This window comes from Cycloclasticus sp. (assembly GCF_019090545.1).
GTDB classification, from domain to species: Bacteria; Pseudomonadota; Gammaproteobacteria; order Methylococcales; family Cycloclasticaceae; genus Cycloclasticus; species Cycloclasticus pugetii.
On the sequence record NZ_JAHRVT010000017.1, the window covers coordinates 1 to 45,488 of the forward strand.

A 45,488-nucleotide genomic window follows, 5' to 3' on the forward strand; every position below is an offset into this window, starting at 1 on the left:
CGTCTTGTTGCTGCTAGGCGTGAGTGGCTCCTGGATTGGTAATTTAACCTTGTTAGAACCTTATCGTCCCATTTTTATCCTGCTGGTTTTAGCCTTATTTGGCTTCGCAGGCTGGAAGGTCTATCGCCCCGCCGAGGACTGTGAGCCAGGCACCGCCTGTGCAGTTCCTCAAGTGCGAAAACGTCGGCAGGTGATCTTTTGGTTAACGGCACTGACTGCGTTGGTTTTAGTCACCAGTAATTATTGGATTGTCTGGTTCGCCTGATGACGATTTCTAACCTTTTATTTTGATTAAATCCTTATGGCTTGCTCTTGGAGAAAATTATGAAAACACTCGCCCTAATGTCCCTGTTCGTACTGACCAGCCTGAACGCTTTAGCTGCCCCGAAAACAGTTACTTTGGAAGTCCCAACCATGAACTGTGTGACCTGTCCCTTTACCGTGGAAAAAGCCTTACAAAAAGTCGATGGCGTCAGTAAAGCCGAAGTGACCTTTAAGACCAAACTGGCGGTGGTCACCTTCGACGACGAAAAAACCACGGTAAAAGTACTGACCGAAGCCACCACTAACGCGGGTTATCCGTCAACGCTCAAGGAGTAAAGCATGGAAATGCTAATACGGTTACTGACCCGGTTCGGCGATAAGATTAGCTCATTGGGCGCGCTGGTTTCTGCTATGGGATGCGCCATGTGTTTCCCGGCCATTGCCAGTCTGGGCGCTGCGGTAGGACTGGGTTTTCTCAGCCAATGGGAAGGTCTGTTTGTTAGCACGCTATTACCCCTGTTTGCCTGGATTGCCTTGGTACTCAACGGACTTGGCTGGTTCAGCCACCGGCAATGGCACCGTAGTGCGCTGGGTGTGGCCGGCCCCATTTTATTGCTGTTATCGCTCTATCCGTTTCTCCAGTACGGCTGGAGCAGCTATGTCACCTATTCAGCATTAGGCCTGATGGTTGCCGTATCGCTTTGGGATATTTTTTCACCGGCGAATAAACGCTGTGATGATGACAGCTGTGCTGTTTAACACGACGCAATGCCTGACTACTATTTGAGGAAAACGAATGATCTTACTATCGATAGAAGGGATGACCTGTCCAAGTTGCGTCGCCCACGTTAAAGAAGCACTCGATGCGATCGAAGGCGTTAATAAGGTTGAAATATCTTATGAAAACGCCAGAGCAACGATCACCACGAACGGTGGGGTCAGCGTAACCGTTCTCATTGGAGCAATAGAAGCTCTCGGTTATATCGCAAAAGAATCCACTGATATTGCAAAAGAAAATACTCCACCGAATGACTGCTGTAGCAGCGAAAAAACAGACAACGAAAATGCAAGCAACACAGAAAGAAACCAAACTCAACGCGTGGCGATTATCGGTACGGGTTCCGGCGCTTTTGCCTGTGCTATCAAAGCCGCTGAAGGTGGTGCCAAGGTCACCCTCATCGAAGGCGACGATGTGATTGGCGGCTGTTGCGTGAATGTCGGCTGCGTACCCTCAAAAATTCTAATCCGCGCCGCTCAATTGGCTCAGCAGCAACGCAATAATCCCTTTACCGGACTGGAAAATCATGCGCCCCAATTGAGTCGAGCCTTGTTGACTCAGCAGCAGACCGCTCGGGTCGAAGAGCTGCGCGCGGCAAAGTACCAGAATATTCTGGAGACAAATCCTGCGCTTAGTTTACTTATAGGTTGGGCGCAATTTAAAAATGCGAATACCCTGTTAGTCAGAAAAAATGATGGAACCGAGCAGGAAGTTCACGCCGATAAAATCCTGATCGCTACCGGCTCCACGCCAACCATTCCTCCTATTGAGGGTTTAACTGAAACACCTTATTGGACCTCTACCGAAGCGCTGTTTGCTCAGGAATTGCCGCAGCACCTGGTCGTGATTGGTTCGTCGGTTGTAGCGCTGGAAATTGCCCAGGCTTATCGCCGTTTAGGCAGTGAAGTCACCATATTAGCAAGACATACATTGCTTTATCGGGAAGATCCCTTGCTCGGTGAAAAACTCACCGGATGTTTTGAAAAAGAAGGCATTCGAGTATTAAACAGTACGCAAGCTACCAAGGTGACCCACGATGGAAGCCAATTTACATTGGAAACTAACGCGGGCGATCTACGCTGCGATCGTTTGCTGGTAAGCACCGGGCGACACGCCAATACTTGCCAACTCAATCTGGGCGCGGTGGGTGTTACGACCAACAAAAAGGGCGAAATCGTTGTTAACGAACGCATGGAAACGAATGTTCCCGGTATTTACGCCGCCGGAGACTGCTGCAACATGCCGCAATTCGTCTATGTCGCCGCGGCCGCCGGTAGCCGTTCCGGCATCAACATGACGGGCGGATACGCCAAACTGGATCTATCCACCATGCCAGCAGTGATTTTTACCGATCCCCAGGTGGCAACTGTTGGGCTCACGGAAGAGCAAGCCAACGCACAAGACATTGAAACCGACAGTCGTGTATTGGAGATGGAGAACGTGCCGCGCGCACTGGCGAATTTCGAGACCGATGGTTTTATCAAGTTGGTGACTGAAAAAGCCACTGGCCGCCTGATCGGGGCGCAGATTCTGGCGCATGAAGGTGGAGAACTGATCCAGAGTGCGGCGCTGGCGATCCGCAACCGTATGACGGTGACGGAATTAGCCGACCAGCTTTTCCCTTACCTGACTATGGTGGAGGGTTTGAAGCTCTGCGCCCAAACCTTTAACAAGGATGTCAAAGAACTGTCCTGTTGTGCTGGGTAACGAACTTGAGTTGATCCGTATTCATTGATGGAAATGGCATTTTTCATTCGTAGTACGAAAGTGCCAATCAATTTTTTGAGTATAAGTAAAAAAGCAGTCAATTTACTATGACCTTGTTTTTTTAGGGAGGATAGATGAGCGACCATCTGCAAATTCGTTTACCCAGTACCAATATTTTTTTTCGCTCAGGCTTAGTTCTCGACCGGTATCTTTCAGTTGTCTTTGAAATAAATGGATTAGTCCGCTTAAGCCTAAGAAGGCTAAACCGACACATAAAATTGTCCAACTCGCTTGCCAATATGCTATTGCTAAAAACATAGTGGTGATGGTTATAAGGCCGATAGGACTAGCAATTGCTTTGAATCCCAAGTAGCTGAAAAAAACGATGGTGCAAATCAGAAATGGCAAAGCCGCTAACTTGGCAGATGCCGTTAATATTTCTGATGGAAAAAAATGAGCCGCAGCCAAAGTCGCCAGAAAAAGCCCCAGTGATATAAACCAGCAGCGTGCTGGTAAAGATTTAAGTAATTTTATCATCTTAGTACTCTCAAAGTGCACGGGCGGTGCACAATCAAATCATGCATCAGCATTTTAGTTCTCAAAAAGTGCTCTAGTGGTTTGCTCGGCCATAATCTCGCACACAGGACATTTAAGCTGAATGCGCTGTTGAGATACCGTCAAATACAGACTGCCGCATCGACACCGGTGTAAGGATGCTAGCTGTGATCTTAAATCACGAGCTAGAACCCAACCTTCATTAATGGTTAGTTTTTTCCAGGGGATCTCAGCTGGAAGATCTGCTTCTTCCCTTGCAACCAAGTACGCATCGTAAGCCTTCATCAAAGCATCAATATTTAATTGCTTGTAGACATTATCACCACCAACATTGACATAAAGCGCCATCAGCAGGGAGCCTTCAACTAGGGCTCTTCTGCTTTTAACAATGGCATCAGATTCTGGTAATTGACCAGGACAAGGTGACTTGCCAGTCACTTCTTTGTGTAGCCTTCTGATAATGTGGATTGGCAAACCAGTATCGAGCGCGATAATGGTTGTTCGAAATCCGTATTTAATAAGCAGCGAGGCTCGGGTAAACAGCTCACTTTTGGACAGGTTATCAATCATGCATCCCCCTTGTTGTTTAGGGTTGATAATAAATAAGCGATTCTTGGGATACCTGTGCCTTTGCTCTTCACCATCTCAATCAGTTGGCTTTGGTTACCCCTTGGTTGAAACAGCATGAATGATGAGGTCGCCACTCGTTGCAGGTCGTCAACTCCAGCATTAATCAGCGCATCAACCACATCGCGTGTAATTCCAAAGCGCAAGACCGCCTCTTGCGGATCAATGCGCGCCAATTCCCGTGCTGCGTGTAGGTATGCCAAATTTAATTGATAGAAGTCTTGTTGATTGGTTGTCATTGACGGACCTCCAGTTCATGTAAAATATTGCGATAAATAGAAAGCACTCTTTGCCCATACCAGCGTGCACGCTCTTCGTTCCAGCTGTGATAGCGGCCTATGCCAAGCTCTAAATCGTTTGGTGAAGATTTGATTGCTTCGGCCAAAATACTGGAGCCGACAGTTAGGTTGGTGATGGGGTCTAGCAGTTCTGCTGCTGAGCTCACCCGATGTCCGTGCCAATGCAAATTGATTTGCATTAGGCCAATATCGAGCTGGTATTTTCCACTCTCTTGCAGTGCTTGGTTTAACAGTTGCTCTGCTTCTGTCTTAGATTTGGCGTAGGTTGCATTTGAACCATTGCGAATTGCGTATGGCCATGGGCTGGTCATGTTGAGACCACGATGTGAGGCGGACTCAGCCAAGGCAACGGCGTAGAGCATGACAGGATCAATACCAACGCTTTGTGCTGCTTTTTCCCACTGATAGCCCGGAAACGCATAGACTGAAGTGCTTGCAGACATGGCTATCACTAGGGCAATGGTTTTTGCTTTAATCGTTTTCATTTTTGTCCTCTAATTGATTTCCGAGAAGCGCCTGAATGGCTTTCGGGCTTATTCTTTTTAATGGCACTGCGCTGAAGTTGGCGATGCCTCTCGTATAAACTTGTGCCGCTTTTGACCAGTCGCCTACGGCAACAGGCGCTTGCATATCAAATCCTTTTTGCTGGTTCTGATGGTCTGCAATACCCTGTAATAGCCTTGGGTATTCACCCACTTCGTCCCTTAGCAAGTAAGCCTGGTAGCGTGTTAAAAACTCTTTTTGCTTAAAGGGGTATTCCCTGTCATCAACCTTGCAGAGTTCAACCCATCCACCCATGTCTGAAATCACGCGGTGGATAAGCGCATCGTCAAACATCACGGATGTCCAAGCGCCAACCTGACGAACAGCCTTGTCAACTTTGTTCCAAGCAACCATGGCTCTTGAGCCAGAGTTGCCGTCGATATGCTTGATGACGTCAGCGGGCTTTGGAAAAAATTGCCCAGTATCCGGGGATTGAATATGCCGAGTCAGACCGATTCGTACCTCTTCAATGCTGTAAGCACGAAGGGCTTCAAATGCGATGGATAGCAATTGCGGTGATACGCTTTTGCCATACATGGCCCAAGCGGCTCCCCAAACTTCAGCAAACTCGCGTTTATCAACCTCCTGCACTTGAACGAACCTCCCGAATACCTGGTCCGGCCCAGCTTTCAGCAATGCGGCGATTGCTTTCTTCAATATTCAATTGGTGATTGCTGCCCTTTAGGCTCGTCGATGATTGCTGTACTTCATCAATGCGAACGTACTCGTCTTCCCATTGCCGGTTTAAAAGCCAGTTATGTGGCATAGGGGTCTTAGTCCGATCTTGATACTGCAATCGGTTGTCTCGTTGCTCTTTCCAGCGTGTTAGCACTTCCAAGGCGAGTTCATGGTCTTCATTGAGGCCCATGCGTAGCCATTCTTCTTTGGCTTTCGCTTTTTTTTCTTTGCGTATTTGTACATCCCAGAAGTCTTCAAACTGTATCTGGTCAACAGTTTTAACTGTTGGTTTATTGCTTCTCTCAGAGTCATCCGACCGTTGAGAGTCCCTTACCGGGTTGCCATCAGGCATAAACAATGATGAAAATTCTTCTGGAAGCCGAGTTTGAAAAGCGGCAAGAGATTTCAAAAGCGATGCCATACCAACGAAGTCGGCAGGTACATCTTTAAGCAACCGAAAGGCTGCCTTACCTTGGTTTGGGTTTTCGATTGGGTTGTGCTTCAGAAAGCTTCGAATCAAAGTCCAACCAGATCCCTCGCAACGAATCAGGAACTGATCTTGTTCTAACTCACTTAACGCCTTGGCAACCTGTTGCTCATCCCAGTTCAAGTCAGAAGCAACGTAACCAATCGGCAGTCGAAAGCAGCCAAGCAAATTACAATGTGGGCATGTAAGCAAATACAGTCCTAGCAACTTCGCAGAGTCACTCCAGGACAAAACGTTTTGCTTTAGCCAAAAGCGGGTATAGACCTTGCCATAATCACGCATGGAGGTACTCGCTTTTGTGTTTACGTAAAATGCTGACCATTACTTGCCCTTAATCCTACTGGTTACTGGCTTTCAGCTCGCTTGGGCCTTCGGGATAGATATCCGGTCTTAACTGAGAGCGGGTTACCTGTCCTTGCGTAGCTTGTTCGATGGGTAAAACGAATTCAGCGGGAACACGCCCTGATTTATTCAACCAAAACCAGACGTTTTGCTGTTTTGAGTTGATGGCTCGCGCTAATGCTGATTGCCCGCCGACCAAGTCAATGGCACGGCGGAGATGTTTTTGTGTCGTGTTGAACACTTCCATACCGTCTCCTGTTACAATAAAAACTGTTACAAGATTGAATGTTACAGTTTAAACTGTAGGTAAGTCAACAGTTAAAATTGTTGAAAGGCTACAGTTTTATTTGTAGAATACGGGCTTATGAAAACTTTATCCGAACGACTAAACCATGCCTTGCAGCTTACTGGGGTAACTCAGTCTGAGTTGGCTCGTCGCATTGGTATCAAACAGCAGTCGATCAGCCAGATTTGCTCTGGTAAATCGGCTAGGTCTCGTTACACCATGCAGATCGCGGAGGCGCTTCGCGTGAATGCTCATTGGCTCGCCACAGGTGATGGCGAGATTGGCTTGGGGGTCGGTAATGTAGAAGTCGGGCCTGATATTAAGGGAAGAATTCCTCTCATTAACTGGGTTCAGGCCGGTGATTGGACTGAAATAGCGGAGGGATTTGCCCATGAAGATGCTGAGGAGTGGCGTGAAGTCACTGGGAAAGCACATGAGGGTTGTTTCGCACTTCGCGTAAAAGGCGACAGTATGGAAAATCCAAGCGGAAAAAAATCCATACCTGAGGGGGCAGTGATCGTTGTTGATCCTGAGTTACCTTACTCTTCAGGTTCATTGGTTGTTGCGCGTTTGGATGATTCGAAAGAAGCAACCTTTAAGCAGTTGGTTATTGATGGTGAACAGAAGTATCTAAAACCTTTGAACCCGCAATACCCTGCAATACCGATCAACGGCAACTGCACCATCATCGGTGTAGTACGACAAGCTATCATCGATTTTTGGTAGCGATGGAATTTGTGGTTTAGCCACAGTTGTTCATGAGCTGAAGAAGCAACGATTGCAAACAGCTACAACTGAGCATTGGCGCACGCTGAGAGTAAATGGTAACCGATTAGATAACCATTGATTGTTTATAAAGTCAAGATCAGCGAAAATAGCGGCCAATTACGATTAACACGACGGATTTGACAAGCGAAGAACTGAAAAGAGAGTACTTCCAAAAGTGTGTACAAATCCGTGTACAAACTAAAAGAATTTATACATGGCAAACCAAGATTTTCTCAATGAAATCAATAAGCGAAGGACCTTTGCTATCATCTCGCACCCCGATGCGGGTAAAACAACGCTGACCGAAAAACTGTTGTTGTTCGGGGGCGCGATTCAGGTTGCGGGGTCAGTTAAAGGGCGAAAAGCTTCACGACACGCAACATCTGACTGGATGGAAATGGAGCAAGAGCGGGGTATTTCGATTACTACCTCGGTGATGCAGTTTGAACATAATGAAAAATTATTGAACTTGCTCGATACCCCTGGGCATGAGGATTTTTCTGAAGATACCTATCGAACATTAACAGCGGTTGATTCTGCGTTGATGGTCATCGATTGTGCGAAAGGGGTGGAAGCCAGAACCATTAAATTAATGGAAGTGTGTCGTTTGCGTGATACGCCCATTATTAGTTTTATTAATAAGTTGGACAGGGAAGGCAGGGATCCTTTAGAGCTTATTGATGAAGTTGAATCGGTGTTGAAAATTCAATGTGCGCCAATGACATGGCCAATAGGCATGGGCAAGCGCTTTAAAGGTGTTTACCACATCTATAAAGATGAAGTGCATGTGTTTAGCCCAACGCATGGCGGTAAAATTGCCACTGGCGAAATATTTAAAGGGCTAGATAACCCTGGGCTCAAGGAGTTGATGGGCCATGATTTTGAAGACTTTTTTGAGGAGTTAGAACTGGTTCGAGAAGCCAGTACGCCTTTCGATATAGACGCTTATTTAGCGGGTAAACAAACGCCGGTATTTTTTGGCTCGGCGGTGAATAATTTTGGTGTGGGTGAATTGCTTGACGCGTTTGCAGAATATGCACCGGCCCCTCAACCACGACAAGCGGTTGAACGTGAAGTGCTGCCAGAAGAAGATAAGTTTTCCGGTTTTATATTTAAGGTTCAAGCCAATATGGACCCAGCGCATCGTGATCGAATAGCCTTTATGCGTATTTGTTCCGGTGAGTATTCACAGGGTATGAAAATAAACCATGTGCGTATTAAGAAGAATATTCAGGTTGGTAATGCCATTACGTTTCAGGCGGATAGCCGGAAAAACGTAGAACAGGCTTTTGCAGGTGACATTATTGGGCTGCATAACCATGGCACCATTCAAGTGGGTGATACTTTTACACAAGGTGAGGCTTTAAAATTTGGTGGTATTCCTTATTTTGCCCCAGAGCTTTTTCGTAAAGCCGTTTTGAAAGACCCGCTACGTATGAAGGCTTTACAAAAAGGCCTGACGCAATTAACCGAAGAAGGAGCGACGCAGTTATTTAAACCGCTACGGAATAATGACTTAATTTTAGGTGCAGTGGGTGTGCTTCAGTTTGAAGTGACAGCGCAACGCCTTAAAAGTGAGTATAACGTAGAGTGTGTGTATGATAATGCACCTATTACAACGGCTCGTTGGGTGAGCTGTGATGACCCGAAAAAATTTGAAGAGTTTAAGAAGAAAGCGCACGATAGTTTGGCAGAAGATGGCGGTGGCTATTTGGTATATTTAGCGAAAAGCCGAGTTAACCTATCGTTAACACAAGAGCGCTGGCCAGAGATAACCTTTAGTGCGACACGCGAGCTGTAAAACATAAATGATAGGAGTGAGTGATGACTGAAAAAAACTATTCAATAGAAGCATTAGAACTAGGCCCTGCAGAAAACTTTATTTATCTGATTCACGATCACAAAACTAACCGAGCAGCGGTGGTAGATCCTGCTTGGGATGTGCCTAAGGTAATAGAGTTGGCTAAGCAAAAAGGAGTCGAGATTACCGATATCCTGCTAACGCATAGTCACCATGACCATATTAACGGTATTGGTGATGTGCTGGATAAGTACGATGCGCAGGTACATTTGTTAAAGCAAGAAGCTGACTTTTGGGGTGATCACCCAGCCTCGCCAAGCATTCATTATGGTGGTGATGAAATTATGTTGGGTGATAGTAGTATTAAAGTGTTGCATACGCCGGGGCATACGCCCGGTTCAGCGTGTTATCAAATAGGCGATGATTTGTTAACGGGCGATACGATGTTTGTTTTTGGTTGTGGACGGTGTGATTTCACAGGCGGCGACCCAGAAGTAATGTATAAAACCTTGAATAAAATTCGTACGGAATTACCAAGTTCTACGACGATTCTGCCGGGGCACAATTATGCGGTTAAAAAGACATCAACCATCGCAGAGCAAATAAAAGGTAACCCGTTTTTGCATCAGCATAGCCTGCAAGATTTTGTGCAATACCGAATGAATACGCCAAAACGCAAGAGCCCTTATGAGGCAGAGCCAGAATCGGGCTGTGGGCACGATCACTAAGTGGCGTATGAATTTAAAGATGATGATGTGATTTGCAGTTGCACGGGCGTCACCAAAAAGCACTTTTTAACAAGGATAAAGGCCGACAATATCGAGACACTTGAGCAGGCAAGGGAAAAAACACACGTTAATGTTGCCTGCGGCATGTGTGTTTATATTGTGGAAAAACTGCTCGATGTAGACTAAAAGGTTATTTTTCTGTGAGCAAAAAAACGTGTTCAAGCATGCGCGATACGCCTTTGGCCTTGAAGCGTTTTGATTGCTCTAAAATATCCTCAGACACTAAGCACTGAATCTCATAACGCGCAGAGAAATGTTGCTGTACTTCATCAGGTGTTACCGAAAAGGGAGGGCCGCTCATTTCATGTTGGGGGTAGTCAACAGTAATGAGTAGTCGCTGCGTTTTATTAGGTAAAAGTTCATTTAGTTTTTCGACATAGCGGGCGCGCATATCCGCTGGAAAAGCAATCAAGGACGCACGATCGTAAACAAGCTGGTAAGCAGCTACGTCGTCGGCTGTTAGTTCGAATAAATCGCCGCAAATAATGGTGAGATTTTCATAACGATACGTTAAAAAGCGATCACCCTGGGTAATACTAGGCGTGAGTTTATTTTCTTTGAAAAAGTCCTCCACGGCTTTTTTGCTTAACTCAATGCCCAATACTTTTTCGGCGTGTTCTGCTAACCAGATAAGGTCTTTGCTTTTGCCGCACAAAGGCACAAAAACAGCGGCGTTTGCTTTTGGTTTGAGTGCAGCAAAGTGCTCGATAAGATACGGGTTAACGTCATTTAAGTGAAAACCAATTTCACTTTTTGCCCAACGTTCATGCCAAAAGTTAGTGTCCATAATGTTTAGTTTATTGTTGAGTGACCGTTTTTAGGTGCGCGATAATTTGATCTAAGGGTATGTCTTGGTTGTCGCTGTCTGTTCTAGCACGATATTCAACCATGCCATTGTCTAAGCCTTTATCGCCCAGCACGATACGGTGAGGAATGCCAATAAGCTCCATGTCTGAGAACATAAAGCCGGGGCGTACTTTTCTATCATCAAATAAAACATCAAACCCCGCTTCTTTTAGCTCTAGGTATAGTTTTTCAGCCGCTGCTTTTAGGCGTTCAGACTTATGCATATTCATCGGTAATAAAGCAACTTGGAAAGGAGCTAATGCAGCGGGCCAAATAATACCTTTGTTATCATGGTTTTGTTCAATAGCGGCTGCAATGACGCGGGTAATGCCTATACCATAACAACCCATGGTCATCATTTGGTTTTTGCCGTTTTCGTTTAGCACAGACGCATTCATCGCTTCGCTGTATTTAGTGCCTAATTGAAAAATATGCCCAACCTCAATGCCGCGAGCAATAGTCAGGGTGCCTTGTCCATCTGGGCTAGCATCCCCTTCGACGACTTGACGAATATCTTCAATGCGAGTGGGTTCTGCTAAATCGCGGCCCCAGTTTACCCCTGTGTAGTGCATGTCATTTTCGTTAGCGCCACAAATGAAATTTGCCATAGTCGCTGCGCTACGATCAACAATCATGGGTACATTTAAATTGATGGGGCCGATATAGCCTGCATCACAGCCAGCAGCTTGTGAAATCTCAGCATCGCTAGCCATCGTTAGGGGTGATGCTACGCCGTCTAGCTTTTCGGCTTTAATATCGTTCAGTGAGTGGTGGCCGCATAATAAAAGCGCCACAACAGTATCGTCATCACCTTTTACCAATAAAGTTTTTAAACACTGTGCGCTGCTCACGTTTAAGAAACTGCTAATTTCTTCAATGCTGCGTTGGCCTGGGGTAGGTACTTTTTCTAACTGTTCAGTGGCCTCGGCGTGCGGCTCTGTGGGTGCTAATGCCTCGGCTTTTTCTACATTAGCGGCGTATTGGCTTTCAGTAGAAAAGGCAATCGCGTCTTCACCAGAATCAGCCAGTACGTGAAACTCATGCGAGGCGTTGCCACCAATAGAGCCGGTGTCTGCCAATACAGGGCGGAAATTTAGGCCAAGGCGTGTAAAAATATTATGGTAGGCCTTAAACATGCGGTCATAGGTTTCTTGCAAAGACTCGTCATCCATATGAAACGAGTAGGCATCTTTCATAATAAATTCGCGTGAACGCATAATGCCAAAACGAGGCCGAATCTCATCGCGAAATTTAGTTTGTATTTGGTAGTAATTAACCGGTAATTGCTTGTAACTCTTTATTTCGTTACGGGCCAGTTCGGTAATAATTTCTTCATGTGTTGGGCCTAAGCAAAATTCACGGCCATGTCGGTCATTTAAGCGAGCTAGTTCAGGGCCGTATTGTTCCCAACGCCCCGATTCTTGCCAAAGTTCAGACGGCTGTACAACCGGCATTAAGACTTCTAACGCACCAGCATTGTTCATTTCTTCGCGAACAATATGCTGTGCTTTTTGCAGAATGCGAACACCAAGGGGGAGCCAATTGTATAAACCAGCTGCTAGCTTGCGAACAAGCCCCGCGCGAATCATTAATTGATGACTGACGATTTCGGCATCTGAAGGGGTTTCTTTAACGGTATTGAGTGGGAATTGGCTAGTACGCATAGTTATTTTCTTCGGTTAATGAGGTTCACATGAAGCGAGACATTTTACGCTGAAAAAGGACCACTACCTAGTGGCGATAGAAAAGATATTGTTAGGCAGCTTTTTGATCCCAGCGTTTAAGTTTTCTATCAAGCGTGCGGCGAGAGATGCCTAGGCTTTTTGCGGCTTGAGATTTGTTGCCTTTACTCTCATTAATGGCTTTAAGAATATGCTCTTTTTCAAGTGATTTTAAGCAGTGCTTGTTTGTAGTCGCTGAGTTAGTGTCAGCCGCCGGTAATGTTTCATGTAATGGGATGCTTAGCAGTAACGAGCGTTCAATATGGTTGCGTAGCTCACGAATATTACCGGGCCAGTCATAAGCTTGTAAGGCATTGATTGACTCAGTTGAAATGTGAGGGCTGGTTAATTCGTGTTCTTCACACAATTGGCAAACAAAGGTGCTGGTGAGCGCTTCAATATCATCTGGGCGGTCACGCAGTGGCGGCGCAGTAAAAGGAACGACACTTAAACGGTAATATAAGTCAGCCCTAAATAAGCCTTGCTTAACCAGGTCTTTAAGGCGTTTATTTGTGGCGGCAACGATACGGACAGAGGTGTCATATTCTTTGTCGGAGCCAACGGGGCGAATGGTTTTTTCTTCTAAAAGGTGTAAAAGCTTGGGTTGCGAATCTAGCGGCAGCTCGCCAATTTCATCTAAAAATAATGTGCCATTTTGTGCAGTGGCGACCAGCCCTTTTCGTGCATCTTTGGCACCTGTAAAGGCGCCTTTTGCGTGACCAAATAGTTCGGTTTCTAACAAGTGTTGGCTAAAGGTTGCGCAGTTAATAGACACAAAGGGACCTTTGCGTTGGCTAAGGTCATGAATTTTTCTAGCTAATAGGCTTTTACCAGTACCCGTTTCGCCGTCCAATAAAATAGGTGTGTTTTTAGTGGCGACACGATCAATGTCGTCCAACAGTTTAACGACAAGTGGGTTATTACCAAAAAATGAGTGGCGGTCACGAATGGCTTTACGAAGTGCCGATGATTTGTGGGTAGTCATAGAAAATAGCGTCGTGAGACATTTTGTCAAAATTCTCTTTATATTGAGACAAAGTGTCGCATAAGTCTAGTGCGTTGTTATGCTTGTTTCAGTGATAATTTTTAAAGTTAATTATTAATCAATGAGTTGATGGTATGCCAAACCCGTTGGCATTAGTTTTGCTTTATGCCATCGGGTATTTTGATAATCAATAATAAGGAAAAATCAATGAAAATAAATAAATTAGCGTTAGCTGCCGCTGTTTTTATGGGGGGCTCAGTATCGGCTCATGCAGGCTCTGAACTGACAACGCTACTTATGTTGCTGCATGAAAATGGCACGATATCAGATGCGCAATACCAACGCGTATTAGCTGAGGCGAAAGCAACAGAGCAAAAAACGATCGCGCAAACTGAAGATATTCAAGAAAGGCTCGATAAGGCAACCAATGTTGAAGTGAATGTTAATAAAGGTGGCTTAGCTGTTAAATCTCGTGATGGTAACTTCACAACGCAAATTGGTGGTCGCATGCAGTTAGACTCCGCTTGGTATGGAGAAGATGATTCGGCAGCGGGGAGTACATTAGGTGATGGCACAAAAGTACGTCGAGCAAGGCTATATATTAAAGGTACTGTAAATAAAGATTGGTTCTATAAGTTTGAGTATGACTTTGCGGGTACAGGTGATACACGAAAAGGGATTACGGATATTTGGGTTGGTTACAATGGGTTTGACTTTGAAGGGCTAAGCGTTAAGGCCGGCCATTTTAGAGACCCATTTATGTTGCAAGATCAAATCAGCGACAATAATACGCAGTTTACCGAAAGAGCCTCAATTGATGCCTTTACGGCGAGCAGACATATTGGCGTTATGGGTAGCATTGATCGTAAACATTGGACAACAGCGCTCGGTGTGTTTGGTGATAAAGCCAATACAAATGGTGGCTCAGACGATGAGGGATGGGGTTTAGGCGGGCGCTCTACTTGGATGCCAGTTAATGAAAAAGGTTCGTTGGTTCATTTAGGTTTGGCCGCAAATTACCGCAGCACACGAGGAGGCGAGGTTCAGTTCAAACAACAGCCTGAAACTAACATCTCAGGAGTGGACTTTGTGGATACAGGTAAGTTGCTAGATGTGGATAGCTATTTAACATTAGGTGCCGAAGTAGCTCTTGTTAAAAATAGGTTTTCTGGCCAAGCCGAATATATTCGTACTCAGCTTGAACGCGATACAACTAGTGACCTAACATTTGATGGTTGGTATGCACAAACAGGCTGGTTCCTTACACAAGATACACGCCCATATACGCATAAAGGTGCAAAATTCAAAGCAGTTAAGCCTAATAGCCCGTTTGGTAATGGTGGTATAGGTGCATGGGAGTTAGCGTTACGATATAGCACCATTGATTTAATGGATGGCGCTATAAACGGTGGTGAAATGGACAACGTGACTTTGGGCCTTAATTGGTTCCCAGTAGCGGGCTTACGTTTTTCTGCTAACTATATTAAAGTGCTAGAGGTAGAAGGTGGGGCGCACGATAATGAAGAAGCAGATATTATGCAGCTTCGTGGCCAATGGGCGTTTTAACGCGGTAGGCCATCAAAGGGGCGCATTTGTCGCCCCTTGTTTTTTATAACGGGATAAGTAACGGGTAAATAATGAAAAAAATTGTAAAAATACTTTGGCTGATGGGTGTTGGCGCGCTGATGATGTTTGCGTCAAACAGTTCGGCATTGGATGTTCTTAGAATGTCGACCACAACCAGCACAGAAAACTCGGGGCTTTTAGCGGTGCTAAACCCTGTCTTTGAAACCCAGCACAATGTTAAGCTTGAAGTGATTGCTGTAGGCACTGGTAAAGCATTGGCAATGGGGGCGCAAGGTGATGTTGATGTTGTGTTTGCTCATGCACCAGCGGCAGAATTGAACTACGTCAAGTCGGGTGATTTCATTGATCGCTCGGCGGTCATGCATAATGACTTTGTTATAGTAGGCCCGACCAGTGACCCTGCAAATATAGCAGCCTCTAAAACAATTGAAGAGGCCTTGCGTAGTATTGCTCAAATAGAAGCTAGCTTTATTTCCAGAGGTGATGACTCGGGCACACATAAGAAAGAAAAACTGTTGTGGAAGAAAGCCGGTGTTGCGCCCAGTGGGGACTGGTATGTCGATGTCGGCCAAGGCATGGGCGCGGTGCTTAATATAGCGAATGAAAAACTAGCTTACGCTTTAACAGACCGGGGTACGCAAATTGCTTTTGCCGATAAGATCTCCCTCAAGGTGTTGTTTGAAGGCGATGTTAATTTATTCAACCCATACCATGTGATGGCGGTTAATCCAAAAAAACACCCGGGCTCAAGGTATGACTTAGCGATTAAATATATTCAGTTTGTTACGAGTAAAAGAGGCCAAGAGATTATTGCAGATTTTCGTAAAGGTGGGCAGCAGCTATTTTATCCAGATGCTGAGTAAGTAACGACGACCATTAAAATCTCGATAAACGCCCTTTATAAAAATAGAGGGCGTTTTTTTATGCCTGATTACTTAGCGCGAGACCAATAAGAGGCAAGTAGGGATCCAGTTAAATTATGCCATAAGGAAAACAGCGCGCCGGGCAGTGCCGCAAGCGGAGCAAAGTATTTAACTGCCAGCGCCGCTGCAAGACCGGAGTTTTGCATACCAACTTCAATGGCTAGGGTTTTGCAGGTTTGTCGATCCATACCAAGTGCTCGGGGTAGCCAGTAGCCGGTGAAGAGGCCCAGTACGTTATGCAGAGCAACAGCGCCCACTAATAACAGCCCAATAGAGCCTAAACGAGGTTGGTTGAGTGCAACGATAATGGCGATAATAAGCACGATAGCAAAAACAGATATCAATGGGAAAACCTGCTTGGTTGAGCTTAAAAAACGACCAAAAAGTTGGTTGACTATGATGCCAGCTGTGACCGGTAAAATAATAATCTTTACAATATCCATAAGCATTTTCATGGCCGGTACATCAACCTGTTTACCAAGGTAGAGCAGGCTTAAGGCAGGCATTGCAATCACCGCCAGTAGGGTTGAAAAAGTGGTGATCGTGATCGATAGGGCAACATTTCCTTTTGCTAAGTAACAAATAACATTGGAGGCGGTGCCGCCTGGGCTTGCGCCGACCAGTATCATGCCGCTGGCAAGCGCTAAGGGTAATTGCAACCAAGTGGATATACCCCAAGCAAAAAAAGGCATGCAGAGAAACTGCAATAATAAGCCGAAGATAATAGGCTTAGGCGATTTAAGAATACGTAAAAAATCATGTGCTCTTAAGCTAATACCCATGCCAAACATTACCAAACCTAATAAGAAAAAGAGACTAGGTTTAAGGGGTATAAATAAGCTAGGGATTGCGTAGGCGACAATTGATAAAAGTATTGCCCAAACGGGGAAAAGCTTAGTGGCTTTGTTAATCAAGGTAATTCCTTCTAAGCCGATAGGCTATCGTTAGTCTTGTTTAGGAAATCTTTTAGGTAGTACCCTGTATGAGACTCATTACATTGAGTGACCGCTTCAGGTGTGCCTTGTGCAATCACTTGTCCGCCACCATCTCCCCCTTCAGGGCCGATATCAATGATCCAATCGGCTGTTTTTATAACATCTAGATTGTGTTCGATAACCACAAGGGTATTGCCGTGATCACGAAGCGTATGCAAAACGCTAAGTAACTGCTGTATATCAGCAAAGTGCAAACCGGTAGTCGGTTCGTCAAGAATGTAGAGAGTTTTTCCGGTATCACGTTTTGATAGTTCACGTGATAGTTTGACGCGTTGAGCCTCACCACCCGATAAAGTGACAGCGTTTTGCCCCAAGGTAATATAGCCAAGCCCGACATCCATCAACGTGCGGAGTTTTTTTGATACAACTGGAATCGCATCAAAAAAGCCACAAGCATCTTCAACTGTCATTGAGAGCACTTCGTGGATTGTTTTACCTTTGTAGCGAATTTCCAAGGTTTCTCGACCGTATCGCTGGCCTTTACAGCTCTCGCAATTGACGTAAACATCCGCAAGAAAGTGCATTTCTACTTTAATAACACCATCGCCTTTGCAGGTCTCGCAGCGCCCACCTTTTACGTTAAAGCTAAATCGTCCAGGCGTATAGCCGCGTGACCGCGCCTCTGGGGTTGCTGCAAACAGTTCACGAATGGGGGTGAAGAGCCCAGTATAGGTAGCGGGGTTTGAACGTGGTGTTCGCCCTATAGGGCTTTGATCGATATCAACGACCTTATCAATATGTTCTAGGCCATCAACACCGTCATTAGCGGCGATAGGTAAGGATGATTTATTCAGTACTTTTGCAACCGTTGGGTACAAGGTTTCGTTAATAAGCGTTGACTTACCCGAACCAGATACGCCAGTAACACAGGTAAATAAACCGATGGGAATATCAACACTGATGTTTTTTAGGTTATTAGCGCGTGCATTATTAATGCGCAGTGTTTTACTGGCATCCACGGGGTGACGTTGTTGGGGCACAGCGATATATTGCGCGCCTGATAAATATTGTCCGGTGATGGAAAGAGGGTCGTTGATGATTTCCTCAGGCGTGCCTTGAGCGATAACGTTACCACCATGAATGCCTGCTTTAGGACCAATATCAACCACATGATCAGCTGCCAAAACGGCGTCTTCATCATGTTCAACTACAATCACGGTATTGCCTATATCACGCAAGTGAAACAGGGTGTTAATGAGACGTTGATTATCACGCTGGTGCAAACCAATGGATGGTTCGTCTAATACATACATAACGCCAACAAGCCCAGCACCAATTTGACTGGCTAGGCGTATTCGTTGGGCTTCACCACCCGATAAGGTGTCTGCGCTTCGGTCTAATGATAAGTAATCTAAACCGACATTAATTAAGAAATCGAGACGCGCCTTAATTTCTTTGACGATTTTTTTAGCAATTTCGCCACGGTGTCCAGCCAATTCTAAAGAGGAAAATAAGGCGCTAGATTGGCGAATAGACAGGTTTGTGATTGATGGTAAAGTGTGGGTGTCTACAAAAACATGGCGAGCGGCTTTATTTAAACGTTGGCCCTGGCAGTCTGGGCAAGCCTTGCTTGATAAGTATTTGGCCAGTTCATCGCGTACGGTGTTTGAATCGGTTTCACGATAGCGTCGCTCCATACTATGAATGACCCCTTCGAAAGGGTGTGTGCGTTTAATGGATTCGCCTCGGCTGTTCAACGTTGTAAAGTTGATAGGCTCATCGCCACTGCCAAATAAAATGGCATGTTGGGTTTCTTCTGGGTATGAATTAAAGGGCTCTTCTGGATCAAATTGGTAATGCTTGGCTAGCGACATAACCATTTGATAGTAATACATATTGCGCTTGTCCCAGCCACGGATGGCGCCACCGGCAAGGCTAATATCAGGGCTATGTAACACTTGTTGAGCATCAATATATTGCGTAATACCTAAACCATCACAGCTTGAACAAGCCCCCTTTGGACTGTTAAAGGAAAAAGAGCGAGGCTCTAATTCACTGATGCTGTAGCCACAAGTTGGGCAGGCAAAACGCGATGAAAATAAAATTTCTTCATCGTCATCCATGCTGCTGATGACGGCGATACCTTCGGTGAGCTTTAACGCCGTTTCAAAAGACTCTGCCAATCTAACGGACAAATCATCGCGAATTTTAAAGCGGTCAATGATGACCTCAATGGTGTGCTTTTTCTTAAGCTCTAAAGGTGGGGCATCGTCTAATTCAACAATTTCACCATCAATTCTTGCGCGAATAAAACCTTGGTTACGTAGATCATTTAAGGTATTAAAGTGCTCACCCTTACGTTCCTGTACCACCGGTGCTAATAGCATCCAGCGTTTTTCTGGGTCTAAGGCGAGTACAGCATCGACCATTTGCGTGGTGGTTTGCGCTTCTAGTGATGTACCGTGATCGGGACATTGTGGAATACCTGTTCTAGCGAACAATAAGCGCAGGTAATCGTAAATTTCTGTAATGGTGCCGACTGTTGAACGTGGGTTGTGGGAGGTAGATTTTTGTTCAATAGAAATAGCTGGCGATAAGCCTTCAATATGGTCGACATCAGGTTTTTCCATTACCGATAAAAATTGTCGAGCATAAGCGGATAGCGATTCGACGTAACGACGTTGTCCCTCTGCATAAATCGTGTCAAAGGCTAAAGAAGACTTGCCAGAACCAGATAAACCTGTAATAACAATCAGCTTGTCTCGGGGCAGGTCGAGATCAATATCTTTTAAGTTGTGGGTTCTTGCGCCACGAATTTGAATGGTGTCCATTTACGTATCTAATTAAATTACCAAACCTGTTAATATACCCGTCTTTTTAAAGGCTAGGCAAAGTAATTATGGCTGATTCTTCAAGCCAACCATCAGTAATGAGTGAACAAGAGAAAAGAGCAAGCTTAGGATTGGCGGGCATTTTTTCAATGCGCATGCTCGGCTTGTTTATGATTTTACCTGTAATGTCCCTGTATACCGAGCACCTTAATGGAATAACACCGGTGCTATTGGGCTTGTCGATTAGTATTTATGGTTTAACGCAGGCGTTATTGCAAATTCCATTTGGCTTGATGTCTGACCGCTTTGGGCGTAAAAAAATTATTACGATTGGCTTATTACTGTTTGTAGCTGGTAGCGTTGTCGCTGCCTTATCAACAACGATATACGGCATTATTCTTGGCCGGGCTTTGCAGGGAAGTGGCGCTGTTGCTGCGGCAATTATGGCGTTGGCGGCCGATTTAACGTTGGAGCAAAATCGGACAAAAATAATGGCAACGATAGGCATCAGCATTGGTATCTCATTTGGTATTGCGATGGTACTGGGGCCATTGTTAGCATCGGTTGTTGGCTTGCAGGGTATTTTCTGGTTTACAGCGATTTTGGCCACGGTGGGTATATTTATCCTGCATAACGTTGTGCCAGACGCGAAAAAATTATCGGTGCATAAAGATGCAGAGCCTATTCCTGCTTTGATGGGTAAGGTGTTAAAAGATACGCAGCTATTACGTCTTGATTTTGGTATTTTTTGCTTACATTTAGTGATGACCGCTATGTTTGTTGTGCTTCCACTGGTTTTACGAGGGAAGCTGGGCATCGCTGCGGATCACCACTGGATGGTTTACTTGCCTGTGTTGGGGTTATCGGTAGTGGCAATGCTACCCTTTATTATCCTCGCAGAAAAAAAGCGTAAGATGAAAGTCGTTTTCGTTAGCGCTGTAGCGGCCTTGTCATTGGCTAGCCTCGGGTTGTATTTGTTCAGTGGTCATCTTTGGGGCATGCTGGGTTCTTTATTTGTATTTTTCACAGCATTTAATTTGTTAGAGGCGAGTTTGCCGTCATTGATTTCTAAAATAGCGTTTGCTGGCGGAAAAGGAACCGCGATGGGCGTTTATTCCAGCTCGCAATTTTTTGGCGCTTTTTGTGGTGGTTTAATGGGCGGGCTAGTCTGGAATAATTATGGTTTAGCCTCCGTGTTTTTAGCCTGTGGCGGTATTTTATTTATTTGGTTTATAGTGGCGCTAAGCATGAAGGCCCCACGTCATATGAGTAGTTTGTTGAAACACGTGGAGATCGAAACGAGCGAGCAGGCACGGCAAATAACTGATAAGCTATTAGCGGTAAAAGGGGTGCTAGATGTTGGTATTTCAGTTGATGATTCAACGGCTTATTTAAAGGTCGATAATGAATTATTAGATGAGATGGCACTAGAAGCAATCATCCCAACTAATCAAGCAACAGGCTGAGATTAAACTTTAAACCCGCCCCATTGAGGGCAAGAATAACGGAGCACAACATGGCAAGCAGAGGCGTAAATAAAGTAATTTTGGTGGGTAACTTGGGTAAAGACCCTGAGATTCGTTATATGCCGAGTGGTGGTGCGGTAGCCAATGTTACCGTGGCAACATCAGAATCATGGAAAGATAAAAATACAGGTGAACAAAAAGAACAAACAGAGTGGCATAGAGTAGTGTTTTTTAATCGTTTAGCTGAGGTGGTTGGTGAGTACCTTAAGAAGGGCTCAAAAATTTATGTAGAAGGTGCTTTGCAAACACGTAAATGGCAAGATCAAAGCGGACAAGACCGTTACACTACAGAAATTAAAGCCAGCACAATGCAAATGTTGGACAGCCGAGGCGGTGGTTCGGCTGAATTTTCGCCAGCAGGTGCAGCGCCGGCCTCGAAACCGAGTAATTTTGCATCAGCACCGGCACAACCTACAGCACCGATGGATGATTTTGATGATGACATTCCATTTTAGAGACCATCGAAGACTGCTTTGTACATAATAAATAAAAAAGCCCATAGTTAATGGGCTTTTTTATTGGGTGTTGTAAACAGCGGATTCGTTACTACAACATATACAATGGTTTTATGTTGTAGGTTTGAGCCTTGTCTGTTGTTACCGCGCTTTAGGTGAAAAATACCTAAAGCTAAGGGGAGCTGGAAAACTTAGCCCTTGTCGTTATCCGCTTGGGGTAAACAATCCATAATGGCTTGATGTTGCCCAGCAAGTGCCTTATCAATTAATCCAGGGAATAACCCATTCAAGCGGCCAAATAAGCGTTCTTGCCAACCCACAAAATGCCTAGCCTTACTGCTTTGTAGAAAGTCGGCAAACTCTGTTGCTACTTTTTCAGGTGTATCTATATTTGCCTTGATAGCCACATTAAGCGCTTGGGTGTTCTCGTCGTTGAACGGTGTATCAGTTCCGCGTGGTGCGAAATAGCGCACATCAACCGTGCCACCGTGAAGTTCTCGTCGGAGGGCTTCGGTAAAACCTTTTAGGCCGTATTTGCTGGCGCTGTATACAGTAAAGCCTGCAAAGGCCAAACTAGCAAAAGCAGAGCCGATATTAACAATTTGCGCAGACGGTTTAGCTTTTAATAACGGCAATAGCTGCTGTGTTAATAAAATAGTGCTGGTTAAGTTAATATGAATAACAGAAGAAATTTTTTCTTCGCTCATGGTTTCAAAGCCTGTAAATGCACTGATACCAGCATTATTAATCAGTATGTCAATACCACCTGCTCGTTGCTCACAATGTTCTTTAATGGCCTGTCGGCCTTCAGAAGATGAAATGTCAGCCGCCAAGACATCGTGTTGGCCTGATAGATTTTGTTTGACGGTTTCAAGCTTATCTTGATTTCGGCCTACTAAAATAAGTTGTGCGCCTAATTCGGATAATTCTTTGGCGATTGCTGCACCAATACCACTGCCAGCACCGGTTAATAAAATGACTTTATTGTTGTACACTTAGTTCTCCTTTTGTTCGGTTTTTAACGCAACGAAAAGATAATAAAAATTATTACGCCGTTAAGTAAGTATACCTTGATTTTTAAGGTGTGGTTGAACTGAGCAAGTCAAAATAGATAGACTTTGGAAGTAAGATGTCTGAGTGTTTTAAGTTGCTTTGTGCTATTTTGGAAATTAGCAATTATCGTGTGATAGAGGCGTTTTGCCGCTGATGCCAAAAACTCAGTAAGCGTAGACAGGGGGAAGTGTTAATTAAAAAGTGGAGTATTTGCTTGTTGTCTTTTATTTTCATAACAATAAAAAAGCCCCTATTAAGGGGCTTTTTTAATTAGCTAGGCCGTTATTAAGCCAGCTAATTTAGCTTTTCCAAGAAGGTTTGCTTATTCTTCAGCTGCGGCATCCGTCTTAGTTGCTTCATTTGCTTGAGACATTGCATCATTTGCCATTTCTTTAGCAGCGTCTACAGCATCAGTTGTTGTTTCTTTAACAGCATCAAGCATATCAGCGCCTGCTTCCTTCGTTGCATCCATTGCGTTTTCGGCACCTTCAGTTACATCAGTAGCTACTTCTTTTGCACTTTCCATTGCGCTAGATGTGGTCTCTTTAGTTGCATCAATGGCTGAGCCAGCGGCCTCTGATGTAGCATCTGCCGCATCTTTTGCCATATCACCTGCAGACTCAACGGCACTACTAGCGGCATCTTTTGCGCTGGAGGCGGCTTTTTCGGCTTCTTCACAACCGGTTAAGAATAAAAGGCTTGAAATCAGTGCGGCGATCAGTAAAGTTGAGTGTTTCATTGTTGTTCCTTCAGTTTGTTGAGGTAGTTAATGTCGTTCGACTAGATTATATAGTAACCAGTCAGTCATAATAAAGCTAGCAAGTGAGACAAACAGAGCGAAAAGCTTGTGTTTAAGAGCAGCAATAATTTAAAGGCGTTGAGTAAAGTATATGAATAAGAAACAGCCAGAGTGGCTAAGTCCAGAAGAGTATCAAATGATTGTCGGCCCCTCATTGAAGGTGGCGGCAGAGTTGGCAGCTAGTAGAGGCGATCCAACGCTTTTTAAAGATTTACCTTGTATGCTGGGTTTAATGCATTTGGTCAACCAGTTAAAAAATTACTATATAGATGAATGGGCTGTGTTGAGCGGGGTGTCGAGTGAAACGTCCTTGCAAAAGGCCCCAGAAGCTGCTTGTATGATGGTGTTAACAGAAGGCAATGTTGCAAAGGCTGAATTGAATATGATGATCAGCTCGCTTAATAGGGCGTACCAACAAGTGCTAGATGCGCAAATAATGGAGCAGGCAGATATGGATATAAAGCGGGCTTGGGAAGCGATAAAAACCAGTCAGCATGAGCAGTTTTTGGCCTTATTGGAACAAGCAGCAAAGAAATTTGTTATCGCACTAGATAGCTGGGAAAAAGTGAGGCGTGGTTAAACCGTTCTTAATGCTACTGCTGCCACTGGTGCTGTTTGGTTGTGCCTCTACACCACCTAAGAACCAAGCAAACCTGTGTGCTATTTTCTATGAAAAAGATGATTGGTACCCGGCAACCTTAGCGGCACAAAAAAAATGGGGCACACCAATAGCTGTGCAAATGGCGATTATTCATCAAGAGTCTCGCTTTCAATCGAATGTTAAGCCTCCAAGAGATTGGTTTTTGGGTGTTGTTCCTTTACCTCGGTCATCCAGTGCGTATGGTTATGGTCAGGCGCAGGATTCAACTTGGGAGTGGTATATGAAGTCGACAGATAGTTACGGTGCAGACCGTGACGACTTTGCCGATGTCGCCGATTTTATTGGCTGGTACACCAATGTGTCGCAACGAAAGTTGGGGATATCAAAATGGGATGCCGAAAAACAATACCTTGCTTACCATGAAGGTCACGGCGGATACAGTCGTGGCACATATTTAGCAAAGGGGTGGTTGCGACGTGTTGCGAAAAAAGTGGGTGCTCAGGCGAAACGTTATTCAGCACAGTTAAAAGGCTGTGAGTCGACATTAGATTCTGGTTGGTCAATATGGCCGTTTTAAACATATCGAAAAGCCAAAGGGTGCGTCGCCTACTCATAGTCGTATGTCTTATGGCGGCGATACTATCTAATACATCATTGGCAAGAGACCAAGAGGCATTTCCATTGCCGCATGTGCTAAAGCCAGATGTTAATTTTTGGTTAAAAGTTTACACAGAAGTGACGACTGACGAAGGCTTTATACATGATAATCAGCGGTTGAATATCATTTATGAACGCTTATCTTTTACACCGGGCACAAGCTATAAAGAACGTCAACAATCCATTAAACAAAAGAAAAAGTACTACCAAGACATTTTACTCTACCTTGCGGCTAACCCAAGTAAACGACTAGATCAGGCGCGATATAGGCATATTAAAGCCTTGTGGCCAACAGGTACTACCGGCGAAGAGTTTAAAGAAGCGGCAAACCGGTTACGCTTTCAACTCGGGCAAGCAGATCGGTTTAAGCAGGGGTTGGTGAGGGCAGGGCGTTGGCAGCCGTATATTAAGGAAGAATTTCAAAAGCTTGATTTGCCGGATGAGTTGGCCGCTTTGCCGCATGTTGAGTCATCATTTCGTTCTGATGCTAGATCGCATGCTGGAGCTGCTGGTTTGTGGCAATTTACGCGTTCTACGGGGCGTCGGTTTATGCGTATTGATCACGTCGTTGATGAACGATTAGACCCCTTTCTGGCAACAAGGGCAGCGGGCTTGTTGTTAAAAGATAACCATAAAATTACGGGAACCTGGCCGCTAGCATTAACCGCTTATAACCACGGCGCTGCGGGTATGAGGCGCGCAGTGTCAGCGACGGGGGGAACTGATATTGCCAAAATAGTGCGTGAATATAAGGGCCGTACGTTTGGGTTTGCCTCACGAAATTTTTATAATGCGTTTGTCGCTGCACACGATATTGACCAGCAACCGTCAAAATATTTTGGGCAAGTGCAACGAGACCCCCCGATGGTGATTCAAGAGGTTAAGTTGCCATCCTATTACTCGGCGCAAGGCTTAATGACGGCATTTGGGATTAACAATAATATTTTTAAATCGTTGAACCCAGCGTTACAACCGACCGTTTGGTCAAACAATAAATATATTCCAAAGGGCTACAAGCTTCGGGTGCCGGTAGAGACGGGTGCTGCGTCGATTAAAGGGTTAATGGCCAGAATTCCTCCTGACGAGCAATCAATGAAACAAAAACCTGATGTTTCATATCGGGTGAAACGAGGTGATTCGCTCTCTAAAATTGCTGAACGCTTTAAGGTAAAAACCAGTCAGTTAGTGGCGATAAATGGGCTAAAGAGTCAACATAAGATTCGTGTTGGTCAGCTACTAAAGTTACCTAATATAGCGAAAAACGAATTAAAGGGCGCACACCTAGTAGCGCAGGATGCTATTTTTTATACCGTCAGAAAGGGTGATCGTTTATCAGCTATTGCAAGTAGGGTAGGCGTGTCTGAGGCGAATATTGTGTCTTTAAATAAATTAAAAAATAAGCATTATTTATATGTAGGACAAAAACTGCGGATACGAGCAACCCCAGGTGTATTGTCAGTCGCTGCGAGTGCAAAGGCCCTTAACCCTAAAAACAATGTAGAAGAAAACAGTTTAAAAGCGGACCCGAGTAATTATCGAGTGGCCGATGATGGGTCTGTCGAAGTTCAAAGTCATGAGACGCTTGGGCATTTTTCCGAATGGTTGTCGTTAAAAACGGCGGTCTTGAGAAAGCTTAATAAGATGAGTGCTCAATCTCGGCTAAGGATGGGCGATCGACTTAAGCTTGATTTCTCGCATGTAGACAGGCGTCAATTAGAAAGCAAGCGCTTGGCTTTTCATAAAAAAATACAGGATGACTTTTTTAAGCGGTTTAGCGTTGTTGAAACAGAAACATTACGGCTCAAAAACGGCAGTTCTGTTTGGTTATTAGCGCAACAACAAAATGTGCCGTTATGGTTGTTAAGGCAATACAATACGAAAGTCGACCTTAATCGTGTTAGCACTGGGACACGGTTAACCATTCCTAAGGTTAAGAAAAAGCCAAAATAGTAGACCTTATGTTGAAGGTGAAATAACGAGTTCACCTGAAGTGACACTAAAGTTGTTATCGCCTTCCAGCGTAGCAAGGAGATCTTGGCCAACCATCTCATTGCGCCAATCACTCAATAACTCAAGATCGCGTTGACCATGGATCAACTGTAATAATTCTTTACGATTGGTGAGAGACGTGGCGTTGACGTTCGCGGCGGCGGCTTTCAATCTTACTTGAGCCATTAATAGATCGGCTAAGGCTTCTTGTTTTTCAGTGACTTTCTTAGGTTTTTGTTGAGCCGCAGTAGAGGCTGGTTTTTTGTCAATGGCATTGGCAATAATGTCGATAATTGCGCGCCCAAATTTATCGGTGAATTTGTCTGAAATGCCGCGAATAGACGATAGAGTGTGGAGGTTGGTTGGCTTGAGTTTGGCCACCTCTATTAAAATATCATCTTTAATTATCCAGCCACGAGGGATGTCTTTTTGTTGTGCAAGGTCTTCACGCCATTCGGCTAATTTTTGTAACGCAGATAAGGCGCCACCTTTTAAACGTTTGGCTGCTCGGATCCTTTTCCATGCAAGTTCTGGTGGGTTGGAATACAGTGAAGGTTTGCATAAATCGGCAAAGGCTGGCGCCAACCAATTAAGTCGGTCTTTTTCCTTTAGTTGGTTTTCTAATAATGGGTAAAGCTTGGCTAGATAAATCACATCGTCAGCTGCATAGGTGATTTGTTCTTCGCTTAACGGTCTACGTAGCCAGTCTGTACGTGAATGAGCTTTGCTTAATTGCACACCCAAAATATCATCCACTAATCGTGCATAGCCGGCTTGTTCTGGGTGGCCTAAAATGGGCGCGGCAATTTGAGTATCAAAAACAGGCGCTAATGGCTTGCCGCGTAAATCGTAGAAAATTTCTTGATCTTGACGTGCGGCATGGAAGACTTTGAGTATATTTTGGCTGTATAAAATATCCAATAAGGGCTTGATGTCACAGGCTATTGGGTCGATGATAGCGACTATATCGGCAGTGGCAATTTGAATTAACGCCAGTATTGAACGGTAGGTTTTTTCCCGTTGAAACTCAGTATCTATCGCCAACCAAGGTTCGTTTTTTATCGTGTTACAAAACTCAGAAAGCTGTTCATTGGTGTCGATATAGTGAGGTTTCGTCATAACAGTAAAGCGTGTAAAAAGAAGAGGCAGTGTAAACGATGATTAAAGTTTTTACAGCGCAAAATTTTATCGAGGTTGCTTTTTGGAGAAACTACCTCGAACAACACGGGATTGCCTGCCAAATCAAAAATGAGTTTTTAGGGGCCGCTGCCGGAGAGTTACCACCGACAGAGTGTTGGCCAGAGCTTTGGATAAATGATGAACGTGACGAACAATTAGCGCAAAAGTATTTGGCCAGTGATCCACTGGGTGAGCAAGATTTACCTGCATGGAGATGTTCGTTTTGTGGAGAAGAAAGTGACGGACAGTTTTCACATTGTTGGAATTGTGAGAAAGAAAAACCTATCGAGACAAATTAAGGCGGTTAAAAGATGAATATGGCATTGTGGGAGCAATTAGCGTTGGGCGCGTTAGCGTTATTGGTTATTTTTTGGTTTAGACCGGGTATTAAAGCGGCGCTTAAACAAAGTGAAGAGGCGGAAAAGGACTGGGCTGGTATTTTGTTACCCATAGCGGCTGTTATTTTATTTGTTATTTTTTTAGTGCTGACCAGCTAAGGGTGAAAATGTTCGATGTTTGATCGAGTAGTTAGCCGTTATTAGGTCTGTTAAGGGACATGCAGATGGCTTTGTATATAACAAGGCATAAGTAGATGCCTCAAATAAGAATAGGTTTTTATGCTTGGTTTGAACACAATAAAACCGAGTGTATTAAACCAATACACGGTTAATTTGTTAGCATGTCGTTATTATTAGATCAGGTTATATAGTTAATGAATCAAGAAGAAGCAAGAGCAGCAGAACTCATCAGTAAAACTCAAATTAAACGAGAAGCGGATGATTTGGTGGCGCTAGGGAAAAGGATTGCGGATTTGTCGCAAGATCAATTCGATGGCATGCCATTAACGGATGACTTAAGACAAGCCATTGTTGTGGCCAGAAAACTATCTAAAGGCGGGGCGATAAAACGGCAATTTAAGTATATTGGAAAATTGTTACGCAGTACCGATGTTGAAGGGATTAACCAAGCCATTGAACGACAGCTCGATAAAGACAGGGCGGCGACAGCTCGCTTACATATGATGGAGCAATGGCGAGATAAGTTAGTCGAGCAAGGAGATGCAGCGTTGAGCGAATTCTTAGTGAATTACCCACAGGCGGATCGCCAACACATTAGGCAGCTTCAACGAAAAGCGAATCAAGAATTGGAAAAACAAAAGCCGCCAGCTGCTGCACGGAAAATATTTCAGTATATAAAGGAACTGTCGGTTAATGATTAAGAAGCTGTTCAGTTAAGTTCGCTTATAGTGTCCAGATGTTTATAAATAAGGAGAGGGTTATGTTAGCTAAAAGATCAACAATGGGTGTTTTGGTGTTGCTTTTTTTATTCTCGATTACAGCCGTGCATGCGGCTAAACCAGAGGGCGAGTTTGTAGGCAAGGCCGAACACAGTGAATCCTTTTGGGAGCGCTGGTTTGGTCGCTCTGAGAAGCTGGATAAAAAGGAGCTCGACGACACGCTAGGCAGTAAAAAAGAAAAACAGAAGCAAAATAAAGATAAAGAAAAAACGAAACATTATTTTACTGAGTCAGAACGTTCTTATATAAAAGATTATTATCGCCGTGATGGTGATGATAAAGCCGATAAAAAGTATAAAAAAAATAAGGACAAACAGGTACCTTATGGTTTGCAAAAGAAATTAGATCGTGGTGGTCAGTTGCCTCCAGGTTGGGAGGCAAAAGTAGCCCGCGGAGAAGTGTTGGATAGCGATATTTTACGATACTCAGAACGTATCCCGCATGAGTTGGCCAGACGACTGCCTACGATACGTGATGGTGAAGAAGTCCGTCGAGTAGGTAATAAAGTGGTACGGGTTTTAGAAGGAAACGGTACAGTTATTGACGTGATTGATCTAGCAGACGTTCTGCTTCGTTAATAAATATTTCTAGTGTCTGGTCGTTATTACAACGGCCAGACGATTAGAATAAGGGGGACAGAGATCAGCGTGATAATAATTTCCAAGGGTAGTCCCATTCGCCAATAATCCCCAAATTGATAACCGCCGGGCCCCATTACAAGTGTATTGGATTGATGCCCAATAGGTGTTAAAAAAGCGCAAGAGGCACCAATGGCAACGGCCATTAGAAAGGGGTCTATATTCACGCCAAGTTGATTTGCAATGCCAACAGAAATAGGGGCCATTACTAGCGCAGTGGCAGCATTGTTGATAATGTCGGATAAAAACATTGTGGTTACTAGAATCAGCGTTAAAACCATGTAGATGGGTAACCCTTCAGTGATACTAACGATGCTACTGGCAACCAGCTCGGTAGCGCCTGTGCTTTCTAAGGCGCGACCAACCGGAATCATGCCACCAAGTAAAATAATAATTGGCCAATCGACATCGCGATAAACGTCTTTGCCAGGCAAAAACCCCATGATGGAATATACAAGAATGGCTAAGATAAAGGCTCCTGCCATTGGCAAAATATTGATTGCACCGAGAATAATCGCGCCAATAAATATTGCCAAAGCTATCAAAACCCGGCGGTGTTGCCCAATTTGAATGCCACGTTCGGCGAGCGGTAATAGATTGAGCCCTGTGAGCATGTCGTTAATTAAACCTTTTTGGTATTGTAGCAATAGGACGTCACCGGCCTGAAAGGTATTGTTGCGTAGGCGTTTGCGAACCACAGATCCTTCTTGAGCAAGGCCGATAACAGCAACTGAATTAGCGGTTCGGCGACGTAAATAAGAAACATCTCGGCCAACCAGCGGAGAAGTGGCGGTAATAACACACTCGGTCAGTGCGAGGTCGCCCTCGGTTAAATTATCAAATGTTTTTCCAGTGGCTGTTTGAAATTCTAAGTGTGAATCAGCAAATTTGCTCTGCAAGGTTAACGGGTCGCCTCGAAGGATTAAGATATCGTTTTCTTTAAGCTTATAATTTGGGTTCGTATTAAGCGCAAAATAGTGACCACGAGCAACGCCAACAATGCCAATATCGTTAATTTGAAGGTCTTCAACTTCATTAACAGCAAGGCCAATTAAGGGGCTTTCTGGCATCACCTTCGCTTCGGTTAAGTAACTACTGACTTCAAATAGCTTTTCGGGCTGATTTTCTTCAAATCGTTTTTTTGGTATTAACCGCCAGCCAATTAAGGTAATAAAGGTGACGCCAATGACAGCGATAACGGAGCCAATCGGTGAGAAATCAAACATACTAAAAGCGGTTCCAGTAATGTCAGCACGATAATTTGCAATGATAATATTGGGTGGCGTACCAATCATCGTACTCATGCCGCCTAAAATACTACCAAACGCCAAGGGCATTAAAACCATCGCGGGTGATCGGCCGTGCTCTTTAGCGGTGGCAATGGCAACTGGTAGTAATAAAGCAAGCGCGCCAACATTATTCATAAAGGCAGAAAAAAAGGTGACAAGAGCCGTTAATAAGGCAATATGAATGATGGCGTTACCAGTGTGGGGTAATAAGTAGGAGGCCACAACATCAACAACGCCGGCATTCTTGAGTGCTTGGCTGATAATCAACACAGCGGCAACGGTAATAACAGCTGTGTGCCCAAAGCCTGCAAACGCCTCATTAGGGGTAACAAGGCCAAATAATAGAACAGCAGTCATGGCTGTTAACGCAACAATGTCATATCGCCATCGTCCCCAAGCGAATAAAGCAAGGGTTACCGTTAAGATGGCGAATATTATGCTTTGATCATGGTTCATATTCTTTTAAAAGTAAGTTTTTGGCTTGGTTGATTTGACTCGCTAAGGTTTCGGAACCGCCTTTGTCGGGGTGTACTTTCTGCATGAGTCGTTTATGTGCTGCAATAATGTCTTTTCTTGAAGCGCCGGGCTTTAAGCCCAGCATAGTGAGGGCTTGTTGTTGATTCATTGCTTGCGCTGAAGGCGGTGGGGTGTTGCCCTGAGCTTTGCTTTTAGTGGATTTTATTAATTTAGCCACACCAAGCAGGCGTAAAATATTGGGCAACTGCTTTGCAATAAGTGGAATGGCGGAGCCAATAAAGGCAAAGATAATATTTAGTTTGCCGGTGACAGCAAGAAAGATAAGCCCGAGACCTAACAACAACCAAAGTGATTTTCGAATAGTGGCAGCAACGGTTTCAGCGGGGGTGTTGAGGAACCATCGGACGAGATAGATGGCACCTAAAGCAACGGCAATAACTAAGAGCAGGCGAATCATACGAGCGGTAAATTTATTTGTAGCATTATTTTATTAATTCACGGTATTTCTTCTAATTTTGTCTAAGCTTACTGTGTGCGAAACGAAAATAGAAATAAAATCTCAAAACAAATCCAAGAACTGCCGGAGGATGCAAGACGGTTTTGTTTTCTAATTGAAAATATAGATGAGTTTGAGGCGCAGAACTGGCTGACTCAAATTAGTTTGGTTTTGCCAAGAATTCACGCCGTTATGGAAGTAATCGATCATGCAAATAATAGGGCGGAATGCTTTTTTGCATTATCTGATATTGATGAGCGCTTCGAGCTTTTCTGCCACCTTAAAAAATCATTAGGCGAGAAAGACGGTTATGAAGTAGGTGAGGAGTTAATCCATAACGAACTGTATGGAAGCCTGTCTGAAGATTTGGCCGACCTTTACTTCGAGATTAAACGGGGCTTAGATATTATTAATTGCGGCCAAGAGAACTTATCTGTTGCTTTGAACCTATGGCGTGATGGGTTCTTTCTTCATTGGGGGCAGCATTTGATCGATGCTGAGCGACATTTGTATCATTTACGCGTCCACCATCAAATATAAAGCTGTTGGATGGGTTAGTTGTAGTAAGTGCTTGCTTACTTTTAGTCACGTTGGCGGTGTTTGAGAGATTGTCGTATCCAAATAATAACCCCGGTAAAAGCTAAAAATATAAGAATAACTGCGATTAAATCAAACAATAAAACCCCGTAGGCTCCAAAAAAACGGCCACTATGTATGTCTAGCATAAAGGTTTCCAGTGAAATAATGTTTGATTTATAGCGTTGGTTGATGGCCTTAAGTGCAGTCTTTGATAAAGGTTCTTGGCTGGCCCAGTGTAGCTGTTCGTCAACGGTAGTTTTTTGAAAACTCAATGCCTCAGTGAGTCGATAAATTTGATCGTTTGCAAGCAAGTGTATTTGCTGATCACTAGTAGACCCTATGCGATTAATATTAGCGGGGACTCCGTTGAGAGTGCCCAATGTTTCAACGAGCTGGTTGTCTGCGTCAATCAGCAGTACCGTATTGGTTAATGCAATAAGTAAAAAATCATTAAATTCAATGGCACCAGCTAACATGCTGTCTATTGCCATAGCCTCATTCGAATTGATGAATAATAAATCATCGGCCTGTGTGACGGTATATTGCTTTGTTTTGAATTGTCGGGTCCAAGTAGGCGCTTGGATGTTGTAACTGTCTAATAGAAAATTAGAGCTAAGGTGTTTTTTTTTTAGCGCCAAATCATCGGTGTGGTTTAACGCAATACCGCTGAGGCTAATAAAGATGACAAACACAGCAGCTAAGAGCCCCGTGTAGCGATGCCAAAGGTATAAGGAACTAAATTTTTTTCGGCGATACCTTTTGTTGCCCATGATTTAAAGTTGTTGTTCGAGGTAAAGGGCTATTCTAGCGACTTTTTTTAGGGCTCGTACGGATAAAGTGGCACCAGAGATGCCATCGATATGTTTATCAAGTTGTTGATCTTGGTTGATGCCAACATTATCGAATTGGCGAGTAAAGAACGTGTGTTTAACTTCCCAGCCTCGTGATTCTCTAAAGGTTAATACTTTGAGTTGTTGTATTTTTCCACTCTCAATGACGACACCGATAGTAATGGGTTTTTCTTTGCCAACTTCGTCAAGTATCCACGCTGTTTTTTCGCCATCTTGCCAATATTTTACGCGGATAAACGAAGGCTTATGTTGCAAAAACTGAGTGATGACTTCTTTCTTATCTTTCGTTAGCCAAACCGATGATAAAGGGGGGGTGTTGCCTTCAAACACTTGATTGAGGAAAGCCTCAGGGGTCTGATAGACCCCTTTGGCGATGGCTGCTTGAAAGAAAAAAGCAGCGGCAAATAATAAGGCAATCCTTTTCATGGGTTTTTAAGTAGACCGATTAAAACTGATAGCCGATGCCGAGGTTAAGTCCATTTTGCTCTTTACCATCATCATTATTTTGGTATTGATAGTCGGCTTTAATGACAACATCTTCATGTGGCCAGTAGTTTATACCAACGTCCCATTGTTCCTTTTCAGTATCTTTAGCGGTGCCAGAGTTGCTACCTGCATAATTATCCCATTGGTTGAATCGAGCAAATATACCAAATTTTTCAGATAAACGGAGAGATGGCTCAACGTAGAAACCTTCTTGTTTGTCAGCGCCGACTGCTTCAACAGCGTAACCATCAATATCCCAAGCAGCATATAGAGCCTTGACAGTGAAGGGGCCAGTAGACCAAATAGCATGGGTTTCAATTAAGTTACCGCTTTCTAGGCCTGCTACTAAGCCTTGACCCATGTTTTGTTGGTGTTGAGCTGATACTGCAAGTTCAAGACCTGGGATGCCAGTGTACTTAATACGTGCGGTAGCAGCCGGATCATTCGCTTTTGCTTTGCTAACTTTTTGACGACCGCTGCGGATACTGAAACCATTATCAACATTAAGGCCAGAATGGATATAAGCGTCATAGCTAAAGCCTGCTCCTAGTTCACCATGAGCACCTGCACCTGCTGCCCACCAAGTTGCTGGGATAATGTTTTTTTCGATGGGGTTACGTTCTGTGCCGTAAAAAGTAGGTGGCTCATGAGTTTCGTTGATAATACCGACAGGTAGTAAAAATGAACCGGCACGTGCGGTGTGGTTATCATTGAGGTCGAAGTCTATATACGCTTGTTCTAGTTGAACTTGACCGTCTTTGCCGTCTCCTGAAAGGCTATATTCAAGCTCTAATTCTGAGAAAAAACGAATATCATCGGTAAACTCATGGCCAAAAAATAGAACAAAACGGTGGAAGTCAATTTCATCTTTATCACTAGCACCACCTTTGCCTGAAAGGTTGTTGTAATGTAATTCACCATAACCGCCAATGCTGGTTTTGTCTGCCCAATCAGCTAGTTTTTGGATACCACTGGCACTGTCAGCAATAGATTCTGTCGCGATAACAGCAGCTTCTACCTTGTCGTTGGTTGTGGCAACAGCATCTCGCAATTGGGAGTTTTCTTGTTCTAATTGTTTATTTTTTGCTTCCAGTGCATCGAGCCTCTTAGCAAGGTCTTCAAGCGTTAATGCCGATGCCTGTGGGGCAGCAAGAACCCCCAACAAAAGCGCTAAGCTACCTGACTTTTTAATACTGTTTTTCATGATAATCTTTTCTCTTAGAAAGTTAAAAATTAGGGTGAGAGGGAATCTTAATACGAATCATTCTCATTAGCAACCAAATAATTCTCTGCTTTAATAATTAACAGGCGGTTTGATGTCATTTCTCGTATAATGATGGGGTATAAATATATTTATAAGGAGTTAACGATGGGTGCAGCAGGTTCATTTAATTCAGTTTTATCGGCAGCGGATATCAATATTAGCGAGGCAGCTGGTGAAAAGCTTTCCGAGTTATTCGCAGAGGTGGGTGATGAAATGGATGCCATTCGTATTTTCGTATCAGGTGGTGGTTGTAGTGGCATGTCATATGGCATGACATTTTCTGATGAAAAAACACCTTATGATAGCGTATTAGATTCGGGTGATTATAAGGTGTATGTGGATTCAGTGGCCTTGAATTATATGCGTGGCGTTGAGATTGATTTTATTGATAAAGGCATGGGCGAAGCGAGTTTTGTTTTCAACAATGTGTTTGCGGCAACAGGCGGTTCAGGCGGCTGTGGTTCATGCGGCTCTTCTAGTGGCGGTTGCAGATAAAAAACAGTCGGTCGTTTAAAGCTTAGAGGTGCCGCTTAGTTTTTAACGTTGTATCTGTTTTTTTATAAAGCGGCGCTGATTCTTATTAAAAAACCTAAAGCTAGGCTTTAGGTTTTTTTTATGTTGGCTTCGAACTCGCTGCAACTTGTACGTTGGGCGGCTGGTTTTTACTGAGGGGTATCAAGGCTATAGGTTGTTTAATGCAGCCTATAGAAAGTTAGATAACGATATAAAAAATAGCCATTTCTCAGTCTCGGGGTTAAGAGTGAATCTTATGAGTTTTTAGGCGGTGTCGTAGCCTCATGAAAACCAGCTGGAACATGCCCCATTTCACCTTCATTGAAGAAAAAGCCTTTCATGTGTTTCTCAATCACTTGAATGCTTTCCACATCCGCGGTACTTAAACCATTTTCATTGATAATCATTGATAAGCGCTCGAGCCATAATGCCCAGCCTTCTTTGGATACGTTTGCCAGAATGCGTTCACCTAGCTCACCTGGATGGGGAGCACTGTCTAAGGCTTCGGATTCGGTTTTAAGGACGACACATTGAACGGTGTTAGTCATAAATAGGCTCTGGAGTTAATTTGAAAAAGATTATACAAGGCTTAATACGGAAGTGCAGGTCTAAAAAGGTTTAACTGTCGCCAAAATTACAATGCCAACCAAAAATAACACGGGTAATTCATTCATCCAACGAAAGTACACGTGGCCATGTTTATTACGATCGTGCTTAAAATCAAGTAGCCACTTGCCACAATAAACATGGTAAATACACAGTAATGCAATTAATGTTAATTTTACATGCAGCCAACCCGATTGGCCAAACGCAGCCCAGGCATAGTCTGTCAGCATTAAGATGCCAAAAAGGAGGGTAAGGACCAGCCCCGGTGTCATGATGCCAAAGTATAATTTTCGTTCCATCAGTTTGAAACGCTTGTTGCTGGTCTCATCATCGCTCATGGCGTGATAGACAAATAAGCGAGGCAGGTAGAATAGGCCAGCAAACCAGGTGACCATGAATATCATATGTAGCGCTTTGTACCACATTAGCTTTTAGCCAATAATTTATCGAGCTGTTTTCGCATCTTTTCCTCATCGAACAGCCCAAGCTTGTGTAAGGCGATAGTTGAATCGGGTGCGACTAAAAAGGTAGTCGGTGTTAAACGAACATTACCAAAAGCTTTCGCGACATCGCCTTTCGGGTCTAAAGCAATAGTGTATGGAAGAGACTTCGCCTGTGTCATCGCGATAACATGCTCTGGGCGATCATGCTTCATAGCAATAGCGATAATAGACACACCTTTATCAGCATAATCTGCATGGATCGCTTTTAAATGAGGTATTTCTTTAATACAGCTAGGGCAATCGGTGGCCCAAAACGTGATTAAAGCAGGTTTGCCATGGAGTGAGGTGGTGGCAATTTCTTCTCCGTTTATGGTGCTTATTGAAATGTCAGGAACCTGATTGATGGCGCCGCTATTGAAATACACCAAACCGGCAAAACCAATCAGTAACATGGCTAATATAAATTGGAAGGATTTATTTTTGTTCATTGGGTTTTGCACTAAGGTAGTTTTGAGTTAACCCTTGATATAAGGCTATAGGGCAAATTAGTTTAGATGTTCCGTTGGCAATAAAAGCTGTAGCCATCATTGGCAATAATAAATCATGTGAGTTAGTCATCTCCATAATAATGACAAAGGATGTTAACGGTGCTTGTAACATGCCTGAAAAATAACCTGTCATGCCTAAAAGAATGACAACTGAGACAGGGGCAATTGGCAGCCACTCAGCTAGGTTGGCTCCAATGCCTGCGCCAACCGAAAGGGATGGTACAAAAATACCAGCAGGAATGCCAATAAAAAAGGTGGCTATACTGGCGAGCATTCGCATCAAAGGGTATTCAGATGACATGCTTTGCGCATTGAATAGATAGTTTTTAGTTTCTTGGTAGCCCGTCCCTGCAGTTGCACCCTCAGACAGGTAGTTAAGAATAGAAATAATGATGCCGCAAATAAAGGCAATTTTAAGGGGTGATAAGTAGTTTATAGATTTTAAAAAAGGCCCGCCTTTAAGAAGGATTAAACTAAAAAGGCCGCCCATAAACCCAGTAGCAATACCGCAGACAGGAATGATGAGCCAAGCTTTTCCCCAAGGAAAGGATGTTGGATAGTTGTCCAAAAACACATATTGCCCATGGAGAATTAAGGCCGTAGCACCGGCAAAAATAACGGCAGTGATAATGAGCCCACTGGTTTTCTCCTCAAGTGAGCGCCCCATTTCTTCGATGGCAAATACAATGCCAGCCAATGGGACACTAAAAAGTGCTGCAAAACCGGCGGAGCTGCCAGCTAAAATGAGTCCGCGTTCTAAATAATGAGGTCCAAAGTTAGCAAACCGCCCAAAGTAAGTCATCAAGGCGGCGCCAATGTGTATAGCTGGCCCACCTAAACCAACAGAAGCGCCGGCAAAAATACCGCCAATACTAAGGAATAGTTTACCAACAAGGATTCGAAAGCTAAGTAGTGGTTTGTTAAGGCCGGCTTCTGAAGGTTCAAGCGCTGCTTTAACTTGCGGGACACCGCTACGTTCTGAGCCAGGAAAAAAAGTAAAGGTGACCCAAGCAAGAAAAGTAAGGAGGATAGGTGTAAATAAAAAGCTGTAGATCAAGTATTTTTGATGCAGCTCTCTAAATAATGTGCTGACCAATTCACTTCCGAAAGTTAAAGCGACCGATGACAAGCCTACAAAAATAGCGCCTAACCAGAAAACAAGGTGAGTTTTCCAAGCAGAGAAAAGCGTAAAAATTTGCTGAACGTTGGGGTTTGCCATTCGACTAAGTATATCAGACGATGCTAGTGTAAAATGTGCTGATAATAAGGATTAATATAAAGAGGCAGAAGTGTGATAAAAGCAGGTATTGTAGGTGGAACGGGTTATACCGGTGTGGAGTTGCTCCGGTTGCTAGCGATGCATCCACAGGTGGATGTCCAGGTAGTAACATCGCGGGCCGAAAAGGGTTTGCGTGTTGATGCTGTGTACCCAAATTTACGCGGGTTTAATGATTTATGCTTTGTTGCCCCGGTTGTTGAAAATTTAACAGCATGCGATGTTGTGTTTTTTGCAACACCTAATGCGACAGCTATGACGATGGCGAAAGAGTTATTGGCTGCTGATGTCAAACTAATAGATTTATCAGCTGATTTTAGGTTGAAAGATGTTACGGTTTGGGAAAAGTGGTATGGCGCTAAACATGCTTGCCCAGAACTACTTGAGCAGGCAGTGTATGGCTTGCCTGAAACAAATCGAGAGTTGATTAAACATGCAGATTTGGTAGCTAACCCTGGCTGCTATCCAACGGCTACGCAGTTAGGTTTTTTACCGCTTCTTAAGGCAAATGTTATTGAAAGCTCAATGTTGATTGCCGATGCGAAATCAGGCGTGAGTGGAGCTGGTCGTTCTGCCAGTGTTGTCGGTTTAATGAGTGAAAGTGGTGAAAGTTTTAAAGCATACGGTGTTCCGGGGCACCGACATTTACCTGAAATTTCTCAAGAATTGAGTCAGCTGTCTGCATCACCGGTTTCGCTAACATTTACACCTCATTTAGTGCCAATGATTCGAGGGATACATGCCACGTTGTATGCGCCGCTAAAAGAAACGGGGATTAACTTGCAAGATTTGTTTGAGACGTTTTATGCTGATGAGCCCTTTGTCGATGTATTACCTAGTGGTGCGCATCCGGATACAGGTGATGTCCGTGGCACAAACCGTTGTCAAATCGCTGTACATCAGCCTCAAGGTGGGCAGGTTGTTACCGTATTGTCGGTGATTGATAATTTAGTGAAAGGGGCTTCAGGGCAAGCTGTTCATAATATGAACATTATGTTTGGCTTGGATGAAAAAACGGGCCTAGATCAAGTAGGTTTATACCCCTAATATAGTATAGGTGCTTTTAATGGTTCGTCACCAATGTCCACACCCGTATCATCAAACGCAGCGCAGGCGGTTAATCGAAAAAACGGCGTTGTTTATTGTTATTGTGCTGCTGGTATTGTTTTTTGTTTTAGGGCGACTATCGGTTAAAGATGTTAAACAATATCAAGCCGATAATGCTCGATTAAAAGAATCTGTTGTTAAGTTAACGAAGGCAAACAAAGCTCTTGTGAAACGGCTCGACTTTATTGAAAGCTCGAAGGTAATCGATGCGCAGTCTCAAAAAGATGCAAGAAAATCATTGGTTAAGCTGCACGAAGAATTAAGCGATACAAAGGAGCAGTTGGCTTTTTATCAGCGGGTTGTCGCACCAGAAACGTTAATTAAGGGGCTATATATTGATAGTTTTGATATCAGGCCGCTCGATGAAAAAGGTGGTTATGACTATGAACTAGTGTTGGCCCAAGGCACGAGCCAGAAACAAGTGATTAAAGGCCAATATACGTTTTCAATAGTAGGTGACTGGCAGGGGGAAGAAAAGGAGTTCCTGCTAGAGGATTTGTCTATAGAAGGATTGAAGTCTGGTAATTTTTCTTTTAGGTATTATGAGTTGCTAACAGGTGAAATTAAGTTACCGATTGGATTTATACCTAAGACAGTAAGCATGATTATTAACCGCTCGAAAAAAGGCTCCAAGCCAATGCAGGAGCAGTGGCTTTGGCGAGAGGTCGTTAGTGGCTAAAGGTTGAGAATTAGGAGCTAACGCCTATCTGGGATAGACTAGTATGCTAAATTAAAGAAATAAAGTTAGAGGTTGAAAGAATGTTTTCTTCAAATACAAAAAAACTGAAAGAGATTAATACCACTAATGTATCCACTATTATTGGGGAGGGTACGGTTGTTCAAGGAGATATTATTTACACTGGTGGGCTGCATATTGATGGTCGCGTTGTCGGAAATGTATCGGCGGAAAACGGTTCAACTGCAACGCTTACGTTGAGTAAGCTGGGTGCTATACATGGGAATGTTAATGTTCCTATAGTCGTTCTTGATGGAGAGGTTCAAGGTGATGTGATAGCGTCCGAAAGGGTGCAAATGATTGCTAATTCTCGAGTGACAGGCAATGTTCAATATAACTTAATTGAAATGGAAGTAGGGGCAGAGGTGAATGGTCAACTCGTGCGCCAGCAAGATGCGGCTTCCAATATAACAGCTATCGGTTTGCAAGAAGAACCTGTGCAAGACGAACTTTCTTAATAGAAAGTGTACTAACCGTATAGTGAATAAATTTTAAATAAAGAGGCTCTAAATATGACAACATTTGTTGCAGAAGCGGATATTAATTTCACAGACAGTGCGGCACAAAAAGTGGCTGAGCTGATTAAAGAAGAAGGTAACCCCGAGTTGAAACTTCGGGTATATATTTCTGGTGGTGGTTGCTCGGGTTTTCAATACGGTTTCACCTTTGATGAAACCATGGCTGAAGATGACTTTGGCATAGAAAAAGATGGTGTCGTTGTAGTGATAGACCCAATGAGTTACCAGTACCTTGAAAAAGCAGAAGTTGATTATAAAGAAGACCTACAAGGTTCGCAGTTTGTTATTCGTAACCCAAATGCAACAACAACTTGTGGTTGCGGCTCATCATTTGCAGCATAGAAACCAGTTGCTTTATTAGTTACTAAGTTATTCAGTTTAAGCGGGGTAAATAGAGCCCAAAATAACGGCTTTATCGGCCCCGGTAACCGATGGCAGGTTACCAGTTTTCCCCTCAAGCGCCCGTTTAGCAAGCCATGCAAAGGCACTGGCCTCTACCCAATCAGGGTGAAGGCCGTGAGCCTCCGTTGAATCAATAGGTAGCTCAATTAAATGGCGAAGCCTTGTCATTAAATAGTCATTATGTACGCCGCCGCCGCAAACTAAGACGTTATCAACGCCTGGGAGTTGCGTTAGGCTTTTTGCAATACACTGGGCCGTTAATTCGCATAAGGACGTCAGCGTGTCGATCGTACTGCCGGGGTGTCGCTCTATGTGTGAAGCCAGCCAGTTAAGGTTGAAATATTCAGGCCCTGTGCTTTTAGGGTAAGGTCTTGCGAAGTATGGATCGTCCATCATGCTGTTGAGAAGGGGGGTATTAATACGCCCAGTTTTGGATAACTGTCCGCAATGGTCATAGGGTCTTTCAAAGTGCTGCTGACACCATTGGTTCATTAGTGTGTTTCCAGGGCCGCAATCAAATCCAATAATAATGTTAGTTTGGTCTTTATTAAGATAGCTGACGTTCGAAATACCACCAATATTGATAATCGCTTGATTATCGTGCGCTGATTGAAAAATAGCTTGGTGAAAAGTAGGCACTAGCGGAGCGCCCTGACCACCTGCTGCAATATCGCGTCGTCTAAAGTCTGCCACAACAGTAATTCCGGTTTCTTCAGCAATACGGTTGGCATCACCAATTTGCAGAGTAAAAGGCGGGGTGCTATTAGGGCTATGGTGTATCGTCTGTCCGTGTGAGCCAATAGCAACGATGTCGTGAGGGCTTAGGCTTGTATTGTGTAGCGTGTCTTGCACGCATTGAGCGTAGAATTTGCCAAGCTGGGCATCTAATGTCCCGAGTGCCTCATAAGAGATGTGAGTTTGCCCGCAGGCGGCTGTTATATCGGCTAATAATACAGCTGGGTATGGCTTATAGTAACTTGAGAAAAGACTTAGCTTGTCATTGCTAAAATCAACAATAGCAATGTCGACACCATCTAAACTGGTGCCTGACATGATGCCGATATACAGTTGTTTCACGCTGTTTTATTTAAGTGCTAACTGAGTCTTTTTTGCGAGCGCTAATTGCGCTAAAAGAGGAGATGTCTGATTTTTGAATTCAGCCAGCAAGTTTTTATTGATTGGTTCAGCCGCGGGGAATTTAGTAGTTAAAGGATTCCGGTGAACGCCATTAACTCTAAGCTCATAATGCAGGTGTGGTCCGGTTACTAACCCTGACATTCCAACATAACCGACGATTTGCCCTTGTTTGATGTGTGAGCCTTTTTTGTAACGACCATATTTAGACATATGTGCATAAAGTGAGCTGTATTTTTGTCCATGTTGAACGATTACGACGCGGCCATAACCGCCCTTTATACCACGGAAGATGATTTTGCCGTCCCCAGTAGAACGGATAGGTGTGCCTGTGGAGGCCGCGTAGTCAACACCCTTATGTGCGCGAATCCTATTCAAAACGGGGTGTTTTCTACGCAAATTGAAATGTGAGCTAACTCTTGCAAAATCGATAGGGTTGCGCAAAAAGGTTTTACGCATGCTCTTTCCGTCAGGAGAAAAATATTCAGTATTGCCGTCTTTATCAGTAAAGCGAACAGCTTGATATTTGTTACCGCGGTTTATAAATTCAGCGGCTAAGATAGGGCCATTTTCAATACGCTTCCCATTGATGGATTTGGATTCATACAGCAGGCTGAATGAATCCCCCTGTCTTAAGCCTTGAGTGAAATCAATGTCCCAGCCGAAAATATTAGCAAGCTCCATGATTGTTTTATCAGACACCCCAACTTGTTTGGCATCATAAAAAAGTGAGTTATTGATATCTGCGGATGCTACAGCGTGAGAAACTTCCACTGGTTTTTCAATAACCGTTGCAGCAAAGTCATTATCAATGGTTTCAATGCGAAGGGTTTTTATTTGGTCGAGGTCGTATTCCAAAGAAACGCACTCGCCATCTGCATTTTGTGCGAAACGTAGTGTTTGCCCCGGTCGAATCTTTTTTAAAGCCTGTGTTTGTTCGCCAAGCTGAATAATATTATGTAGAGTGGTGGCTGAGTAATTCAGGTGGTTAAATATTTTAGCCAAACTGTCGCCGGGCTTAATGGTGTACTCTTTCCATGAGATTTTTTCTGAAGAGCCTGTAATTTTGGCAGTGTTTGTTGGAGCAGTTAACGGCGCGGTTTTATGCTTAACAATTGATAAAGTAGGCGCAGAAAAATCGTCTGATGATCTCTCTGGTAAATCAATAGAGACTACATGTTGATTGTTAGTTGGCTTGGTAGATAAGCTGGCCTGATTGGGATCAGTAGCATTTTTGAAATAAAGCGCAATGCCCAGCATAACTATTGTAGTCAGCAGCATGGTGATAAGACGTGCTTTTTTGCTGTTATAGCGACGAGGGCTTATCGGTGTTTTAAAATCACGATTTATTAAGCTAGATTTCATCATAAAAAGGTTAGTGTTAAGGGTTATGTAAAAACAAAAAAAGCTATAAAAAGCGTAAGCTTAGACATTGTATAGCAAGTAAAGTGAAAAGTATAAAGCCCAATTGTGACACGAGTAACCCTTTCATTGAAAGTAATGAAATTGTGACCGGAAAGAACGTCCTACAGAGTCAGTCTGGGTGAGAAAAAGTTGATTTATATTTGATATGCAGTATCTTGCGCCTTTTATACTATATATAGGGAAGATGTGTGAGTGAAGCTATAAAATTGCAATTAGCGCAGCTAAAGCGCGGATCTGATGAAATATTGGTAGAGTCAGATTTTGATAAAAAAGTAGCCTCGGGCAAAAAGTTAAGAATAAAAGCTGGTTTTGACCCTACGGCCCCAGACCTGCATTTGGGCCACACGGTACTTATTAATAAGCTAAAACAGTTTCAAGATGCTGGGCATCATATATTGTTTCTTATTGGCGATTTTACTGGCATGATTGGCGACCCAACGGGGAAGTCAGCAACGCGGCCGCCGTTGACCAAAGAAGAAGTCATACAAAATGCGGCTTCCTATACCGAGCAAGTTTTCAAGATTCTAGATCCTGACAAAACCGAGGTAGTGTTTAACTCAACATGGATGTCAGAATTTAATGCAGTAGATTTAATTCAATTAGCAGCCAAGCATACTGTCGCGAGAATGCTAGAGCGAGATGATTTTAATAAACGCTATACCGGTGGTAAGCCTATTGCTATACACGAATTTATATACCCATTAATACAAGGGTATGACTCAGTAGCATTAAAATCGGATGTTGAACTCGGTGGAACAGACCAAAAATTTAACTTATTAGTGGGTCGCCAGCTGCAAGAAACATATGGTCAATCGCCACAAGTGGTGATGACAATGCCAATCTTAGAAGGATTGGACGGCGTACAAAAGATGTCAAAATCACTGGGTAACTATATAGGCATCAATGAGGCGCCGAACGATATGTTCGGCAAGATCATGTCCATTTCTGACAGTTTGATGTGGCGTTATTTCGAATTGCTTAGTTTTAGGGAGATGGATGAAATTAATGAATGGAAAGCCCAGTGCGAAGCGGGTAAAGAAAATCCAAAAAACATAAAAGTTAAATTGGCGTTAGAAATAGTTGAGCGTTTTAACGATGAATCATTAGCAAAAAGCGCACAACAAGAGTTTGAATCTCGATTTAAACATGGCCAGCTTCCAGAAGACATAGAAAGGATAACTATAACAAGTGCAGGCGAGCTATTATTGGCTAATGTTATGAAGGATGCAGGGCTAACAAAAAGCACATCGGAGTCCTACCGCATGATAAAGCAGGGGGCAGTAAGAGTTAACGAGCAGAAGATTAATGATAAAGGTACGATGCTTGGGTTGGGAGAGGAGCACTTAGTGCAGGTAGGGAAAAGGAAATTCGCAAAGATAACAATAGCTTAGTA

Annotated in this window: 52 protein-coding genes; 26 read left to right on the forward strand and 26 right to left on the reverse strand. The window is 43.8% G+C overall.

All coding sequences use genetic code 11. The annotated features are described in order from the left end of the window. The 4 genes from KUG63_RS03545 to merA all read left to right on the forward strand — a co-directional run. On the forward strand, nucleotides 1-265 hold a 265-nt coding region (locus KUG63_RS03545), incomplete at its 5' end, for a mercuric transporter MerT family protein (protein WP_287554045.1). Nucleotides 266-324: 59 nt separating this feature from the next. Continuing rightward, nucleotides 325-600 (forward strand): mercury resistance system periplasmic binding protein MerP, encoded by a 276-nt coding sequence (merP, locus tag KUG63_RS03550; protein WP_287554047.1) that lies wholly within the window; start codon nucleotides 325-327, stop codon nucleotides 598-600. 15 nt (nucleotides 601-615) lie between these two features. Continuing rightward, complete coding sequence (gene merC / locus KUG63_RS03555; RefSeq protein ID WP_287554102.1) at nucleotides 616-1,023, forward strand: organomercurial transporter MerC; 408 nt, start codon at nucleotides 616-618, stop codon at nucleotides 1,021-1,023. Nucleotides 1,024-1,060: 37 nt separating this feature from the next. Then, on the forward strand, nucleotides 1,061-2,749 hold the full coding sequence (gene merA / locus KUG63_RS03560; protein WP_287554049.1) for a mercury(II) reductase: 1,689 nt from the start codon (nucleotides 1,061-1,063) through the stop codon (nucleotides 2,747-2,749). A 105-nt stretch (nucleotides 2,750-2,854) separates the two neighbouring features. On the opposite strand, the gene eexR is transcribed toward merA, so the two are convergent. From eexR to KUG63_RS03595, 7 genes are read right to left on the reverse strand one after another with little or no spacing between them, the layout of a single operon-like run. Then, complete coding sequence (gene eexR, locus KUG63_RS03565) at nucleotides 2,855-3,286, reverse strand: entry exclusion protein EexR (RefSeq protein ID WP_028867978.1); 432 nt, start codon at nucleotides 3,284-3,286, stop codon at nucleotides 2,855-2,857. Nucleotides 3,287-3,340: 54 nt separating this feature from the next. Further along, nucleotides 3,341-3,874: a FlhC family transcriptional regulator gene (locus KUG63_RS03570; RefSeq protein ID WP_287554052.1), complete on the reverse strand. Its 534-nt coding sequence runs from the start codon at nucleotides 3,872-3,874 to the stop codon at nucleotides 3,341-3,343. Continuing rightward, nucleotides 3,871-4,170 carry a flagellar transcriptional regulator FlhD gene (locus tag KUG63_RS03575; RefSeq protein WP_287554053.1) on the reverse strand — a complete coding sequence of 100 codons (300 nt, stop codon included), beginning with the start codon at nucleotides 4,168-4,170 and terminating at the stop codon, nucleotides 3,871-3,873. The genes KUG63_RS03570 and KUG63_RS03575 overlap by 4 nt, the downstream gene beginning before the upstream one ends. Continuing rightward, the gene (locus KUG63_RS03580) at nucleotides 4,167-4,715 is read right to left on the reverse strand and encodes a lytic transglycosylase domain-containing protein (protein ID WP_287554055.1); all 549 of its coding nucleotides are present in this window, start codon (nucleotides 4,713-4,715) and stop codon (nucleotides 4,167-4,169) included. The genes KUG63_RS03575 and KUG63_RS03580 overlap by 4 nt, the downstream gene beginning before the upstream one ends. Continuing rightward, nucleotides 4,702-5,364 carry a DUF6475 domain-containing protein gene (locus KUG63_RS03585; RefSeq protein WP_001158521.1) on the reverse strand — a complete coding sequence of 221 codons (663 nt, stop codon included), beginning with the start codon at nucleotides 5,362-5,364 and terminating at the stop codon, nucleotides 4,702-4,704. The genes KUG63_RS03580 and KUG63_RS03585 overlap by 14 nt, the downstream gene beginning before the upstream one ends. Continuing rightward, the gene (locus tag KUG63_RS03590; RefSeq protein WP_287554059.1) at nucleotides 5,351-6,220 is read right to left on the reverse strand and encodes a hypothetical protein; all 870 of its coding nucleotides are present in this window, start codon (nucleotides 6,218-6,220) and stop codon (nucleotides 5,351-5,353) included. Before KUG63_RS03590 ends, KUG63_RS03585 begins: the two co-directional genes overlap by 14 nt. A gap of 55 nt (nucleotides 6,221-6,275) precedes the next feature. Next, nucleotides 6,276-6,527, reverse strand: coding sequence for a helix-turn-helix domain-containing protein (locus KUG63_RS03595; RefSeq protein ID WP_287554061.1), 252 nt, complete (start codon nucleotides 6,525-6,527; stop codon nucleotides 6,276-6,278). A gap of 117 nt (nucleotides 6,528-6,644) precedes the next feature. On the opposite strand from KUG63_RS03595, the gene KUG63_RS03600 reads away from it, so the two are divergent. The 4 genes from KUG63_RS03600 (at nucleotide 6,645) to KUG63_RS03615 (ending at nucleotide 10,049) form a co-directional block, all read left to right on the forward strand. After that, nucleotides 6,645-7,292: a LexA family protein gene (locus tag KUG63_RS03600; RefSeq protein ID WP_000854920.1), complete on the forward strand. Its 648-nt coding sequence runs from the start codon at nucleotides 6,645-6,647 to the stop codon at nucleotides 7,290-7,292. A 256-nt stretch (nucleotides 7,293-7,548) separates the two neighbouring features. Continuing rightward, a complete protein-coding gene (locus KUG63_RS03605; protein ID WP_287554081.1) occupies nucleotides 7,549-9,135 on the forward strand; it encodes a peptide chain release factor 3 in 1,587 nt (528 codons plus the stop codon). 23 nt (nucleotides 9,136-9,158) lie between these two features. Next, a complete protein-coding gene (locus KUG63_RS03610) occupies nucleotides 9,159-9,863 on the forward strand; it encodes an MBL fold metallo-hydrolase (RefSeq protein WP_015005033.1) in 705 nt (234 codons plus the stop codon). Next, the gene (locus tag KUG63_RS03615; RefSeq protein WP_020161695.1) at nucleotides 9,864-10,049 is read left to right on the forward strand and encodes a (2Fe-2S)-binding protein; all 186 of its coding nucleotides are present in this window, start codon (nucleotides 9,864-9,866) and stop codon (nucleotides 10,047-10,049) included. 4 nt (nucleotides 10,050-10,053) lie between these two features. Here the strand turns inward: KUG63_RS03615 and KUG63_RS03620 are convergent, their stop codons facing one another. From KUG63_RS03620 to KUG63_RS03630, 3 genes are all read right to left on the reverse strand, one after another. Continuing rightward, nucleotides 10,054-10,710 (reverse strand): thiopurine S-methyltransferase, encoded by a 657-nt coding sequence (locus tag KUG63_RS03620; RefSeq protein ID WP_287554083.1) that lies wholly within the window; start codon nucleotides 10,708-10,710, stop codon nucleotides 10,054-10,056. A 10-nt stretch (nucleotides 10,711-10,720) separates the two neighbouring features. Next, a complete protein-coding gene (locus KUG63_RS03625; protein WP_287554085.1) occupies nucleotides 10,721-12,433 on the reverse strand; it encodes a proline--tRNA ligase in 1,713 nt (570 codons plus the stop codon). A gap of 91 nt (nucleotides 12,434-12,524) precedes the next feature. Then, the gene (locus KUG63_RS03630) at nucleotides 12,525-13,475 is read right to left on the reverse strand and encodes a sigma-54 interaction domain-containing protein (RefSeq protein ID WP_020933171.1); all 951 of its coding nucleotides are present in this window, start codon (nucleotides 13,473-13,475) and stop codon (nucleotides 12,525-12,527) included. 207 nt (nucleotides 13,476-13,682) lie between these two features. On the opposite strand from KUG63_RS03630, the gene KUG63_RS03635 reads away from it, so the two are divergent. Beyond that, nucleotides 13,683-15,041: an OprO/OprP family phosphate-selective porin gene (locus KUG63_RS03635; protein ID WP_015005038.1), complete on the forward strand. Its 1,359-nt coding sequence runs from the start codon at nucleotides 13,683-13,685 to the stop codon at nucleotides 15,039-15,041. Between the two features lie 71 nt (nucleotides 15,042-15,112). Beyond that, nucleotides 15,113-15,925: a substrate-binding domain-containing protein gene (locus KUG63_RS03640; RefSeq protein WP_277642420.1), complete on the forward strand. Its 813-nt coding sequence runs from the start codon at nucleotides 15,113-15,115 to the stop codon at nucleotides 15,923-15,925. Between the two features lie 68 nt (nucleotides 15,926-15,993). On the opposite strand, the gene KUG63_RS03645 is transcribed toward KUG63_RS03640, so the two are convergent. Together KUG63_RS03645 and uvrA are read right to left on the reverse strand one after the other, a co-directional pair. Beyond that, a complete protein-coding gene (locus KUG63_RS03645; protein WP_015005040.1) occupies nucleotides 15,994-16,899 on the reverse strand; it encodes a bile acid:sodium symporter family protein in 906 nt (301 codons plus the stop codon). 11 nt (nucleotides 16,900-16,910) lie between these two features. Further along, entirely contained in the window at nucleotides 16,911-19,751 is a 2,841-nt protein-coding gene (uvrA, locus tag KUG63_RS03650; protein WP_020161698.1) for an excinuclease ABC subunit UvrA, read from the reverse strand. 68 nt (nucleotides 19,752-19,819) lie between these two features. On the opposite strand from uvrA, the gene KUG63_RS03655 reads away from it, so the two are divergent. Continuing rightward, nucleotides 19,820-21,217, forward strand: a complete 1,398-nt coding sequence (locus KUG63_RS03655; protein WP_277642417.1) for an MFS transporter — start codon at nucleotides 19,820-19,822, stop codon at nucleotides 21,215-21,217. 50 nt (nucleotides 21,218-21,267) lie between these two features. Then, nucleotides 21,268-21,732 (forward strand): single-stranded DNA-binding protein, encoded by a 465-nt coding sequence (ssb, locus tag KUG63_RS03660; RefSeq protein ID WP_015005043.1) that lies wholly within the window; start codon nucleotides 21,268-21,270, stop codon nucleotides 21,730-21,732. A gap of 191 nt (nucleotides 21,733-21,923) precedes the next feature. On the opposite strand, the gene KUG63_RS03665 is transcribed toward ssb, so the two are convergent. Further along, a complete protein-coding gene (locus KUG63_RS03665) occupies nucleotides 21,924-22,727 on the reverse strand; it encodes an SDR family oxidoreductase (protein WP_015005044.1) in 804 nt (267 codons plus the stop codon). Between the two features lie 380 nt (nucleotides 22,728-23,107). Continuing rightward, a complete protein-coding gene (locus KUG63_RS03670) occupies nucleotides 23,108-23,524 on the reverse strand; it encodes a hypothetical protein (RefSeq protein ID WP_015005045.1) in 417 nt (138 codons plus the stop codon). 151 nt (nucleotides 23,525-23,675) lie between these two features. On the opposite strand from KUG63_RS03670, the gene KUG63_RS03675 reads away from it, so the two are divergent. The 3 genes from KUG63_RS03675 to KUG63_RS03685 are packed head-to-tail and all read left to right on the forward strand — an operon-like array spanning nucleotide 23,676 to nucleotide 26,792. After that, on the forward strand, nucleotides 23,676-24,164 hold the full coding sequence (locus KUG63_RS03675) for a hypothetical protein (protein ID WP_015005046.1): 489 nt from the start codon (nucleotides 23,676-23,678) through the stop codon (nucleotides 24,162-24,164). Between the two features lie 10 nt (nucleotides 24,165-24,174). After that, nucleotides 24,175-24,762, forward strand: coding sequence for a lytic transglycosylase (locus KUG63_RS03680; protein WP_016390437.1), 588 nt, complete (start codon nucleotides 24,175-24,177; stop codon nucleotides 24,760-24,762). Nucleotides 24,763-24,812: 50 nt separating this feature from the next. Further along, the gene (locus KUG63_RS03685) at nucleotides 24,813-26,792 is read left to right on the forward strand and encodes a LysM peptidoglycan-binding domain-containing protein (protein WP_287554091.1); all 1,980 of its coding nucleotides are present in this window, start codon (nucleotides 24,813-24,815) and stop codon (nucleotides 26,790-26,792) included. A gap of 6 nt (nucleotides 26,793-26,798) precedes the next feature. On the opposite strand, the gene rnd is transcribed toward KUG63_RS03685, so the two are convergent. Then, the gene (gene rnd, locus KUG63_RS03690) at nucleotides 26,799-27,950 is read right to left on the reverse strand and encodes a ribonuclease D (RefSeq protein WP_020161701.1); all 1,152 of its coding nucleotides are present in this window, start codon (nucleotides 27,948-27,950) and stop codon (nucleotides 26,799-26,801) included. A gap of 38 nt (nucleotides 27,951-27,988) precedes the next feature. Between rnd and KUG63_RS03695 the strand changes: the two genes are divergently transcribed. The 4 genes from KUG63_RS03695 (at nucleotide 27,989) to KUG63_RS03710 (ending at nucleotide 29,885) form a co-directional block, all read left to right on the forward strand. After that, nucleotides 27,989-28,309 carry a DUF2007 domain-containing protein gene (locus tag KUG63_RS03695; RefSeq protein ID WP_015005050.1) on the forward strand — a complete coding sequence of 107 codons (321 nt, stop codon included), beginning with the start codon at nucleotides 27,989-27,991 and terminating at the stop codon, nucleotides 28,307-28,309. 12 nt (nucleotides 28,310-28,321) lie between these two features. Next, entirely contained in the window at nucleotides 28,322-28,507 is a 186-nt protein-coding gene (locus KUG63_RS03700; protein ID WP_277642414.1) for a hypothetical protein, read from the forward strand. A 215-nt stretch (nucleotides 28,508-28,722) separates the two neighbouring features. Then, nucleotides 28,723-29,229, forward strand: a complete 507-nt coding sequence (yjgA, locus tag KUG63_RS03705) for a ribosome biogenesis factor YjgA (RefSeq protein WP_015005052.1) — start codon at nucleotides 28,723-28,725, stop codon at nucleotides 29,227-29,229. Nucleotides 29,230-29,288: 59 nt separating this feature from the next. Further along, the gene (locus KUG63_RS03710) at nucleotides 29,289-29,885 is read left to right on the forward strand and encodes a hypothetical protein (protein WP_020933165.1); all 597 of its coding nucleotides are present in this window, start codon (nucleotides 29,289-29,291) and stop codon (nucleotides 29,883-29,885) included. Nucleotides 29,886-29,911: 26 nt separating this feature from the next. Here the strand turns inward: KUG63_RS03710 and KUG63_RS03715 are convergent, their stop codons facing one another. Both KUG63_RS03715 and KUG63_RS03720 read right to left on the reverse strand, forming a co-directional pair. Beyond that, nucleotides 29,912-31,690 (reverse strand): SLC13 family permease, encoded by a 1,779-nt coding sequence (locus KUG63_RS03715; protein ID WP_015005054.1) that lies wholly within the window; start codon nucleotides 31,688-31,690, stop codon nucleotides 29,912-29,914. Beyond that, nucleotides 31,680-32,168: a DnaJ domain-containing protein gene (locus tag KUG63_RS03720; protein ID WP_020933164.1), complete on the reverse strand. Its 489-nt coding sequence runs from the start codon at nucleotides 32,166-32,168 to the stop codon at nucleotides 31,680-31,682. The genes KUG63_RS03715 and KUG63_RS03720 overlap by 11 nt, the downstream gene beginning before the upstream one ends. A 75-nt stretch (nucleotides 32,169-32,243) precedes the next feature. On the opposite strand from KUG63_RS03720, the gene KUG63_RS03725 reads away from it, so the two are divergent. Then, the gene (locus KUG63_RS03725) at nucleotides 32,244-32,747 is read left to right on the forward strand and encodes a DUF5063 domain-containing protein (protein ID WP_015005056.1); all 504 of its coding nucleotides are present in this window, start codon (nucleotides 32,244-32,246) and stop codon (nucleotides 32,745-32,747) included. Nucleotides 32,748-32,788: 41 nt separating this feature from the next. Here KUG63_RS03725 and KUG63_RS03730 read toward each other — a convergent pair whose 3' ends face one another. The 3 genes from KUG63_RS03730 to KUG63_RS03740 are packed head-to-tail and all read right to left on the reverse strand — an operon-like array spanning nucleotide 32,789 to nucleotide 35,327. Then, nucleotides 32,789-33,556, reverse strand: coding sequence for a PepSY-associated TM helix domain-containing protein (locus KUG63_RS03730; protein ID WP_020933163.1), 768 nt, complete (start codon nucleotides 33,554-33,556; stop codon nucleotides 32,789-32,791). Nucleotides 33,557-33,559: 3 nt separating this feature from the next. Further along, entirely contained in the window at nucleotides 33,560-34,063 is a 504-nt protein-coding gene (locus tag KUG63_RS03735) for an FMN-binding protein (RefSeq protein ID WP_015005058.1), read from the reverse strand. A 19-nt stretch (nucleotides 34,064-34,082) separates the two neighbouring features. Beyond that, nucleotides 34,083-35,327: a porin gene (locus tag KUG63_RS03740; protein ID WP_020933162.1), complete on the reverse strand. Its 1,245-nt coding sequence runs from the start codon at nucleotides 35,325-35,327 to the stop codon at nucleotides 34,083-34,085. Between the two features lie 165 nt (nucleotides 35,328-35,492). Between KUG63_RS03740 and KUG63_RS03745 the strand changes: the two genes are divergently transcribed. Then, the gene (locus tag KUG63_RS03745) at nucleotides 35,493-35,882 is read left to right on the forward strand and encodes a HesB/IscA family protein (protein ID WP_020933161.1); all 390 of its coding nucleotides are present in this window, start codon (nucleotides 35,493-35,495) and stop codon (nucleotides 35,880-35,882) included. 272 nt (nucleotides 35,883-36,154) lie between these two features. On the opposite strand, the gene KUG63_RS03750 is transcribed toward KUG63_RS03745, so the two are convergent. From KUG63_RS03750 to KUG63_RS03765, 4 genes are read right to left on the reverse strand one after another with little or no spacing between them, the layout of a single operon-like run. Next, nucleotides 36,155-36,448, reverse strand: a complete 294-nt coding sequence (locus KUG63_RS03750) for an oxidative damage protection protein (RefSeq protein WP_015005061.1) — start codon at nucleotides 36,446-36,448, stop codon at nucleotides 36,155-36,157. Between the two features lie 60 nt (nucleotides 36,449-36,508). Next, on the reverse strand, nucleotides 36,509-36,931 hold the full coding sequence (gene hemJ / locus KUG63_RS03755) for a protoporphyrinogen oxidase HemJ (protein WP_016390441.1): 423 nt from the start codon (nucleotides 36,929-36,931) through the stop codon (nucleotides 36,509-36,511). After that, entirely contained in the window at nucleotides 36,931-37,437 is a 507-nt protein-coding gene (locus KUG63_RS03760) for a TlpA family protein disulfide reductase (RefSeq protein WP_020933160.1), read from the reverse strand. Before KUG63_RS03760 ends, hemJ begins: the two co-directional genes overlap by 1 nt. Continuing rightward, nucleotides 37,424-38,716 (reverse strand): chloride channel protein, encoded by a 1,293-nt coding sequence (locus tag KUG63_RS03765; RefSeq protein WP_015005064.1) that lies wholly within the window; start codon nucleotides 38,714-38,716, stop codon nucleotides 37,424-37,426. Before KUG63_RS03765 ends, KUG63_RS03760 begins: the two co-directional genes overlap by 14 nt. Nucleotides 38,717-38,788: 72 nt before the next feature. Between KUG63_RS03765 and argC the strand changes: the two genes are divergently transcribed. From argC to erpA, 4 genes are all read left to right on the forward strand, one after another. Next, nucleotides 38,789-39,820 carry an N-acetyl-gamma-glutamyl-phosphate reductase gene (gene argC / locus KUG63_RS03770; protein ID WP_015005065.1) on the forward strand — a complete coding sequence of 344 codons (1,032 nt, stop codon included), beginning with the start codon at nucleotides 38,789-38,791 and terminating at the stop codon, nucleotides 39,818-39,820. Between the two features lie 19 nt (nucleotides 39,821-39,839). Continuing rightward, nucleotides 39,840-40,559: a DUF6776 family protein gene (locus tag KUG63_RS03775; RefSeq protein WP_020933159.1), complete on the forward strand. Its 720-nt coding sequence runs from the start codon at nucleotides 39,840-39,842 to the stop codon at nucleotides 40,557-40,559. An 80-nt stretch (nucleotides 40,560-40,639) separates the two neighbouring features. After that, a complete protein-coding gene (locus tag KUG63_RS03780) occupies nucleotides 40,640-41,074 on the forward strand; it encodes a bactofilin family protein (RefSeq protein WP_020933158.1) in 435 nt (144 codons plus the stop codon). 54 nt (nucleotides 41,075-41,128) lie between these two features. Then, nucleotides 41,129-41,476 carry an iron-sulfur cluster insertion protein ErpA gene (erpA, locus tag KUG63_RS03785; protein ID WP_015005068.1) on the forward strand — a complete coding sequence of 116 codons (348 nt, stop codon included), beginning with the start codon at nucleotides 41,129-41,131 and terminating at the stop codon, nucleotides 41,474-41,476. 36 nt (nucleotides 41,477-41,512) lie between these two features. On the opposite strand, the gene KUG63_RS03790 is transcribed toward erpA, so the two are convergent. Both KUG63_RS03790 and KUG63_RS03795 read right to left on the reverse strand, forming a co-directional pair. Further along, on the reverse strand, nucleotides 41,513-42,613 hold the full coding sequence (locus KUG63_RS03790) for an anhydro-N-acetylmuramic acid kinase (RefSeq protein ID WP_081651254.1): 1,101 nt from the start codon (nucleotides 42,611-42,613) through the stop codon (nucleotides 41,513-41,515). Between the two features lie 6 nt (nucleotides 42,614-42,619). Beyond that, nucleotides 42,620-44,038: an OapA family protein gene (locus tag KUG63_RS03795; RefSeq protein WP_015005070.1), complete on the reverse strand. Its 1,419-nt coding sequence runs from the start codon at nucleotides 44,036-44,038 to the stop codon at nucleotides 42,620-42,622. Nucleotides 44,039-44,283: 245 nt separating this feature from the next. On the opposite strand from KUG63_RS03795, the gene tyrS reads away from it, so the two are divergent. Further along, nucleotides 44,284-45,486, forward strand: a complete 1,203-nt coding sequence (tyrS, locus tag KUG63_RS03800; RefSeq protein ID WP_015005071.1) for a tyrosine--tRNA ligase — start codon at nucleotides 44,284-44,286, stop codon at nucleotides 45,484-45,486. Nucleotides 45,487-45,488: the final 2 nt, after the last annotated feature.

Bases quoted from the DNA above. Each gene is read 5' to 3' on its own strand.
- merP (WP_287554047.1), top strand. From the start codon at position 325: ATGAAAACACTCGCCCTAATGTCCCTGTTCGTACTGACCAGCCTGAAC.
- merA (WP_287554049.1), top strand. From the start codon at position 1,061: ATGATCTTACTATCGATAGAAGGGATGACCTGTCCAAGTTGCGTCGCC.
- eexR (WP_028867978.1), bottom strand. From the start codon at position 3,286: ATGATAAAATTACTTAAATCTTTACCAGCACGCTGCTGGTTTATATCA.
- KUG63_RS03570 (WP_287554052.1), bottom strand. From the start codon at position 3,874: ATGATTGATAACCTGTCCAAAAGTGAGCTGTTTACCCGAGCCTCGCTG.
- KUG63_RS03575 (WP_287554053.1), bottom strand. From the start codon at position 4,170: ATGACAACCAATCAACAAGACTTCTATCAATTAAATTTGGCATACCTA.
- KUG63_RS03580 (WP_287554055.1), bottom strand. From the start codon at position 4,715: ATGAAAACGATTAAAGCAAAAACCATTGCCCTAGTGATAGCCATGTCT.
- KUG63_RS03590 (WP_287554059.1), bottom strand. From the start codon at position 6,220: ATGCGTGATTATGGCAAGGTCTATACCCGCTTTTGGCTAAAGCAAAAC.
- KUG63_RS03595 (WP_287554061.1), bottom strand. From the start codon at position 6,527: ATGGAAGTGTTCAACACGACACAAAAACATCTCCGCCGTGCCATTGAC.
- KUG63_RS03600 (WP_000854920.1), top strand. From the start codon at position 6,645: ATGAAAACTTTATCCGAACGACTAAACCATGCCTTGCAGCTTACTGGG.
- KUG63_RS03605 (WP_287554081.1), top strand. From the start codon at position 7,549: ATGGCAAACCAAGATTTTCTCAATGAAATCAATAAGCGAAGGACCTTT.
- KUG63_RS03610 (WP_015005033.1), top strand. From the start codon at position 9,159: ATGACTGAAAAAAACTATTCAATAGAAGCATTAGAACTAGGCCCTGCA.
- KUG63_RS03620 (WP_287554083.1), bottom strand. From the start codon at position 10,710: ATGGACACTAACTTTTGGCATGAACGTTGGGCAAAAAGTGAAATTGGT.
- KUG63_RS03625 (WP_287554085.1), bottom strand. From the start codon at position 12,433: ATGCGTACTAGCCAATTCCCACTCAATACCGTTAAAGAAACCCCTTCA.
- KUG63_RS03630 (WP_020933171.1), bottom strand. From the start codon at position 13,475: ATGACTACCCACAAATCATCGGCACTTCGTAAAGCCATTCGTGACCGC.
- KUG63_RS03635 (WP_015005038.1), top strand. From the start codon at position 13,683: ATGAAAATAAATAAATTAGCGTTAGCTGCCGCTGTTTTTATGGGGGGC.
- KUG63_RS03640 (WP_277642420.1), top strand. From the start codon at position 15,113: ATGAAAAAAATTGTAAAAATACTTTGGCTGATGGGTGTTGGCGCGCTG.
- uvrA (WP_020161698.1), bottom strand. From the start codon at position 19,751: ATGGACACCATTCAAATTCGTGGCGCAAGAACCCACAACTTAAAAGAT.
- KUG63_RS03655 (WP_277642417.1), top strand. From the start codon at position 19,820: ATGGCTGATTCTTCAAGCCAACCATCAGTAATGAGTGAACAAGAGAAA.
- ssb (WP_015005043.1), top strand. From the start codon at position 21,268: ATGGCAAGCAGAGGCGTAAATAAAGTAATTTTGGTGGGTAACTTGGGT.
- KUG63_RS03670 (WP_015005045.1), bottom strand. From the start codon at position 23,524: ATGAAACACTCAACTTTACTGATCGCCGCACTGATTTCAAGCCTTTTA.
- KUG63_RS03675 (WP_015005046.1), top strand. From the start codon at position 23,676: ATGAATAAGAAACAGCCAGAGTGGCTAAGTCCAGAAGAGTATCAAATG.
- KUG63_RS03680 (WP_016390437.1), top strand. From the start codon at position 24,175: ATGCTACTGCTGCCACTGGTGCTGTTTGGTTGTGCCTCTACACCACCT.
- KUG63_RS03685 (WP_287554091.1), top strand. From the start codon at position 24,813: ATGGCGGCGATACTATCTAATACATCATTGGCAAGAGACCAAGAGGCA.
- rnd (WP_020161701.1), bottom strand. From the start codon at position 27,950: ATGACGAAACCTCACTATATCGACACCAATGAACAGCTTTCTGAGTTT.
- KUG63_RS03695 (WP_015005050.1), top strand. From the start codon at position 27,989: ATGATTAAAGTTTTTACAGCGCAAAATTTTATCGAGGTTGCTTTTTGG.
- KUG63_RS03700 (WP_277642414.1), top strand. From the start codon at position 28,322: ATGAATATGGCATTGTGGGAGCAATTAGCGTTGGGCGCGTTAGCGTTA.
- yjgA (WP_015005052.1), top strand. From the start codon at position 28,723: ATGAATCAAGAAGAAGCAAGAGCAGCAGAACTCATCAGTAAAACTCAA.
- KUG63_RS03710 (WP_020933165.1), top strand. From the start codon at position 29,289: ATGTTAGCTAAAAGATCAACAATGGGTGTTTTGGTGTTGCTTTTTTTA.
- KUG63_RS03715 (WP_015005054.1), bottom strand. From the start codon at position 31,690: ATGAACCATGATCAAAGCATAATATTCGCCATCTTAACGGTAACCCTT.
- KUG63_RS03720 (WP_020933164.1), bottom strand. From the start codon at position 32,168: ATGATTCGCCTGCTCTTAGTTATTGCCGTTGCTTTAGGTGCCATCTAT.
- KUG63_RS03730 (WP_020933163.1), bottom strand. From the start codon at position 33,556: ATGGGCAACAAAAGGTATCGCCGAAAAAAATTTAGTTCCTTATACCTT.
- KUG63_RS03735 (WP_015005058.1), bottom strand. From the start codon at position 34,063: ATGAAAAGGATTGCCTTATTATTTGCCGCTGCTTTTTTCTTTCAAGCA.
- KUG63_RS03740 (WP_020933162.1), bottom strand. From the start codon at position 35,327: ATGAAAAACAGTATTAAAAAGTCAGGTAGCTTAGCGCTTTTGTTGGGG.
- KUG63_RS03745 (WP_020933161.1), top strand. From the start codon at position 35,493: ATGGGTGCAGCAGGTTCATTTAATTCAGTTTTATCGGCAGCGGATATC.
- KUG63_RS03750 (WP_015005061.1), bottom strand. From the start codon at position 36,448: ATGACTAACACCGTTCAATGTGTCGTCCTTAAAACCGAATCCGAAGCC.
- hemJ (WP_016390441.1), bottom strand. From the start codon at position 36,931: ATGTGGTACAAAGCGCTACATATGATATTCATGGTCACCTGGTTTGCT.
- KUG63_RS03760 (WP_020933160.1), bottom strand. From the start codon at position 37,437: ATGAACAAAAATAAATCCTTCCAATTTATATTAGCCATGTTACTGATT.
- KUG63_RS03765 (WP_015005064.1), bottom strand. From the start codon at position 38,716: ATGGCAAACCCCAACGTTCAGCAAATTTTTACGCTTTTCTCTGCTTGG.
- KUG63_RS03775 (WP_020933159.1), top strand. From the start codon at position 39,840: ATGGTTCGTCACCAATGTCCACACCCGTATCATCAAACGCAGCGCAGG.
- KUG63_RS03780 (WP_020933158.1), top strand. From the start codon at position 40,640: ATGTTTTCTTCAAATACAAAAAAACTGAAAGAGATTAATACCACTAAT.
- erpA (WP_015005068.1), top strand. From the start codon at position 41,129: ATGACAACATTTGTTGCAGAAGCGGATATTAATTTCACAGACAGTGCG.
- KUG63_RS03795 (WP_015005070.1), bottom strand. From the start codon at position 44,038: ATGATGAAATCTAGCTTAATAAATCGTGATTTTAAAACACCGATAAGC.